Raw genomic sequence first — 57,671 nt, forward strand, 5'->3', positions numbered from 1 at the left:
TGCATCGTGAAAGTTTTCAGGAAAATCGGGAGTTTTAGGCATGACATTAACGGGATGAACAACAGGCTATTTAAAGTATAAAGGCAATCGCAGAATTCGTGACATATTTTGAAAATGAAATTGGTATGAGATATCCATTGGCGATGAGGTCTATCGTCGGCTGGACAAGATCAACCCCACCTTACCTCAGGGTATGGAGGTTGAGATCAGCTATGATGGCACGGCTTATATGCGCAAGGCTCTGAAGGAGATTGTGGTTACTCTCGCTGAAACGATCATCATTGTCGGGCTGGTTGTTCTGGCGTTGATGGGGGCCTTTCGTACGGCACTGGTGCCACTGGTGACCATTCCTATTTCGATTCTCGGTTGTATTGCCATCATGTGGCTGGTGGGCTTTTCCCTGAATCTTTTGACCATACTGGCCATCGTTTTGTCAGTCGGTCTGGTCGTGGACGACGCCATTGTCGTGGTTGAGAACGTTGCACGACATATGCGGGAGGGAAAATCGCGATTAGAGTCGGGATTACTGAGTTCAAGAGAACTATTGAAACCGATTATTGGCATGACACTGACGCTGGCGGCTGTTTATGCCCCCATCGGTTTTGTTTCCGGCTTAACCGGCAGCCTGTTCAGAGAGTTTGCTTTTACGCTTTCTGTTGCTGTGCTGATTTCTGGCGTGGTGGCTATCACGTTGTCGCCGGTTATGAGCAGTTGGGTATGTCCTGAAAAAGGGCGTGAGAACCGCTATACACTGAAGGTAAACCAATTCTTTGATCGTTTGCGACGGGTTTATGGGCGTGGGCTGGACTCGGTCTTTCAATGGCGAAACCAGATGCTTTTTCTGTCGGTTTTTCTCTCATTATTAATCGCCCCGCTCTATCTGTTTTCCGCCAAAGAGTTGGCACCTGTGGAGGATCAGGGCAGTATTAATATTGTCGTTGAGTCTCCCCCGGATGCTTCCATTGCCTATACCGATCAGCACATGAATGGGGTTATCGACTCATTAGGTTTTTTACCTGGTGTTGAATTGATTTGGCAGGTCATCTCTTCAGAAGGTGGTTTTGGCGGTATTGAGTTTGTTGATTATGCTCAACGCTCCCAGAGTGTGCATGAGATGCTTCCTACTGTGTTTGGAACCTTGTCAGGAGAGCCAGGGTTAAAGGTTTTCCCAATACTGTTTTCCTCTTTACCGACCGCCGGTCAGTTCGATGTGGAATTGGTGGTGCAGGCTCCTGATGATTATTCGGAGATGGAAAAATACGTGGGTCAGTTGATACAGGCTGCTTATCAGAGCGGTCAGTTTATGTTTGTGAATACCGATTTACAGATAAATTTGCCCGAGACTCGTCTGGTATTTGACCATAATCGTATTGCTGACCTTGGTATGACCGTTGCCGAGGTGACCGAACAGCTGAGTGCATTATTGTCCGAACAGGATGTGAATCGCTTTAATGCTTCTGGCAAGGCTTATCGGGTGATACCTATGGTTCTGTCAGAAGGGCGGAATAATCCTGAGCAGCTTTTGGACTTTACTCTTCGAACCTCTGCTGGAGAGCTTGTGCCTTTGAGAGCCGTAGCAAGCCTTGAAAATATCACCAGCCCGAGAGTAATGGGTAAATTCAACCAGCAGCGCTCATTCAGGATTCTTGGTGGTGTCTTGCCTGGTACGACGAATGATCAGGCACTGGCAACACTTGAGACCGCTGCTCTGGATATTTTGCCAGAGACGTACACCGTCGACTATGCCGGTGTTTCCAGGCAGCTTCGTCAGGAAGGTAACAGTATGTTTTCTGTACTGGTGATGGCTCTGGCAGTGGTTTATCTATTACTGGCAATACAGTTTAACAGCTTCCGTTCTCCTCTGGTCGTTCTGCTTGGCTCTGTACCATTAGCGCTTTTTGGCGGATTGTTGTTCAGCTTTACTGGTCTGACCACGGTGAATATTTATGCCCAGATTGGCTTTATTACATTGGTTGCACTGGTTGCCAAAAACGGGATTTTAATTACCGAGTTTGCTAATGAGCTTCAGTTTAAGGGCTACCAGAAGATGGAGGCTATTCGAGAAGCAGCCAAAATTCGCCTTCGGCCTGTGTTGATGACCACTGCTGCTACCGTGCTGGGGCACTTTCCACTGGTATTGGTCACTGGTGCAGGGGCTGAAGCGAGAAACAGCATCGGTATTATTCTGGTAGCGGGTATGCTGATTGGTACGTTTTTCACGCTTTTTGTTTTGCCTTGCGTCTATCTCTGGCTGGGTGAAGGCTATAAACAGCATGTCATTGACCCGGGGGCAGAGCAGCAGTCTCAAAGCCTATGAGGCTTCAGTTGTTGGTTTCTGGCAGAAATGTTTTGTATAAAATTTGATGGCGAGGGGGATGCTCAGTCTAAACGCCTCGTCCTCAAAGCTCCTTTCCATATAGTGCTTTTGGAACTCTGTAATCTTGATCTGTTTGTTTTCGAGTTGTCGTACATGTACTAGTTCGTGAGCCATAGTGATACGGACTTCACTGGGCTCCAGTCCATTGGAAAGGGCTATTCGATAATTTCCATTCTTCAGTGGAAGTGTATAACCCAGCATATTGGGTTCGGGCATTCTGAAGTACAGATACTCAATATGAACATCTGGATCAATGCCTAACTCTTCCAAGTAAAAACTTTGCATATCCAGAAATGTGCACCCTGAAGGGTTAAGAGCATCGCTGTACATTGCTTTGGCTGGCAGTGATGCAATGACCCACAGGAACACAAGAATGTATAAGGTCGTCTTCACGGTAACCTGGTCTTATATTGTTAAACAGCCATTCTTGGAAAGCTCGACTCATCCCGGATTAAGAAAACTACTGTAGATGTCAAAACTGCCACATTTTCATTGTAAAAGTGCCATCATGAATAATTATCCTTTGATGACTGACAGGTTGTTATCGGCACTTTTGAGCGAGGGTTTAATTATGTGGTTCCAGAAACAGGTCCAGCTTCAACCTTACCAGAGAGGGTTTCATCTGATTACAGCAGAAATTTCTGACAAACTGCCTGAGATGGAGAGATATAAGACTGGGCTGTGTCATATCTTTTTGCAGCATACTTCCGCGTCACTGACACTCAATGAAAATGCCGACCCAAATGTCCGTCATGATATGGAAACATTCAGCAACTACTATATCCCTGAAAATGAAGAGTATTTTCTACATGTTATAGAAGGCAGTGATGATATGCCTGCACATATTAAATCCAGCCTGTTTGGTGCCGATGTAATGATTCCAATTGCTGATGGTTCACTGGCTTTAGGTACTTGGCAGGGGGTATGGCTAGGAGAGCACAGAGACAACGGAGGAAGTCGGAATCTAATCATCACTTTACAAGGTGAAGGTTATACGTAATTATAAAAATCAGGTATTAACAATTTGTTTTATATAAAGGAGGGTTAGACCGAACTGGCATTTCAACGATGCTGGACTATAACTATAAAAATCGGGCAAGAAGTCAATTTCAATGTTTCGGAATGGATATTCCGACAACCAGTACCTAGAGGATATAGCTATGGCACGGAAAAAGCCGACTAAAGCTGCTGCTGGTTTTGATGGCGCTGATATTGGGTTTCTGGGGAGTCGCGACGAGCCTGCTGAAGAAAGGACCGTTGAGTCTCGTAAAAAACTCAGGGCAAGTCTGGACTCCCAGATAGAAGAGTTTTTGAAAAACGGAGGCCAGATCGAAGAGATTCCATCGAACATTACTGCAGATCCACCGAAAAAACCCTCCGGTGAATACGGTAACCGACCAATATGACTTAACTTTGAAAGCCCGGTATTTACCGGGCTTTTTTTATGCACATGGATGTGCTGTATCCTGAAAATGCAGGAGCAATTTTCAGGGAATACACAGGGACGTATTGTATCCCAGAAATGCAGGAGTGGTTTCTGGGGTATATAAGTACCTAACCATATGAAATCATATTTTCTGATTCAGTGGTCAGCCACTCTGCTGCGTTACAGCTACGATCACATAGCTACGGCTATGCTCACTCCGCTGAGCCTTGCATAGTAACTAACCACTAAGCCAGAAATATTCGATTTCATATGACCAGGTACTTACATGGATGCAGGAGCTAGAGTAACGTAAGAGCAGTTACCGGGGAGTGCTTTCCGGGTATATCAAACGACCTCTACCCACTTACCACCGTCGTAAGGTGATAGCTCGCCAATTGATTCCAGAGACAACTCAAATCTTGTTGCAACATTATGGAAAGCTTCTTCTACTGCCGGGTCTACGGCAACTAGAAGACCGCCACTGGTTTGAGGGTCACAGAGAATGTGTTTCTGCTGCTCTGTAATTTCAACTGCCTTATGTCCGTAGCTGGCATAGTTTCTTTCGGTGCCACCGGGGATACAGCCCTGCTGACGGTAATTTTCCACATGTGGAAGCAGAGGGAGTTTGTCAGTATATAGGGTGGCTTTTACCTTACTGCCCTCACAAACCTCCAGAAGGTGGCCAAGAAGACCAAAACCGGTAACATCGGTGATCGCACTGATACCGTTCAGCAGAGAGAGGTCTGCGCCCATGGTGTTCATTGTGCACATGGAGTCACGGGCAATATGCTGATGCTCATCCTGCAGCACCTTTTTCTTTTGTGCTGTAGTGAGAATACCAACGCCAAGAGGTTTGGTCAGATATAGCTTGTGACCGGGTTGAGCCTGATCATTTCTTTTCAGGTGCTCAAGAGATACACGACCAGTGACCGCAAGCCCGAAGATAGGTTCAGGGGCATCAATACTGTGGCCTCCAGCCAGCGGTATTCCTGCATCGGCACAAGCCTGACGACCACCGTCAACTACCTGTGCAGCAACTTCGGGAGGTAGCTTGTTTACAGGCCAGCCAAGAATAGCAATGGCCATCAAGGGAGTGCCACCCATAGCATAAATATCACTGATGGCATTGGTGGCAGCGATGCGCCCAAAATCGAATGGGTCATCAACAATCGGCATAAAGAAATCGGTAGTGCTTATGATCCCTTCACCGTTTCCCAAGTCAACAACGGCGGCATCATCTTTGCTGGAATTACCAACGACCAGGTTAGGAAAGTCTGGAAGAGTGAGGTTGGTTTTCAAAATACCATCAAGAATCTGTGGTGAAATTTTGCAACCACATCCTGCGCCATGACTGTACTCTGTAAGCTTCAGATCCTTCATCAATACTACCCCTGAGCTAACGCTTGAAATGCGGATACTTTAGCACTGGGAACCTTTTCATTAAATGCCTTACAGATCTTAAGGGCGAAAGGATTGAACACATTTTCTGGACATAAACAGAAACCAGAGGTTTCTAATGTCATATCTCTGTGATAAAAGGTAATTTTAGACGTCAGTGATAAGTGGCTAATCATGTGTTTTTGGTTTCATATGCCCAGCTGTTTATTTGACCGGTTTGATCCAATAAGAAAGAAGAATAGCGATAATTGATGGATTAGGAGAATCGGATGGGAGCACTAACTTTGCCTTGTTCTTCTATCGATGATTTGCTGAAGCAGCAGTCAGCAGCATTACAGCAGTGGTTTTCCAGCGGCGGTCGAAAGATCGAAGGTCTGGTTGTTCGTAAATTTCCCTCCTGGCTTGAGTCTGATCAGTTTATTAGCGCAGGTTCCGGTGCTCAGTTTGATACTGCGCGTTTTCGCCTGATGATGTGCAATAAACGTGATATCTGGCGTGTTAGTATCGACATGGCTTTTCATCCAAAAGCGAGGCTTATGGAGGACGGCTCTACTGTCGGACCTGGAATATTGTTTAATGTGCTGGATGATGAAGACCAGAGTGTTCTGATTGATTATTTTGAAGTGAGCATTCCAGCTTCAGCAGACTCAATTACGCCTGAACAGTGGTGTACATACTGGTTTATGAAGTTGGCTAAGAGTCATCACATCAATCGAATTTTTGCTTATAAGGAGTTCGAAGCAGAGATTGATTGATTTCTTGGCCTAGCTGCAGCTTTTTGAATGACCAAAAAGCTGCAAAGTAATATGCAGCGTTAAAGGCTTTTTGCTTTATTGAGCCATGCCTGCGAAAAAGACTGGAGCATTGGGATAACAAGTGCCCAGATAATAGCCAGGACCAACAGTGTTTGCCATAGGGGCTGGGCAAGCGTTACATCACTCATTTTTGACCCTGCCAAATAGCTTAATGGTCCCCCAAAGAAGCCGAGAATGGCTCCATAGAGTTTGTGGGTTCGGGACCAGTCAAGGCTGTGTCGAAGAGTTGTACCGAATATCAGCCATAGGCAGGCTAGCCAGAGTGGTAAAATACGTCCACCGTCCTCCAGTTGAGAGTGAAACTTCAGGATTTCCAGATTCCCAAGAAAACTATCGATAGCACATCCTAAGAGAAAGGTAATAGCCAGTACCTGCTTTTCTTTATGCCAACTACCTACCCAAAACAGATGGATAAACAGGATTATTACGGTTGCAATCAGAGCAACGTGATCTCCCCCAAGAACACAGGCAAACCAGCCCATCTGGAATAGCAGATAATTCGTAATGAGTTTTATTTTGTTGATTGTCATCATTATTAGAAGACCAGTGGTCGATAGATGGGTTCCAGTTCTAAGGTCAGCATGTCTCTAATGGTTTCCAGAGCAAACTGGACTTTATTATCACTGTCAGGGCTGCTGATACAGAGACGGACAGCTTGCGGTACTGCAGAGCTGCCAACTGCGAACAGCTCTGACTGGAGCACTTTCACTCCCTTATTTTGTAGCTGTCGCACAAAGGTCTCTGCCCGCCATGGTTCAGGCAGTTTAAGCCAGCCATGAAAACTAAAAGTTTGTGTATGTATATCCATACCTTTGAGGTGCTGTTTCATGAGCTCCTGACGTCTGGCAATGGCTTCGGTCTGCCAGCGAATAAGCTGTTCAGCCATACCAGATTCAATCCACTCACGGGCAACTTCAGCCATCAATGGTGGTGGAACCCAGCAGTCGCTTCTCATTGCCATGACCAGCCGTTCTCTCAGGTGAGAAGGGTAGCAGAGGTAACCGGTCCTCAGTCCGCCCGACAGTGTTTTTGAGAAGCTGCTGCTGTAAATTACCAGGTCAGGAGCAAGGCTGTAGAGCGAAGCCAGTCGTTTATCAGAAGCGACGAATTGTACATCATCTTCCAGGATCAATAGTTTGTGTCGTCGCGCTATTTCAATGATTCGCTCTCGCCGTTCAAGCGGCATAATGATTGCTGTCGGGTTTTGCAGAGATGGCATTAGATACAGCAGTTTTGGCCGGTATTGCTGACAGCACTGTTCCAGAGCTTCTGGAATCAGACCATGCTCATCCATTGGCAGGCCTATATGGTGAGTTTGCCACTGCCGTGCCGCATTAATGAACCCCGGGTAGGTTAATGACTCGGAAACGATGGTGTCCCCAGGTCGAGTTGCTGCCTGAAGCGCCATCATATTGCCATGCTGACCACCATTGGTGATCAAAATGTTGTCTGGGTTTGCATCGATCGACAGCGTTGTAAGCCACTCTGTAATAGTATTGCGATGCCTTTCTAGCCCCGTTTCAGGTAGGTAATCCAGCAGGGAGGCCATACGTTGAGAGTCTGATGCAATAGTTTGCAGCGTCTCAGCCAGTATGTCTTCTCTTGGAGCAGGAACCTGAAGTGTCAGGCTCATATCAATAACCGCTGACTCTGGCTCCTGAGGTACATTGAATTGAGCCTGCTGCCAGATCTTGCCGGTAACGAAGGTTCCACTGCCTACTCTGGCGGTAATTAAGCGTCGTCTTTCTGCTTCAGCATAGCCCCGGGTAATCGTGCCAATGGTTACGTTAAGCATATCGGCCAGCCAGCGATGAGTAGGAAGTTTATCTCCCGAGTTTAATGATCCATTTTTAATAGCCTGCTCAATGGCATCGGCTAGAGCCATATATTTGGGGGCGGAATCAGAGGAAAAGTTTTCCAACCAATCTGGAGGGCTTATTTTTTTATCCATTGTCTTTTTGTTATTTTTAAATGATGTCTTTGTCATGGTGACAATTTATTAATTGAACTCTTTTTTGTCCATGTATCATACTTTGTTTGAGCCTTTATTTCTTTATTTGTTTGATTGTATGGGTTCAATTTTTAAAGGCATATATTCAAAATATTACTGAGAAAAAATAATGGATGAGATAGAGATACTCTGGTTACCATTGGTAACCTTTGCCTTGAGTTCCAGTATTACACCAGGACCCAATAATATTATGCTGGCAGCCAGTGGGGTAAATTATGGATTCTCCAGAAGTATCCCTCATATGCTGGGTGTTTCTATTGGGTTCTTTATTTTATTTCTTGCCGTTGCATTTGGGCTGGGGAATATTTTTGAAAGGTATCCGCAGCTTCAAATGGCCTTGAAGTATATTGGGTCTGTTTATCTGTTATGGCTTGCCTGGAAAATTGCGACAGCCAGTGCGGCAACAGAAAAATCAGTCAGCAGTAAGCCAATGACTTTTTTTCAAGCGGCCAGTTTCCAATTTGTTAATGTGAAGGCCTTGATGATGGCAATCAGCAGCGCTGTGGTATTTACTCTGCCTGGTGAGCATTACATCATGTCAGCTCTTCTGGTTGGTCTTGTATTCACGCTGGTGAATCTGCCTTGTGTTTCGGTGTGGGTTGCCTTTGGTTCTGGGCTGAAACGTTTTTTGAGAAATGAACAGAGTTTAAAGGCTTTCAACTGGTCCCTGGCGTCATTAACTGCTGCATCGGTTGTGTTGTTTTATATTTAATCAGTCACCATAAAACTAAATGGTGTTGATCTGCCTGATAAGCTGATTCATCAGCTACAGGCAGATCAACCCGCTTTATTTTACTTAGTCCCCCAGAAACGCTTTATAGGCTTCATTGTCATTTTCAGACCAGTAGCGATAGCCAATGGCGTCAAGGTATTCCGGAATATGCTGATGTTCCTCTTCAGGAACATCCAGGCCTACGGCAACCCGTCCATAGGCAGCGCCGTGATTTCGATAGTGGAACATCGTGATATTCCAGCGCTGGCCCAGTTTGCTCAGGAAGTTTAATAAGGCTCCCGGGCGCTCCGGAAACTCAAAACGGTAAACCTGCTCATTTCTAACCGCTTCACTGTGCCCGCCCACCATATGTCGAACGTGGAGTTTGGCCATTTCATTATCGGTCAGGTCAACTACGGGGTAACCATGCTGCTGGAGTTCATTAATCAGCCGGTCGATGGGCATCTGATCTGGATGAACCTGAACACCGACAAAAATTCTGGCTTTGTCCGGGTTGTGGTAGCGGTAGTTAAACTCAGTAATGCTTCTTCGGCCCAGCAGTTCGCAGAACTGTTTAAAGCTTCCCGGCTTTTCCGGAATCGTAACGGCTATAATCGCTTCACGCTTTTCGCCCAGTTCAGTTCGTTCTGAGACGTAGCGCAAACGGTCAAAGTTGATGTTGGCACCGCTGTCTACTGCCAGCAGGGTTTGGCCCTGAATCTTTTCCCGGCTCACGTACTTTTTCATACCTGCAATACCGAGGGCACCAGCAGGCTCACAGACGGAGCGGGTATCATCAAAGATGTCCTTGATCGCGGCACAGATTTCGTCAGCGTTGACGGTGATGACCTCGTCAATGCACTCCTGGCAGATCCTGAATGTCTCTTCACCAATCTGTGCTACAGCTACACCATCGGCAAAAATACCAACATGAGGCAGGATAACCCGCTCACCCGCTTCAAGAGCCGCCTTAAGACAGGCAGACTCTTCAAACTCAACGCCGATGACTTTGACGTCGGGTCGCAGGTACTTGATATAGGCGCTGATACCTGCTGCCAGGCCACCACCGCCGACAGGGATGAATACTGCATCCAGGGCACCGGTATGTTGACGCAGGATCTCCATACCAATAGTGCCCTGACCTGCGATCGTATCAATATCATCATAAGGGTGAATAAAGGTATAGCCATGCTCTTGAACCAGCTCAAAAGAGTGAGCCAGTGCCTGATCAAAAGCATCACCATGCAGTACGACCTCGGCTCCGTAGGCTCGTACAGACTTCACTTTGATCTCGGGAGTAGTGACCGGCATGACGATGGTAGCCTTGATACCCATCTCCCGGGAGGCCAGGGCAACTCCCTGGGCATGATTTCCTGCAGACGCAGCAATGACGCCGCATTCTTTCTCTTCAGTCGTGAGCTGGGCCAGCTTGTTATAAGCCCCCCGAATTTTGAAGGAGAATACCGGTTGTAAGTCTTCCCGCTTCAGGAGAACCTGGTTATCCAGGCGCTGGCTAAGGAAGCGAGCCTCATCAATCGGGGTTTCTATGGCGACATCATAGACCCTGGCTTCCAGTATTTTTCGTATATAACGGTGTGGCATGCTGTCCTGCTGGTACGTACGGTTAGCTTTATTGAGTTCAGGCAGTGCTGCGAAGCACCCATTCTATAGGAATACGCTTCAGGATGGCACTCATCCAATTTGGATGAAAATGGTGTAATATACTGCGCGTTTTCAGGCCAATGGCTCATCATGAATTAAGTGGCTTTGAAATATCCAGCCCTAATTAAATACACAGTATTCACAGGTAAACCCCATGAATCAGGATCAGCTCAAGAAGGCCACTGCTGAAGCCGCACTGCAATACATCCTGCCCCATCTTGAAAAAGATATGGTGATTGGCATTGGCACTGGCTCAACTGCGCGCTTTTTTATTGATGCGTTGGCTGAGTATAAGGATGATTTTGATGGCTGTGTATCCAGCTCTGAGGCATCTACCGAACAGCTGAAGGCCCATGGTATTCCTGTGTATGATCTGAATACGGTGTCTGACCTGCGCTTTTACATTGATGGGGCTGATGAAACCAATGAACATCTTCACCTGATTAAAGGTGGTGGTGCAGCACTGACCCGGGAAAAGATCATTGCGGCGGTAGCCAGAGAGTTCATCTGCATCGCTGATGAAAGCAAGGCGGTTGGTGTGCTGGGTGAATTTCCATTGCCAGTGGAAGTCATTCCCATGGCCCGTAGTCATGTTGGCCGAGAGCTTGTGAAGCTCGGAGGAGATCCGGCCTACCGCGAAGGTGTTGTGACCGATAATGGTAACGTGATTCTTGATGTCTGGAATATGAAGATTCTTGACCCGGTTGAACTGGAACAAAAGATAAACGGGATTGTCGGTGTTGTGACCAATGGTCTTTTTGCCTGTCGCCCAGCAGATGTTTTGTTGTTGGGTACAAGCGATGGTGTTAAAACAATTACAGCCAAGTGATTAAGATAAATGCAAAAAAAGCCGGGCTATTCCGGCTTTTTTGTTTGTACTGCTATAGAGCTCGTCCCAGCAGAAAATGCAGAGCTACCAGAACCAGACCCAAAGGGGCAATTAGAAAGACAAGTTCTGATAGTGTAAGTGGGGTTTCCTTATCATCCTTTTCCATTTTCATAGTAGCCTCACACCCGTTCTGGCCTGATTTTTTTCCTTTAACAAACTAAAACTAGTTCTCCAAGACGGATGCAACCTTTAGACATTGGTAGGTGGATTCCGGTGTTTTCATGAAAAAACCGCAATATTGGGCTGGATTGAATAGAAAAAATCCTTAATATAGCCATTGCTAATAATAAAAATGCTTGGCGACCTGTGCTGAGCTAAATCTGTCGTTCATGCTTGAGTTTCGGGGGAGGGCAGCCAGTGCCAGGCGAATGCTCTGTAAACTCAGGAATGAAAAACAACAATAAAGAGTGACTGACATGCTGAAATCATTTAATAAAAAAATGGCTGTCTTAACTGCCGCAGTGGCTCTGGGCAGTGCATCGATCGCATCCGCAGCAGATACCATCAAAATTGCGCTGGCAGGCCCGGTTACCGGACCGGTTGCCCAGTACGGTGATATGCAGTTTATTGGTGCCAAAATGGCCATTGAGCAGATCAACAAATCTGGTGGCGTTAATGGCAAGGATCTGGAAGCGGTTGTCTATGACGACGCCTGTGACCCCAAGCAAGCCGTAGCCGTTGCTAACAAGATTGTAAACGATGATATTCGATTTGTTGTCGGTCATCTCTGTTCCTCTTCAACTCAGCCTGCATCAGATATTTATGAAGATGAAGGGATTTTGATGATCACTGCAGCCTCAACCAGCCCGGATATCACGACCCGTGGCTATGAGCTGATTTTCAGAACTATTGGTCTGGACAGCATGCAGGGGCCTACTGCTGCGAGATACATCATTAACTCTGTAAAGCCACAGAACATGGCAGTGATTCACGACAAGCAGCAGTACGGTGAAGGCTTGGCCTCCAGTGTTCGTGACGAAGTTCAGAAGGCTGGAATTAAAGTAGCTCTGTATGAAGGTGTAACGGCCGGAGACAAAGACTTCTCTGCCCTGATTGCCAAGCTCAAGAAAGAAGATGTTGATTTCGTCTATTACGGTGGTTACCACCCTGAGTTGGGCCTGATTTTGCGTCAGAGTGCAGAAAAGGGGCTGGATGTTAAGTTCATGGGACCTGAAGGTGTCGGTAACAAGGATATTTCTGCCATTGCCGGTGCTGCTTCAGAAGGCCTGCTGGTTACTCTACCTAAAAGTTTTGATCAGGATCCAGCCAATGCCAGACTGGTTGAGGCATTCAAGGCCAAGAGTGAAGACCCTTCAGGCCCATTTGTCTTCCCAGCCTACTCTGCCGTAAAAGTCATGGCGGATGGCATGAAGCTGACCTCCAGTGAAGATCCTGAGAAGGTTGCCAGCAGCCTGCGCGCCAATAGCTTCAAAACTCCAACAGGTAATCTTGGCTTTGATGGCAAGGGCGACCTGAAAGACTTCAGCTTTGTTGTTTATCAATGGCATGCGGATGGCAGCAAAACTGCTCTGACCAAGTGATCAAACTAGTGCCCAGCCTGAACGAACAGGGCATTTATGAAGGAAATACTGTGCAGTCGAATAACCAGACGGCATCAGTCTAACAATAATAAAGTAGTAAAAGGCCTGCAGGGAGTGCAGAACGCCAGAAGCGTTATTGCAACATGCAGGCCTTTTTTATGGATTCGATCATGCCTGAGTCAGCCTATTATTTTATCCAGCAATTGCTGAACGGCCTTACTGTTGGGAGTACCTATGCCCTCATAGCCATCGGTTATACGATGGTGTATGGCATCATTGGAATGATCAATTTTGCCCACGGCGAGATATATATGATTGGCAGCTACGTTGCCTTTGCCGTGTTGGCCGGTCTTGCCTTGATGGGGGTTGACAGTGTAGCCCTGATGCTGGCCGCCGCTTTTATCATCAGCATTATTATTACCAGTACATACGGCTTTGCCGTTGAGCGGGTAGCCTATCGACCGTTAAGAAACAGTAATCGACTGATTGCGTTGATCTCTGCGATCGGTATGTCGATTTTTCTTCAGAATTATGTACGCATCGCCCAGGGCTCAAGAGATATTGCAATGCCCAGCTTGATTACTGGTGGTTGGACATTTGGGCCCGTAGATGAATTTAATGTAACTCTGTCGTATATGCAGGTGGTAATTTTCATCATTACATTCATCACCATGACGCTCCTGACGCTCTTTATTTCCAAATCCAGAATGGGGCGTGCTTGCCGGGCATGCGCAGAAGATCTGGGCATGACCAGGCTTCTTGGTATCAATACCAACCAGGTTATCTCTCTGACCTTTGTTATCGGTGCAGCACTGGCTGCAGTGGCAGGCGTTTTGCTAGGGCTCTATTACGGAGTTATCAACCCCTATATTGGTTTTCTGGCTGGTTTGAAAGCGTTTACTGCTGCGGTTCTTGGTGGAATTGGTAGTATTCCGGGAGCAGTGCTTGGCGGCTTGATTCTTGGGGTTACCGAAGCATTCACAGCAGGATATTTCAGTACCGAATATAAAGATGTTGTCGCCTTTAGTCTGCTGGTATTGATTCTGTTATTCCGACCTTCAGGTATTCTTGGCAAGCCGGAGGTAGAAAAGGTATGAATAATCATCAATCATCTACCAGTTTGCGCTGGTTTCCTGCGGTTATGGCAACTGGAGCGCTGCTATTACTGGCGGTGTTAATGCTGGGGGTTCAATTATCCACAGAGAATACGGAGTTGGTGGTTCACTTTGCCGCCAGCGAACGCTGGAACCTGATCTTATCTGGGGCTGTTCTGGTTTTTCTGGTTCAGTTATTTCGAAACTCGATTTCTGCTTTCTGGCAGGGTGCAAAAAAACACAACCCACTACCTCAGGTTCAGCTCCCAACATTGAATGAGAATAAGCCTCTGAAGCGGCTGCTGATCTGCTTTGCAGTAGCAGGCCTGATGATCTGGCCTTTCTTTGTCTCCCGTGGCGCTGTGGATCTGGCAACACTGGCTCTGATTTATGTGATGCTTGGTTTGGGCCTTAACGTGGTTGTTGGTCTGGCAGGTCTTCTGGATCTTGGTTATGTGGGCTTCTATGCCGTTGGAGCATACAGCTATGCATTGCTAAACCAGTATTTTGGTCTCGATTTCTGGAGCTGCCTGTTGATCGGCGGTCTTATGGCCGCGTTCTTTGGTTTTATCCTGGGGTTTCCAGTGCTAAGGCTGCGTGGAGACTATCTGGCAATTGTTACCCTGGGATTTGGTGAAATTATTCGTATTCTGTTGAATAACTGGACCTCAATAACTGGTGGGCCGAATGGGATCAGTCAGATTCCAAAACCAACGCTGTTTGGTCTGGAGTTTTCCCGGCGAGCGAAAGAAGAAGGGAATGTACCATTTCACGAGTTCTTCGGGATTGACTACAGCAGCGGCTATAAAGTGATTTTCCTTTATATCCTGGCGCTGCTTTTGGTGTTGTTGACGCTTTATATTATTAACCGCCTGCTGAGAATGCCTATAGGTCGAGCCTGGGAAGCACTTCGCGAAGATGATATTGCCTGCCGTTCATTAGGACTGAATCCAACAGCCATCAAACTGTCTGCCTTTACCATCGGTGCTGCATTTGCAGGCTTTGCCGGAACTTTTTTTGCAGCCCGGCAGGGGTTTATAAGTCCAGAGTCTTTTACCTTTATTGAGTCTGCCATCATTCTTGCCATAGTTGTTCTGGGGGGAATGGGATCACAGATGGGCGTTATTCTTGCTGCTGTTATTATGACGGTACTTCCCGAGTTTGCCCGGGAGTTCCAGGAGTATCGGATGCTGATGTTTGGTCTGATGATGGTACTGATGATGATATGGCGCCCCGAAGGATTGATGCCTATGAAGCGTCCGCACTTGAAGTTGAAAGATCATCAGCCTGATAAGGGTGATGTTTCTGTTAATCGTCAGCCCATTGCTGAAAGCGTGTAATCTGCAGGGAGTTATGAGATGAGTCAGTGTTTGCTGGAAGCATCAGATCTCAGTATGCGCTTTGGTGGTCTGCTGGCAGTAGATCAGATGGCGCTCAAAGTTCGTAAAGGCGAAATTGTCTCCATGATTGGTCCGAATGGTGCCGGTAAGACGACAGTATTTAACTGTTTGACTGGATTCTATAAGCCAACCGGAGGGAGGATTCTTTTTAAGGACCAGGCGGTAGAAAAGCTGCCAGGCTTTAAAATTGCCCGTTTAGGTGTGGTTCGAACCTTTCAGAATGTTCGGCTTTTTAAAGCCATGACGGTTCTGGAAAATCTGCTGGTGGCTCAGCACCGACATTTGAATACAGGGTTATTGGCAGGACTCTTTAAAACGCCTTCGTTTCGAAGGAGTGAGGCAGAAGCGATGGATCGGGCTGCTTACTGGCTGAATAAAGTTGGCCTGACTGAGTTTGCCAATCGTGAAGCAGGAAACCTGGCCTATGGCCAGCAGCGGCGACTGGAAATTGCCCGCTGTATGGTCACTGATCCTCAACTGCTGATGCTGGATGAGCCTGCTGCAGGGCTGAACCCCAATGAAACCCGAGAGCTGGATGACTTGATTTCAGACCTCAGAAAAAACCATGGTGTATCAGTACTGCTCATTGAACATGATATGAAACTGGTAATGGAAATCTCGGATCGGATCTATGTTATTAATCAGGGGAGGCCACTGGCATCCGGAACACCGGAAGAGGTGCGCAACCATCCTGAAGTGATCAAGGCTTATTTAGGGGAGTCCTGAGTAAGCCAACAATCCGGGGCAGTTTTATGAAGTACAGAGTACCACTGGAATTAGAAACCGAAAGGCTGGTTCTCAGGCAGTTTGAGGAAGAAGACTGGAGATGTCTGCATAAGTATTACTCTGATGCAGATGCTACCCGCTATACCGTGGGAAAGGCTTTCACGGAAGGAGAAACCTGGCGAACGATGTGCAGCATGATTGGGCATTGGCAGGTGCGTGGTTATGGACCGTATGCTCTGATCGAGAAAAGCTCCTCTTTGCTTCTGGGGACAGTGGGTTTCTGGTATCCAAATGACTGGCCTGAACCGGAAATCAAGTGGGCACTGGCTGCTGACTATTGGGGGAAGGGATTTGCTTCTGAAGCGGCCAGAGAAGTTCAGTCGATAGGACGGCAGTATCTGCCAGAGATACCTCTAATCAGTTTTATTCACCCGGATAACCATCCTTCTATGAAATTAGCAGAGCGCCTGGGGGCTGTTCTGGAAAACGAGATCCCATTTCGCGGCAATATCTGGAAAGTCTATCGGCACCCAAAAGAATAAACAGGAATGCAGTCATATGAATAACGATAAACCACTGCTAAGTCTTGAGCATGTTTCTACCTTTTATGGCCAGATTCAGGCGCTGGATGATGTGAGTGTCGAGATCCGGACCGGTGAAATTGTGACATTAATTGGCGCCAATGGTGCGGGAAAAACCTCTCTGCTTATGACTCTGTGTGGCGATCCAAGGGCGAGCAGTGGGCAGATCTTTTATGATGGTCGAGAAATAACCCGAGCAGATACTGCGGATATTATGCGTTCTGGTATCGCCCTGGTGCCTGAAGGTCGGCGTGTCTTCTCCCGGCTCACCGTGGAAGAAAATCTCAGCATGGGCGGTTTTTTCACGGATGAGCAGGATTATCGTCAGCTGTATAGCCATGTTCTTGAACTATTTCCACGTCTTGAGGAGCGTCTGCACCAACGGGCAGGAACCATGTCTGGTGGTGAACAGCAGATGCTGGCTATAGCGAGGGCGCTGATGAGTAAGCCCAGGTTATTACTTCTGGATGAGCCTTCACTGGGGCTTGCTCCTATAGTGATTCAGCAGATTTTTGACATTATTGCCAAACTGAGGGATGAGGGAATGACAATCTTTCTGGTAGAGCAAAATGCGAACCAGGCCCTGAAACTGGCTGACCGAGGCTATGTGCTTGAAAATGGAAAGATTGTTCTGCATGACTCCGGACAGGCGCTATTAGTGAATGAATCTGTCCAGGAGGCCTATCTGGGAGGGTGATCATGTATTTTTTCTGTGATTTCTAATGGGGTAATAAATCATACTTTACGCGGCTTCATCGAACTCTTATGGGCCGCGCTTTTATCTATCGCTTAGGGGGGGCTTTATTATTAGCTGTATTTTTGAATTAAAATTATAGTTTTAATTTTTAATAGTAATTAAAAAATTCGTTGTTTTTATTTATTCATTTGAAATCAATGAGTAGCTGTCATGGTGGTTCTGATTAGTTGGCAATGCTCTTAGTACTATACTTTTCCTATGGCTGAAGTAGCAGTACAGGAAATGAAGTATGAAACCTGAATACGATAAGCTGACCACAATGGAAGTATTGATGTTAGCCAGCTCGATGAGTGTTTTAGCGGGTTCCCTGGTTACCCTTGGAATACTGATTCAATAGTCATCCGGCAAGTTGATAAATATCAGCGTTACTCCAATGGCTATGAGGATCCGGCTGGCGCTGGATAGTCCTCCCCAAGGGGTTTGCCATGCAAGAAACCACTCCCCTCCAATAACGAAAAAACCTCCAAACCATATACCAAATGCCAATACCAGCCCCAGACTGGATGTTTGTCTGGCTGATATAACACTTTCCCTGTTCGTGTGACGAAGAAATTGTAGAAATCCTTTCCAGCAGAGTGCTGATGAAAGGAGTTGGAGAATAATAATAAAAAGATAAGCCACATGGTGAAGCTGGGGTAATTGGATGGATCGCCAGTGATGGGAGGAGTCCTGAGGTAAAGAGTCCATTGTCATCACATGCTGGATATAACTCAGGTTTGTTGAGTAATCCGTAACATTATTGAAAAAAACCATGGTGATATAACTGGCTACCAGAGCCACCATGACTGTCTTGCACATATTCAGTGTATCCACTTATTACCTCATCCTCATTTCATAGGCAGTCGTTGATTACCATCTTTTCATTGGATCTTTCTTTGTCTCTTAACGAATAGAGCCCTAATTTTTTTGTGCAAATTAACGATTAATAAGAGATGGCAAAGTACCAATTTCCACCTTTTGGTAAAGCACAGAGGTTAGACCATGAGTTCAGAATCACCCAGTGAAAACGGTCGGCGAAAGAAGGGTGGTCTGGCACTTACACTTTTTCTCTGGTTTATTGTTTTATCCATTGGGCCTGTTGTTATTGTTGGATTGAATGAGTATAAGACGGGAAAAGAGGCAATCGTTAAAGATCGTTATGATCAACTTTCATCCGTCAACTTTCAGTTGACTCAACGCATTAATGAATACTTTGATACGGTATTAACCAATTTATTCATTATGGCATCATCTTCCGAAGCATTTATCGCGGAGTTGGTGTCGACCCCTGGCTTTAAAACACAGTCGGTATCTGAATTTATTAACTCCAGAGAGTACGGGGATATATATGAAAAGTACTCCATGGAGTATGTGGATTTTCTTCGATTCTATGATTACTCCGATGTGATTCTGGGCGATGCGGCAGGGAATATTCTTTACACTGTTAATGAATACAGCGATTTAGGAAAGAATCTATTTTCTTCAGAGCTGGAAAATACCCTTTTTTCTCAGGCTGTTAAAGACAGTCTTTATGATCAGCAGCCGAAGTACGCAGATCTTGCTGCCTATCCGCCGATAGGCAATGAGAAAGTCGTCTTTTTAGTATTGCCGCTTGCTGATTCCTTCCAGAAAGCTGTTGGCTTTATTGCGGTTCAAATTCACCCGAAGAATATTCAGGTTATGTTTGACAGTGGTGAGTCAAATGTAGCGGGGCTCTCCTCATTTTTGGTTGGTAAGGATCGTAAAATTCGCTTTGGTACCCAGTTTGAAAATCAAAAACAGCTGATATTTGAGGAGGATAACCCGCTTATTAATTTATGGTTAAGCCATCTCGAGGATGATGGGAGTTATAGAGAGGATGATGCTCATTTTGATGGATTTACTTCAGATAGTGGTCATGCTCATGAGCCAGCTGGAGAGCATGATCATGACTTGGAATTAATGTCAGGGGATTTTGACTCTTTAAGCCTGGATGAGGAGAACGTATTGAATCGGGCTGCAAAAGCCAGTTTAAGTCATATACGAAGTTATATTCATGGTGAAGAGGTTCTTGGAATCTATCTGCCAATTAATATTGCCGGAACACCGATGGCGATGCTTTCGGAAGTAACTCATCGACATGCTTTTGCATCCGTTCAGGATTTTCGGAAACGCCTTTTTGTTCTTATTGCAATCACATTTGCTTTGGTGGTTGTTATTGCTCTATTTGTTACGCGCCAACTGGTCAAGCCTATTCGGTTGATTACCCGATGGGTCAATCGTGTTGCAGCAGGTGATTATGAAGAAGGCAGTGTACTGAAAGGGAGTAATGAGATCAGCGAACTCAGTCGCAGTTTTGCCCAGATGACCGATAGGCTGCGAATCGTCAGTGATGAAAATATTCGAAAAAACTGGTTGCAGGAGGGCATGGCAGGGTTGCACAACAGTGTTCGTGGTGAGCAGAATATGGCTGAATTGTGCAATAACATCGCGATCTATATTGCCCGATATCTGGATATGCATTCCGGCGCAATGTTTGTGAAGGATGATAAAAATCACCTGCGGTTGATGGGAACCTATGCCTGGCGCAAGCGCAATCAGCACGCGAACAGTTTTGAAGTTGGTGAAGGACTGATTGGCCAGGCAGCACTTGAAAGAGAAGTGATAGAGATAACCAATGTACCTGATGGTTACATGGAAATTGCGTCCGGACTTGGCTCTGCCAAACCGGCTCATCTAATCATTGTTCCACTGTGCTATGAGAATGAATTAAAAGGAGTTTTTGAGTTTGCCCGGCTTGGCCCAATGACGGATGAACAAAGTTTGTTTCTTGATTACTCCGTTGAAAGTATCGCCATTGCGATTAACTCTGCTCAGTATCGAACTCGGGTAAATCAGCTCCTGGATACGACCACTCAGCAGTCAGAGGCTTTGAAAGAGCAAAAAGAAGAATTACGTTCAGTCAATGAAGAGCTGGAAAAACGAGCCGGTATTCTGGAAGAGTCTGAGGAAGAGCTTAAAGCACAAAGTGAAGAGTTGCAGAAATCCAATGCTGAATTGGAAGAACTCAGTGAACAGCTGATGACTCAGAAAGAGGAAATTGAGCGAAAAAATAAAGATATTGAGCTGTCCAGTAAAAAAGTGACGGAAAAGGCAGAGGAGCTTGCCCGGGCCAGTAAATATAAATCTGAGTTTCTTGCCAATATGTCTCATGAACTCCGCACACCATTGAATTCATTATTGCTCCTTTCACAGATGCTGGCAGAGAACGAAGAAGGCAACTTGACAGAAGATCAGGTGGAGTCTGCACAGGTTATCTACAACGGAGGTAAGGAGTTACTGTCGCTGATCAACGACATTCTTGATCTGTCCAAAGTTGAAGCAGGCAAAATGTCGGTAAATCTTGATGATACGCCCTTGAAGGAGATCAAAGGCAGCATTGAGACTATGTTTAACCCTCTGGCGGAAAATAGGAATCTGCAATTCCAGGTCAGTATAGAGAGAGGTGCAAGTAAGTCTGTTTTTACTGACAGCCAACGGCTAATGCAAATTGTTAAGAATTTTCTTTCTAATGCTTTCAAGTTTACCGAGGAAGGGAGTGTTCGGGTAAGAATGTTTAATGAAACCCGAGCTGGCCGTTTTTCAGAAGATATGTGGATTGGTTTTGCTGTTAAAGACAGTGGGATTGGGATTCCCAAAGAGAAGCAGGCATCCATTTTTGGATCATTCCAGCAGGCTGATGGATCTACCAGCCGAAAATATGGGGGAACCGGGCTTGGGCTGGCAATCTCCAGAGAGATGGCAGAACTTCTGGGGGGCTTTATTGAACTGAAAAGTAAGGAAGGTGAAGGGACGGTCTTTACTCTCTTTCTGCCCGCCAATCCAGTATGTTCTCTTAGTCCTGAGAAAGTGCTGGCAGAAAACTATGTCCCAGATGTGTTTGATCAGTCTTTTGGAGCCGATGAGCTAGAGGCTGTCTCTCAAGAGTCCCCAAAAAATGATGAGCCAGGGGCTGAGGTACCTGAGCCTGTTGTGATGGAAGCGTTTGATTACCAGGTGCTGGTTATTGAGGATGACCCCCACTTTGTTGCCATTCTTACTCAATTGGCGGGTAAGCATCACTTTGGTTGTTTGTATGCATCGACTGGAGAGCAGGGAGTTGCTCTGGCCCGGAAGTACCAGCCATCTGCGATCATTCTGGACTTAGGCTTGCCGGATATGGATGGTCAGGAGGTACTTAGGCATTTAAAAAGTGATGATGCAACCCGGCATATACCGGTACATATCGTTTCGGGACGGGATCCAGGATCAGTTTCCAGCCTGGGAGCTGTTGGCTACCTGATGAAGCCCGTGAGTGTCGCTGATATTGATAAAGCGTTTATGACACTTGAGAAGGCAATTAGTCAGGATATTCGCGATGTGCTGATTCTTGATCTGGATGAAGAGCAGAGATCTCAAGTAGGAAGTATGCTGGAGCAAAAAGGTCTTCATGTGGGATATGCCAGCTCTGTAGCGGGGGCCGAGAAAGAGCTTGATGACCACCAGTGGCACTGCCTGATTATGGATCTGGAGTTGGGTGATACAGGTGGGCTGGAGTTTCTGGAAAAAATGAAAGGCAAGCTGGGGCCAGATATGCCTTCAGTGGTGATTCACACCGCGCACCCTGTTGATAAGGCAGAGCACTCCCGGTTGCAGGAATTCACCAATGCCATGGTGATGAAGGGTGATAGAGCCTTTGAAAGAATCACTGATGAAGTCAGCCTGTTCTTGCATACCGTCAATAAGGATCAAATAGATGATACTCCGGATGAACCTGTGACCGGGTCTGAGAAGAGCCTGGATGGACACAAGATTCTGCTGGTTGATGATGATTTGAGAAATACATTTGCTCTTTCCAAAGCCCTTCAAGGCATGGGGCTGGAAGTTGTGCTCGCAGACAATGGCAAAAATGCGATCAGCAAGCTTGAGGAAGAAGAGGGCATAGAGCTGGTGTTAATGGATATTATGATGCCGATTATGGATGGTTACGAAGCCACATCCACTATTCGGCAAATGAATGAATTTAAAGAGCTTCCTGTAATAGCCCTGACTGCCAAGGCCATGGCTGGTGACAAGGCAAAATGTCTTGAGGCGGGAGCTAATGATTACATGACTAAACCTCTGGATATGGACAAGCTGACAGCAATGCTGAAGGTGTGGCTGCTTCGATGATTGAGACTTGCACTGTAGCTGATCTGGAACGACTGGAACTCGATTTACTGCTGGACGCTGTCAAGACGCGCTACGGCTATGACTTTCATGACTATGCCAAGGCATCAATGATTCGACGGGTAAAAAAATACATGGAGCAGGCTGGTATCAGTCATATCAGTGAGTTGATTCCACTGTTCCTGCACGATAATCGTGCATTTTATCGATTTGTGAAAAGCCTTTCTGTGGTTGTTACTGAAATGTTCAGGGATCCGGATGTTTTTAAAACCTTGAGGGAAGAGGTCATCCCTGTGCTCAAGACCTATCCGTTTATAAAGATATGGCATGCAGGGTGTGCTTCCGGTCAGGAAGTGTACTCTATGGCAATCATGTTGGAAGAGGAAGGCATATTGGATCGCTGCCAGATTTACGCGACCGACTTTAATGATGATGCATTGAAATTAGCGAAAAAGGGGATTTATCCTGCGGAAGATATTGAACTTTATGAGAATAATTACAGCCTTTCAGGTGGGAAGAACAAGCTCAGTGATTATTGGGTCAGCCTCTATGACTCAATCAAGGTCAATAGTCGTTTGTCGGAACGGGTGACGTTTGCGAATCACAACCTGGTGACGGATGGGGTTTTTGGCGAAATGCATCTGGTGATGTGCCGCAATGTACTTATTTATTTTAATGAACAGTTGCAGGACAGGGCTTTAACGCTCATTAACGACAGTTTATGCCCTAGGGGGTTTCTCTGTATCGGACGAAGAGAGAATCTGAAGTTCAGTCAGATCAGAAATCACCTTGAAGATGTCAGTAACAGGTTTCGAATATACAGGAAACTTAGCTCGTGAGTCTTTCTTCAGTTGATGGGAAGCCCAGAGCTGTTGTGCTGGGAGCATCAGCAGGGGGGATTAATGCTTTAGGGTATCTCTTCAGTGAGCTTGGTGAGGACTTCCGATTGCCCATACTGGTCACCAAGCATGTAGGATTAAATGATGATAGGGGCATGCTCCGTGTCCTTGCCCGGCAGAGCACATTGCCAGTCAAAGTGGCAAAAGATAAGCACCGAATACAGCCTGGAACGATTTATCTTGCCCCTGCTGGCTACCATATGCTGGTAGAGGAGCCGGATATTCTCAGCCTGAATCTTGAAGCTCCTGTTGCTCATTCTCGCCCATCTATTGATGTGTTATTTCAGTCAGCAGCCAGAATCTATGGAAAGGGTCTGGTTGCCGTTGTTTTAACTGGTGCTAATCGGGATGGTGCCGATGGTATTCGAGCAGTGAAAAGTTTTGGGGGAAGTACAGTAGTTCAATGTCCCAAGAGTGCTGAAATGGGGGTTATGCCCAAGGCATCACTGGATACAGGCTGTGTAGATCACCTGATGACGCTGGAGGAAATTCCAGCCTTTCTGGATCAGATTGGCTGCATCTGATTTCTCCAACTTACAGTGCATAGGCCAGTGAAACTTTGCTTTCAGAAGTGAGACAGGGAATGTCTGGTATGGAGATAAATAACAACGTCAAAATTCTGGTTGTGGATGATCGTCCGGAAAATCTGTTGGCTATGGATAAGTTACTAAAGCCGCTGGGGGCAGAAATCCATAAGGTAGATTCTGGAGAGAAGGCTCTGTCTGAAGTTCTGGCCCATCACTTTGCAGTGATTCTTCTCGACGTACAGATGCCTGGCATGGATGGTTTTGAGACGGCTACATTGCTTCACAGTAATAAGCAAACTGCCAATATCCCCATTATTTTTGTTACTGCGATTAATAAAGATCATAACTACGTAGCCAAAGGTTATCAGTCGGGCGCTGTTGATTATTTACCTAAGCCGATTGTTCCGGAAATACTTCTGGGTAAGGTGAAAGTATTTTTACAACTGGAGGAACAGCGGCTGGAGCTTGAACAGGTCACCAGGGAGCTTCGATGGATCAGCCGGAAAAACAAGCTGCTTCTGGACTGCGCAGGAGAGGGTATTGTAGGGGTAGATAAAGAGGGAAAAATTACCTTTATCAATCCGACGGCCTGTGAATTGTTAGGAGGTCTTGAAGACGCTTTTCTGGATCAGCATATCAGCCAGTTTCTTTTTGATACCGCTGCTGGTGAAACAGCTCAGGATCAATGGCAGAGGTCGGATATTTATCGTGAGTGTCTTGAAAAAGGCGGGACACTTAAGCGATCCACTGAATTAATAAACGTGAGCCAGGGAAGGTTTCCGGCAGAGTTCAATATTGCTGCCATCGTTAATACCAGGAACTCCGTTCAGGGAGCGGTGTTTGTCTTTCAGGATATAACTGAGCGCAAGCAGATGGAAGATCAGCTATTGAGAATGGCTAAGTATGATAGCCTGACAGGTCTGGCTAACCGAACGTTATTCAAAGAATTTCTTCAGTCCTCAATGGATCGAAGTGACCGCTACCATAATAATACAGCGGTAATGTTCCTGGATCTCGACCATTTTAAAGAGATCAATGATCAGCTTGGCCACGATGCAGGCGATCAGTTACTGTCCAGTGTTGCAAATCGTCTTGAGGGCTGTATCCGTAAGGTTGACTTAATTGCCAGACTCGGTGGTGATGAGTTTGCCGTGGTTCTGGATGATGTTAAGACCTCGGAAGATGCCATAACGGTTGCCAATAAAATTCTTGACGTACTTAAGGAACCCCATGAACTGGGAGATTCTTCCAGAAAAGTAGGAACCAGCATTGGAATTGCATTTTATCCTGAGAATGGAAGTGATGCTGATGGTTTGATCAAGGCGGCAGATGAAGCCATGTATGTAGCGAAGAATGAAGGTCGGAATGACTTTCGATGTTACTCCGACCTTAACCAATGAATTTAATAAAGCTAATTTACACTTCAAAGGGTGTATTAAGCTGCTTTTCTACAAAAACTTTCTTCAGTCTTGCAAAGCGGGGTAACCCATTGAGGTAGGCTGGGTACTCCTCTCCCTCTATCAATGGCTCAAGGTAATCCCGACAGGTTGACGTAATGTTGAAGCCTTCCTGATTAATAAAATCAAGGGGCATTTTCCGCTCAAAATTGGCTACCTTTTCCAGGGGAACTTCTTTGATTGCCCAGCGATAAGGCAGGTCAGACTCACGAATAATCGCTGGCATCACAGCATTATGACCGGTCACCGCAAGTTCTACCGCAGCTTTACCGACGGCGTATGCCTGTTCTACATCAACCCGAGATGCTATGTGTCGGGCAGAACGTTGCAGATAATCAGCTACGGCATAGTGGTATTTGTATCCCAGCTCCTGTTTAATCATATTGCATAGAGCAGGAGCCACTCCCCCGAGCTGCTGATGTCCAAAGGAGTCGATTACGGTTGTTGATGCCGAGATAAAACTGCCATCGTTATACTTTGCGCCCTCTGAAGCGACGATAACGCAATAACCCTGGTTATTAACGGTTTCGTTCACTTTTTTCAGGAACTTCTCCTTGTCCAGTGGCAGTTCCGGGAAGATGATAATATGTGGAGGATCTCCATCCTGTCGCGCAGCAAGGCCAGTAGCTGCCGCCAGCCAGCCAGCATGTCTTCCCATGACTTCCATGACAAACACCTTGGTTGATGTATCGCACATTGAAGCAATATCGTGGCTGGCCTCTTTGGTTGATACAGCAAGGTATTTTGCCGCAGAGCCAAAGCCCGGACAGTTATCAGTAACTGCCAGGTCGTTATCGATGGTTTTGGGCACTCCGATACAGGTAATCGGGTACCCCATTTTTTCGCTGAGCTGGGAAACTTTCCAGGCAGTATCCATGGAGTCATTTCCACCGTTGTAGAAAAAATAGCCGATGTTATGAGTCTGAAATACTTGAATTAACCGACGATATTCCGCTTCACTTTCTTCGAACGATTTCAGCTTGTAACGACAGGAACCAAAGGCGCCGCCGGGAGTCCTTAGTAATGCGCCAATTGTTTCATCGGACTCATATGAGGTGTCGATAAGCTCCTCACGCAAAGCTCCCAGGATGCCATTATGGCCTGCGTAGACTTTACTGATTTTATCCGGGTAACGACGAGCTGTTTCAATAACCGCACAGGCGCTGGCATTGATAACAGCGGTAACACCGCCAGACTGTGCGTAAAAAGCGTGCTTCAATGTCATCGGTTAAATTCCGGGTGTTGCTATGTGTTGTTTTGTGTTTTTGGCTGATTGCAGATGATACCCGATCGAGAGCTTATTGGTAGCGCTTTGTCGGGTTCGTTGTTATGTATCAATTTTATGAGCTGATGGCCTTTCGATGTCAACGTCCTTTTGCGCATAAGGCAAAAACAATGTCAAAATTCTGGTATCAGGGACTTCAGGGGCTGTTAAGTGCTGCCCACCCCCTAGGTCTGTGACATAAGGTTGCTGGTTAAGCTCGAACCAGAGCATTCGTGGCCTGGCACGAGCGCACAGGAATAATCTGATGTTCATAAGTACCAATGTTTTTCATGTTCTTGTCATAACGTCATAGGCTCACTGGTTTGAGCACGGGGCTATACGAGGCAATGAGCATGCAGCCTGATGTCAGCAGAGCCTGAATCTGGAGCACTTTTTTTGGAGAAAATGGGAATGCACATACACATTCTGGGTATTTGTGGAACTTTTATGGGAAGTCTGGCAATTCTTGCCAGAGAGCTTGGATTTAAGGTGTCAGGCTCTGATGAGAACGTATATCCTCCGATGAGTACACAACTGGAAGAACAGGGTATTTCATTATTTCAGGGGTACGGTGTTGAAGCGCTCAGCCCGTCACCGGATCTTGTGGTTATTGGTAATGCCATGAAACGGGGGATTCCTGCTGTAGAGCATGTGTTAGAGAAGGGGCTTCCCTACGTTTCAGGCCCTGAATTTTTTTCCAGGTACATAGCCCCTGATCGCTGGGTATTGGCCGCTTCCGGTACCCACGGTAAAACCAGTACGAGCAGTATGCTTGCCTGGATACTGGAGTATGCAGGCATGTCTCCGGGCTTTCTGATTGGGGGCATACCCAAGGATTTTGGGATTTCAGCAAGACTCGGTAACACCCCTTTTTTTGTTATTGAGGCGGATGAGTACGACACCGCTTTTTTTGATAAACGCTCAAAGTTTGTTCACTACCACCCACGAACATTGATCATCAATAATCTGGAATTTGACCATGCAGATATTTTTGATGATCTTGCCGCTATTCAGCGGCAGTTCCATCATTTGGTCAGGACAATTCCAGGCACTGGTCGAATTATCTATCCTGCTGATGCTCCCGAGATCGAAAATGTAATGGCTATGGGCTGCTGGTCTGAGCAGGAAGATCTGGGTGGCTGTCAAAGTCTCTGGCAAGCCGCACCAGTCAGTGGAGATGGCAGCCACTTTCAGGTTTTGCATAAAGGCATTGTTGCCGGAACCGTTAACTGGAAGCAGGAAGGTGACCATAATGTTGCCAATGCTCTGGCATCCATTGCAGCGGCTCATCATGTCGGGGTTTTACCAGATATAGCCTGTGAGGCGCTTTCTGTCTTTCAGGGAGTAAAGCGACGGATGGAAATGGTCGAGGAGATTGAAGGCATACGGATTTATGATGACTTTGCCCATCACCCAACGGCTATAGCAACCACTCTGGCCGGGCAGAGGGCCAAACTGGGTGAAAATGCAAATATTCGCGTGATCATTGAGCCCAGATCAAACACGATGAAAATGGGGGTGCATCAGGAGACATTAATTGCTTCTACCGCACTGGCTTCAGAAGTAATCTGGTTTAAACCGCAGGGACTTGACTGGCCATTGACAGAGTTAGTACAGGGTAGTCCTGTAAAGTCATCGGTTATGGGCTCGACGGAAGCTATTGTTCGCTATCTGGTTGATACCGCTTCAGCTGGTGACCATTTGCTGGTGATGAGTAATGGCGGATTTGAGGGAATTCATGGCCGTATCGCCAGTGGGTTGAAAGAAAAGCTTAAGGTAAAGGCCGAGGCTTGATTGCTCTGGGTTACAGCAAAATAAGGTTGGAAGTAGAGTTATGAGTCCATCAAATCCCGAAAGGGTAACATTAGCCATCACGGGTGCTTCCGGAGCCCAGTACGGGCTGCGGCTGCTTGAGTGCCTGGTTGCCGCGGAAAGGCAGGTTTTTGTTCTGGTTTCCAAGGCTGCAAAAGTGGTTCTGGCAACAGAAATGGATCTGGAGCTTGGTGATACACCGGATGTTGTCGAACAATACTTTACTGATCGATATCGAGCTGCTCCTAAACAGATTCGTGTGTTTGGTGAAGATGACTGGATGTCGCCTGTCGCTTCAGGCAGTGGTGCTCCCAGCTCAATGGTGATTTGTCCCTGCAGTACCGGAACCTTGTCAGCCATTGCCTGTGGTTTAAGTAATAATCTGACACAGCGGGCAGCAACGGTTGTCTTAAAGGAGCGGCGTAAATTGATCATAGTGCCCAGGGAAGCACCTTATTCTGAAATCCATTTGGAAAATATGTTGAAATTGAGCCGAATGGGGAGTGTTATTCTTCCAGCCTCTCCAGGTTTTTACAACCGACCTGAAACAGTGGGGGACATGGTTGATTTTATTGTTGCCCGGATACTGGATCAGCTGGGGATCCCCCAGGAGTTAATGCCGTCCTGGGGTGATCACTGTCTCTGAAGAGGCTGCTTGCTCAGCACCGGGGATAAACGGTTTCAGGTTGTAAAGCCACAATGCAAGGGCATCCAGGTAGATGGGCAGAGTTGTTGCCGGGTCTGCTGGACCCGCCGCCAGATCAATCGCAAAACCCGGTAGCTCCTGTCTTACCACTTCTTTCTGGTAAACCCCATGGGGCTGGTCTGAGATAATCAGAGCAGTTCCTGGTAGCGGGCCTGCTTTTACCCACTGCTTGAGGGTGTCGCGGGTATTGGGCCTTTGCCAGAGTCCGTTCCTCCAGGCCCTTGGCGTATCAATGAACTCTACTGGCAGGGCTCTCATTGCTTCTGGCATAGGCGCCAGTTGATGCAGCATTATTGCCGCCTCTGTTTCGGTAAAAGGAAAGGGATCCAGGTTCTTGTTGTCAGGTTTTCTTACTAGAATATCCAGGTAATCAACCCCTGGGGTGAGAGGGCGTTGGCCAACCAGGAAAATCAGGTGCTTGAATCGGACACCCTGGCTCCACCAGTAAGCCAGATAGTCCAGCCTTCGTTTCATGCCGGGGGCAGTGGCGCCCAGTAGCAGTGCATAATCATATTGCGTGCTTGATGGAGCTATAGGGGATATGAGCCCAAGCTTTTCTAGCAGATAAAATGCCCTGTGCCCTTTGTTTTGTGGAATGTCCAGCTTTGGTAATTCCCACCGTTCCTGCCCTGGTTTTCTGCGCCAGATCTGGCTGGTATCAATCATTGACTCCAGAGTATTGTCATGGGGGACGCGCAGCTCCGTTAGCAGTTCATCCAGCGTTAGAGAGAGCGCTTTATAGTTTTGACCTGGATCGACTGTATCGGCTTGGGAAAGCATGGAAAGATACATCAGTGTCCCTACCAGAAACCATTGGTAATTGAATTGACTATTCCTGCCGGGCATTGTTTTTGTCCCTGATTGCGCAGGGACAAGCATAGCTGCTTCTCTGAGTAACGGATTATTAATGCTGAGTTGACGCAGATGTAGCTGTCTGAGCCTGTTGCTGGAGAATAAGCTGACTCAGCTCAGGCTGTTCCCAGTTCTCTGGGTAATGCTTTGCCATCGCTTCCATCATGACGGTATATTCATCAGCAGGCTTTTGCAGCAGGTAGGTCAGGAAGGTAAAGATTCGATCAGACATTTCTTTATTGATCTGATTCACCTGTTGGTCATTTATCTGTCCTTTTTTCTGACACTCTTCAATGGTTGATTGACGAATGCAGTTAGCAGATATGATAAGTGCCAGTTTTTTGATGTTTTGCTCTTCCATGAGGGGCTCCATGCCTGTAGAGATAAAAAACGAGTACATATATAAAACTAGTTGCTGTGGGACGGGATTCAAGCTGGGAAAATAAAAACGGGGGAATAGACTCCCCCATGCTGGGTTAAACCATGATAGTTTGTGATGTATCGGGTTTATCTCGATCTTTATTACATTCAACGCAGAGATGAAAACCGCTAGCGATCAGATAACCTCCAAGAGTTCCCCACAGAGGCCCGATAGGCGTAAGAAGCCCTATGGCAAGCCCTACCGCGCTTCCTGTGCCAACTGCCAGAAGATAGTCTGGCAAAATGCTGCCAATGTGTCTGCTGACGTAATTTACAAGCTTCACTGCTCGCTCATAAAGGCCTTTGAAAAAGTTAGAAATGTTTTCCCATGCGGTACGCTCTTCTGAAGAGCTGGATGGCATATGGCTTTTGGTAAAAAAGTTTCTGACCTTCCTGCCAAAGCCAGAACTACTTTCCTGAGTATTGTTATTTAGATCTCTGATACCAGAGGTGGGGAGGCAGAAAGTGCTGCCTGTAGGTTGGGGTGGTGAGGTCATTTTGAGTACACTTAATTATTCCACTTTGGTACTTATGACCTATTTATGTAATTAAGGTTCCCATGGCGTTTTAAAAAGTGAATAAATTATGGTCTAACTGATTGAAAAACTAATTTTAATGGGGGGCTGTAAGATTCTTTAAATTCCTGGGGATACCCCAATTTGGACGGTCTTTATAAGCACCCGATAATTGAGTACCACTCGCTAACACTCTCGATTTCCTCTTCTGATAATAGTCTGGCGATATTACTCATAGGTTTATGAGTGGATCTTGAGCCATTTCGGTAGTATTGAAGCTGCTTAACCATATACTCTTTTTTCTGACAGGCCAGATTCGGGTTAAATGGCGTAGTACCGATACCTGTCGGGCCATGACATCCTGCACAGAGCTGCATTGCTTTTGCCTGTGCTGCTTCAAGGTGCTTGGGAGGCGACTGAATTTGTGTGGCAGACTGCTGTTCAGTGCATCCCGTCAGCAAAAAAAGAGCCGCTGGTACTATTTTTTTGATTTTTAAGGCTATTTTCATCAGTGCACCAACTTCACTGTAATTGAAGGGGTCTATTAATGAGGCAAAGTGGCTTATGTGACGGATCGCAGAACCCATAAGCCACTCAATGTTCGTTAATGCATGTTAGCAGTCATTCAGCTTTTTCAATCCAGGGCTTTACCTTCATCTGTTAGTCTGAGCCATGCGTGTGAATACCAGTAATAGTGCCTGCCGCTGTTGGATGGCGCTGTACAGTTGTAGCGAGTGCGCCCTACTGGCAATGGTTTATTCGCTTGTGTGCTGAGGCGGGTCATCCCCTCGTCTAACCAGGTAACCTTCAGCTCACCCTGTCCAGAGGCATAGCACCTAAGCTGCTTTTTCTGGTAGTCACCCTTTTCCAGAGTCAGTTCCAGTACGGGCTTAAGATTATCCTGAGTAATCAGTGATGAGTCGGGGCTTTGGCTGGTTACTGGTAGAGCCTTGCTTTTGACTTTAATGGCAAAGTCATTCACCCCATAAATACCGGCCATGGGAAAACGGGGCAGGCGGGTGAAGTCAGAATATTCACCGGCAGCTCCGGACTGCTGACCAAAGCCAACATAACCCATTTCGTCCAGTGTAGCTCGGAGCTCTGGGGTGGTTTCGCCAAAAGTCCAGGCAAACATTTTAACACTGTGACCGGTTTTTTCCTGGATCCTGGCTTCTGTCAATTCCAGGTCCAGCCTGAACCGTGAGAGCCACTGTGCTTTGGTTTCTCCAGGAAGCTTTTCTACGCTGTGGACGTGGCTCATGGTGTGATTTGCCAGGGTGGCACCAGCTGCCGTCATTTCCCGTAGTTGCTCCCAGCTGAGAAACTTCTGATAGTTTTTATCCACAGGTGTTGGAGTCACAAAAATAGTAAATGGAAAGCCATGTTCCCTGAGGATTGGAAAAGCATTGGTATAAATGCTCAGATATGCATCGTCAAAAGTGATGGTGACCGTTCTTTCCGGTAACGCCTTTTTATTGCGGAGCGCCTCAATCACATCAACTAAGGGCATTACATTGAAATTATTCTCAGCAAGATAGTTGATATGTTTCTTGAATGTTTCAGGAGTGACGCTGGTTATTCTCGGGGTTTCATCACTGACATGGTGATATTGCAGTATGACTGCAGAGCTGGCTGCCTGACTAGAGACCGAGATTATAGAGAGTATTGCGAATATGTAAGGTATGAATTGCCTTAATTTACCGACAACAGGCTTAAACAGAAAAGAAAAGCTCACAGTATTTCCTTATGATGGTTTGCCATCTAGCTGGCTTCGTTCCATCTGCTGCATCAAGGGGGTGCTGGCAGTAGTCTGAATATTCAGCTTCAGGTTAATAGGGTTTTCCTGGAATTTTAACCTTCAGGGAGGGAGATTTACTATCGTACTAACTACCATTTCCAGCTATTCAGATACCTAGGGGCATTACCTGTTGAATGTTGAACATTCTCTGGACAAAAAAAACCACCGGTCAGCAAGGGCAGGGGCTGATCGGTGGTCAAAGTTTCAATAGCGAACAATTAAAAGTTTATAAATGGTTAGCTGGTTCTGCCTTTAGACCTTGGTCTGAGTTCTGATTGGCCTGACAAGACCCTCCTGGGTCGTAGACGCCACCAGCTCTCCAGCCTGATTAAATACCTGGCCTCTTACCAGTGCTCTGGCGCCACTGGCAGTAGTACTTTCAACGCAGTGAAGTAACCACTCATCCATTCTGAATGAGCGGTGGAACCACATGGCGTGGTCCAAGCTGGCTATTTGAATGGGTTTCTGGAAAGTGGCAGCCCCATGGGGGTACAGGCAGGTGGATAAGAACTGAAAATCTGAGGCATAGGCCAGAAGGTATTTGTGGAGCCCTGGGTTGTCAGGTAGTTTTCCGTTGGCTCTTATCCATATTTTATGATTTGGAGCTCTGGTTTTTTCTGCCAGTGGATCAACAGGGTCTGCAAAGCGGATCTCGATGGGAGTATCGCTGAGCAGTCGTTGCTGGAGAGGCTTGGGGATTAAGTCACTGTGCCTTTGAATCAGGGCTTTTTCGCTCAGAGCTTCATCCGGAGATATTACGTTTGGCATTGAGTCCTGATGCTCAAAACCACTTTCGTTTAAATGAAAGGAAGCAGACAGATTGAAAATGGGTCGACCATTTTGAATGGCTACTACCCGGCGGGTATTGAAGCTTCTGCCATCACGAATACAGTCAACCGTGTAAACAATCGGCTTGCTGCTATCGCCTTCGCGAAGAAAATAGCTATGGAAGGAATGAACATGACGTTCAGGATCTACTGTCTGTCTGGCCGCAGACAGCGCCTGTCCTAATACCTGTCCACCAAATACCCGCCCCCAACCAAGATCCTGGCTCTGGCCCCGGAATATATTGTTTTCAATGGGCTCCAGTTTCAGTAGGTTAACGAGCTCTTCCAGTACATCACTCATCCTGTAACTCCCTGATTGCATGCCGTTTATGAGATTGGCTGCAGATTGTGTTGGTGCTTTGGGTAATAGGATAACAACAGGCTCGCATTTACCCTATAAAAATGGCGTTGTTAAAACTCAGAGGCTTGCTTTGCAAACCTGACTGTACCAATACGAAGGATTAACCAATTGCCCATTGTCGTCAATTTCAGGGTAATCCAGATTACGCTCATCACAGTAACGGGTTAACTCAGGATAACCCCAGCGAAACAGGGTTTTTCGATATACTTCTTCATTTAGCCGGCGGCTGTTATACAAGCCTTTTTCTGCCCGCTGACGTTGAGCTTCTACCAGGATAATGGCTGCAGCAACTGAAACGTTGAATGACGCCACCTGGCCCACCATGGGGATGATGATATGTTCATCTGCCAGCTTAGCTGCCTCCGGACTGATGCCATCTTTTTCGGCCCCAAGAATGATGGCGCAGGGTTGAGTGAAGTCTACCTGATAAAATGGAATGCTTTGGGAGGAAAAGTGAGCGGCAAACAGTTTGAACCCCCTTTTTTTCAGATGGGATACGCTATCATCAATGGTGCCATGGTCATGTATTTCAACCCAGCGGTGGCTGCCCATAGATCGCCTTCGGTATTGCCTGTAGCCCCTCTTAGGTTGGGTCATATGCAATTCGTGTATACCAACGGCATCACAGGTTCTGATAATGGCGGATAAATTGTGGGTTTTATGAACCTGGTCGGTTAAAACCGTAAGGTCGGGCTGTCTTCGATTAAGAACCTCGCAAAACTTCTGGTAACGTTCCGGTGTCATGATTATTTCCGGTAATCTATTAGAATGAAACCTCAGTCTAACCCTGGTGACATATCAGTCCAAATCGATAGAAAGGTATGTCCCACGAAGGTTCCGGTAAGTGATGGATAACGCTTATTTTGATGCCATTCATGTATGGCTGCAGCAGAATACTGGCTGGATTGGTCCTGCTATAGCAATGGTTGCCTGTCTGGAATCACTGGTTGCTGTGGGCATTGTTCTGCCAGGCGTTGCCATGCTGTTTGCATTAGCGGCTATTGCCGGGGCGTCTTCCATTTCTATCTATCCAATCCTATTGTGGGCTTTTCTGGGAGCTATTGTTGGGGATGGAATCAGTTACCTGCTTGGATATTATTACCACGAGCGAGTCAGATGCTGGTGGCCTTTTAATCGTCATCCACAGTGGTTGGATGGTGGCGAGGATTTCTTCAGGAAGTATGGCATTTTAAGTGTTGTGATAGGACGCTTTGTTGGACCTGTTCGCCCCATCATACCTGCAGTAGCGGGTATGATGGGGATGGCTCCCACGTACTTTTTTACCGTTAATTTTCTCTCCGCCCTTGCCTGGTCTCCTGTTTACCTGCTTCCAGGTTACCTGACGGGAGCTGCACTTCAGTGGCATGATAAAGTACCCGATCAATTGATGGTTATGCTGCTAGCCATCATATGTATTGCTATTCTGTTTCCTCCATTGCTGATCAGTGTTCATCGCCACTTCAAACCCCGGCTTATCTATTATCTGGTACTTGTATCAGGGCTTCTTGCTGCACTTGTTTTTTCTAACGGGGCTGGCTTGCTGGAAAGCGTCAATCAATATGCCTATGAATGGCTGACAGCGGTTCAATTACCCTGGTTGCAAAAGGTTATGTACTGGGTGACTCAGATGGGCAGCATCCCTGTTTTGATTACCTTTTCCGCAGGGGGCTTCTTCTGGCTTTACCGTTCTAATCGGCTTATAGCCCTGCTCTGTTTGCTCTGTGGTGGAGTATCAATGGCTTGCTCTGTCTGGCTTATCAAATGGCTGGCAGACAATGAAAGGCCTCAAGTAGTGACAGGGCTGGACCCGTATGCATTCCCTTCTGGTCATACAACAGCTACTGCATATGTACTGTTTTCTTTTGCTGTCCTGTTGGGAGCAAGTCGTTCATTTAAGATCCAGTGGCTATGGGCAAGTGTGGCTTTGGGGCTGGTTATGATTGAAGCTTTTTCCCGACTCGTTTTGCAGGTTCACTGGTTTGGCGATGTAGTGACGGGAATGTGCCTTGGTTTATTCTGGGCGCTGGTTGCTCTTAAGATGAAAAGCTGGGCTGAAAAGCGGAGTCAGTGCCCGGAGTAAACATATTTTTCCCGTTTGATTTGTCGGGGGGACAGCCCTCGATCTCTGAGAATTGTCACGCAATCATCAATCATGCAGGGGTTTCCACAGAGGTAAACCACATCTTCCTCAGGGTTCAGGTTGAGGGCATCAAACTGGTCTTGCACATGGCCAGCATACTCATATTCAGCAGTGTTTAAGCGGGACTCGCGGCTTAAACAGGTGCGGTGCTTTATGTTTGACAGTTGCGCAAAATCGTCAGAGTAAATGCTTTCCTCTCGATATCTGAATCCCATCAAAACAGTGACAGGTGTTCCCTTATCTGTCAGAGCTTTCAGTTGTGGAATCATGCTGCGATATGGCGCAATCCCCGTGCCTGTTCCTGCCAGAATGAGCTGCCCTGGAAATGTTTCAGGAAGTGTCAGAGCCCCAAATGGGCCTGCGATATTGAGTTCGGTTCCGGGGGCTGCTTTCTTGAACAGCTCAGAAGCAACGCCCCCATTGACCAGACTGAGAGCAACTTCAAGCTGTCTGGTTGCCTTAAAGTCGTCTGGTGTGTTGGCAATGCTGTAACTTCGTTTATAGATTTTTCCATCAATTTCAAATTGTAGCTGCACAAATTGTCCGGCAATAAAAGTGAAACATTCTCTTTCGTCCTGTACCAACTCAAAACTTAGCTGCAGTGTATTGGAACTGATCTGTTCAGTATTAACTAGTTTTGCGGATAAAAGAGAACCGGGCATTAATGGCTATCCTCATGAAGTTATTTCAGGCGTACTGCTTCCATAATAGCTTTTGATCATCCGTGAGAGGCTTCCTCTCCAGGTTTTATTATGAACACCAAATGTACTTAAAATTTTTCGGCAGGAGAGGGTTGCATTGGCTGGTGCCTGAATACCATTTCGATCATTAAGCTTATCCATCCGCAATTTTCGGATTTTCAGGTCCTGATATTGTGATGCCTCAGAAATGACGGCTTCGGCAAAACGGTTTTCAGAGATAGACTCTGCTCCGGCATAATGATAGGTACCCCAGGGTTCAGCACCACAGCCCAGTTGCTGGATAATCGCTACAATGACTCTTGCCGCATCTTCGCTGGGTGTAGGGCACCCCTGTTGATCGGATACGACAGCAACCTCCTGCTCTCTGCTGATCTGGTCGAGAAGGTACTTCAAAAGGTTGGTGCGTCGGTAGCTAATGACCCAGGAGAGACGAAGAATAATATGCTTTGGGCAACGCTCACTGATTTGCTGTTCTGCCTGCCATCGGCTGGTTGCCAGAACTCCGGAAGGGTTAGGTATATCTTTCTCGGTATAAGCTTCCTTTTTGGTGCCATCAAAAACCCGGTACGTTGAAATATATACCAGAATTGCATTCTGCCGGTTGCAGCAGTCAGCCAATGTAGCCATAGCATCCCGGTTGATACGAAAGCATTTTGATGGCTCGTTTTCTGCCTTAACCGGATCGTTATAACCTGCACAGTTGACCACGATGTCTGGCTGGTATTTTTTCAGGCACGAATCAATGGACTCAGGATTTTCGAGATTTAATTCATCCCTTCCCGGAGCGATACACCTGATCTGCTTTTCAAGGAATAAATGTTGCACTTCCTGGCCGATCAGTCCGGTACCGCCAACCAATAGTATTTTCATAAGCATTCGGCCGTTATGAGTCAATGATCAAGGGTAAATAAATACCCTTGGATCAATACGCGAAATAGTTCTATTGAAACATGAATGAGGCTGCTCAGGAAAAGAATTCTCAGCGTCGAAGACATTAGCCAGAGTGACTGATGGCAGTAAGGCCTCTAATAAAAGCCGAAGTTATAGTAAGATAAGCCACTTATTTCCGTCTATTTTTACATTGGCTGTATATTTATCTCCTGCAGTCATAGGTTCTGTTGGCATAAGTTTGCAGGCTCAGCTCAAACTTATGCCAACAGAGCCTAAGTAACTTTTTTCGATAATTGCCATGAACGGTAAGTGCAAGCGTGCTGTTTTCCTGGGGGCGTTGTATAGGTTAACAGGGCATGAAATCTGGGATCAAAGGGGTTCCGGCATGACGCTTTCACGCAAAGGCATTTGAATGAACCTTCTGACATCAGGGTCTGCTGACGATGTATTTGGCTGAAGCTCCTGTAGAGCAACATGAAGAAGAAGAGCGTATTCTTCTTGTGGATGACAATCCGACGAATTTGCAGGTATTGCTGCAAACCCTCAGTGGCCGTGGCTATAAGCTTCTCATTGCCAAGAATGGTGAGAGTGCACTGAGAATTGCCGGTAAGGCAAAGCCTGCTTTGGTATTGCTGGATATTATGATGCCTGGTATGGACGGTTATGAGGTTTGTCACCGGCTAAAGGAAAGCCCTGAAACTCGGAATATCACGGTGATTTTTCTGTCGGCTCTGGACGATACCAAAGACAAGGTCAGGGGACTTGAAACCGGTGCTGTGGACTTTATCTCCAAACCTTTTCAGGCTGAAGAGGTGATAGCTCGTGTTCAGACCCAATTGAAAATTCATAAGCTTGAGCAGGCACTTTCAGCGAGAAATCGTCAGCTGGAGGCTGATAAGGCCCGCATTCTGGAAAGCATGAATGAGGGGATATTTGGGCTTGATCGATTGGGACTGATTACCTTTGCCAATCCTGCAGCGTCTGCCATGACAGGCTGGTCTATAGAGCAGCTGACTGGTCAGAACCTGATTCAGTTGATGAAAGGAGATAGAAATACCCCGTCGAATCTATCAGGCCCGCTGGCACCTATTGAGGTATCCCTGATCAAAGGTGTCAGTAAAACTGTTGAGAATGCCACTTTTCTGCACAGTGACGGCTCTCCGTTTCCGGTGGATTTTTCCTGTACCCCTATTATGGAAAACAGCTCCCCAAGTGGTGCAGTGGTTGTTTTCAGAGATATTTCCGAGAAAAAAAGGCAGCAGGAAGCTCTGCAGAAGGCTCTGGATGAATTGGAAAGCCAGAAAGAGCAGCTGACGCATGTGTCCCGTTTGAGCACTATGGGTGAGATGGCAGCTGGCTTTGCACACGAGGTAAACCAGCCGCTGACAGCGATTTCCAATTACGCCCAGGTGGCCAGAAGAATGTTGGCTCGGCTGGAACTGGAAGATGATCTTGGTCTTACTGAGGCCATGGAAAAAGTAAATACCCAGGCCAGGCGGGCCGGTGAAATCATTGCGCGTATTCGTTCTTTTGTGAAGAAACCGGACCATGTTCTGGGCAGTGTCGATCCAAACCGTTTGATTCAGGATACTTACAAGCTTGCAGAAGTCGACGCTCGTAACAACCATATGGAAATTCATCTGGAGCAGGAAGAGGGACTTCCTAATGTCAAGGTTGACCCTGTGCAGATCCAGCAGGTGGCATTGAACCTGATTCGAAATGGCATGGAAGCGATGAGAGATATGGATACTCGAAATATCGGAGTCTATGTTCGTACAGAAAAACTGGATGATAACTTTGTTAAAGTGTCGGTAATTGACCGCGGCCATGGTCTGGCTGATGATGCCGAAGAAAAACTGTTTACTCCGTTTTATACGACCAAGGCTGATGGTATGGGTATTGGGCTGACGGTATGTCACTCCATTATACAGTCCCATGGTGGTCGGCTGACATTTCAGCGCCACCCTGAAGGTGGGACGATATTTGAATTTACCATGCCGATTGCAGACTGATAATATGGCTGCTTAAAAGCCCTTTATTGCAGAGAATAAACGATAGTGGTGATGAAGATTGCCGGGAGAAAAGACGTTGGCTGATCAAGTGACGGAGTACATGCATGGACTGGGTCAAAGAGCCCGGCAGGCCAGTAAGGAAATGGCTGTTGCTGATACTGCGATTAAAAACAAGGCACTTCTGGCGATAGCAGACGCACTTGAAGCGGATCGTTCACAGCTGAAATTTGTCAATACTCGGGACCTGGATGCTGGCCGGGAACGTGGACTTGATGCAGCCATGCTGGATCGCCTTGAGCTTACCGATGCCGGAATTGATACCATGATTGAAGGTCTCCGTCAGGTGGCAGCCCTGCCGGACCCCATCGGCACGATTGATGACATGAAATATGTGCCCAGTGGTATTCAGGTAGGTAAAATGCGGGTTCCACTGGGAGTTATTGGCATTATTTATGAATCCCGTCCGAACGTCACCGTCGAAGCAGCGAGCCTTTGTCTGAAATCAGGCAATGCCGTCATTCTCCGCGGAGGCAGTGAATCCATTCACTCTAATCAGGCTATTGCCCAGTGTATTCATCAGGGACTGGCTCAGGCAGGACTGCCTGAAGATGCGGTTCAGGTGGTTGAAACGGTCGACCGTGCAGCTGTCGGTGTGCTGATTACCATGCCTGAGTATGTTGATGTGATCGTACCTCGTGGTGGCAAAGGGCTGATTGAGCGCATCAGTGCTGAAGCCCGTGTACCGGTGATTAAACATCTGGATGGTGTCTGTCATGTCTATCTGGATGATCGAGCCGATCATACCAAGGCTGTCCGGATAGCCATGAATGCGAAAACCCATCGTTATGGTGTGTGCAATGCGATGGAAACACTGCTGGTGCATCAGGATGTGGCTCAGCCTTTACTGCGCGAGCTTTCTGGGCTTTATTCCCAGAAAAGGGTTGAGCTGAGAGGGTGTCCTGTTACCTGTGAGATTCTGCCCAGCGCAGTAGCAGCAACAGAAGATGACTGGTCGGAAGAGTACCTTGGCCCCGTTCTGGCCATTAAAGTGGTCCTGGATATGGATGAAGCGATTGCTCATATCAATCGCTATGGCTCTCACCATACCGATGCTATCGTGACTGAAGACTTTACTCGTGCCCGCCGTTTTATGCGGGAAGTTGATTCAAGCTCTGTTATGGTTAATGCGTCAACCCGCTTTGCCGACGGGTTTGAATATGGGTTAGGTGCTGAAATTGGTATCTCTACCGACAAAATCCATGCTCGGGGGCCTGTTGGTCTTGAAGGGCTGACTTCGCAAAAATATGTGGTTCTTGGGGATGGCCATATTCGTCAGTAATATTGTTTTGCGATTTATGCGTTAGTGGTTTAAATCGTACTGTAATATAAACTGGCTGTTTAATGTAAAAGGGGGCTTCGTGATATGTAGTTGCCCCCGGCCTCTCAGGGTTTAAAGGGTAATGGTTGCTATAAAAGCAGACCTGTTACCGTCCTGCTAGTGGATTTCCGCCTCTGGCGCGTATCGGGCATTGACTTCTATGATTAATGCTGAGAGCCTGCCCGGTTTAAATGGCCTGATTTGGTACATGGTAAAAAACCATGTTCTACTGGGTCGTCAATACGAGGTTAATTTTGCAGTCTATGCATTCTGATGAGTTAAAACAGCTTGTTGTAGAAGCTATCGAAGAAGTAAAAGGTAATGAAATCACCTGTTTGAATGTTTCGGGTCAAACCAGTGTTACCGATTATATGGTGATTGCCTGTGGTACATCTAACCGTCATGTGAAGTCGCTGGCGGATAATGTTATTGAGCAGTGTAAGAAAAATGGTGCTCGACCTTTAGGGGTTGAAGGTCAGGACAAGTCTGAGTGGGTTCTGGTAGATCTAGGAGATGTTGTTGTACACCTGATGCTTCCAGCTACCCGGCAGTTTTATGATCTGGAAAGACTTTGGGATAGTGCGGACCTGGTTGCTGCTGAGCCTTCCTGATGCGAATTCGGCTGATATCTGTTGGCTCAAAAATGCCTGGCTGGGTTGAAGAGGGCTATAAAGAATATAGTCGCCGGCTCGGTGTGGACGTGAAACTGGAGCTTGTTGAGATTCCTCTTGGTAAGCGCAGTAAAGGTTCTGACATTAATCGCCTTCAGGAGAAAGAGGCTGGCCAGATGCTTGCCGCAGTGGGTTCAGGCGACCTGATTGTCACCATGGAAATTATGGGGAAGGTCTGGAGCACAGAGCAACTGGCGGACAATATGGGGGCGTGGCTTCATAGTGGCCGGAATGTCAGTCTGCTGGTCGGCGGGCCGGAAGGTTTGCATTCATCATGCCTGGCAAAGGCGGATCTGCGCTGGTCACTGTCTCCACTAACACTTCCTCACCCGCTTGTCAGAGTTGTTGTGGCTGAGCAGGTCTACAGAGCCTGGAGCATTCTTCACAATCATCCTTACCACAAGTAAAACTGATGTAACCGTGATTGACGAAGTACTTTCACTCAAGTAAAAGTGAAGGGCGAGCGAGTGTTTTTATATGAAATGCAGTGTTTTTTCTCTTGGGAAACACTGCATTTTTTACGTTTAATCCTTGTATATTAACAGGTTAATGTATCGGTTGATGCATTGGTTGATATATTAAGAGCAGCCTTTTGATCATACGACTGATGACTGAGATATAACATGCCGCAGGATACCTTAAAGGACCATGGGGCAGAAAAAAGACTGGTAAATATCCGGATTTGGGTTGCCATTGGCTTTATGGCGCTCCTTGGTGTGGGACTGATTTCCCGCCTCTTCTATCTTCAGGTTGTTCGCTACAATGAGCTATCCACGCAATCGGATGAGAACCGTGTACTGGTTCAACCAATCCCCCCTACCCGTGGCTTGATTTACGATACGAATGGCAGGCTCCTTGCCGTTAACAAGCCCAGTCATATACTGTCGATTGTTCGAGAGCAGACAAAAGATCTTGATGGTTTGCTGGATGATATTGACAATATTTTGCCTCTGACTGAGGGGGAGCTGCAGCGTTTTCATCAACGAATTAAGCGACGTCGACCTTATGAGGCCGTTCCTCTTAAGTTTGATCTTACTTCAGAAGAGATTGCCCAGATTTCAGTGAACCTTTTCCGTTTGCCGGGTGTAGATATTAATGCTGAACTGATTCGGCAGTACCCCGAAGGAAAGAATTTTGCACACAGCATCGGCTATGTAGGCCGAATTAATGATCAGGACTTGAAGCGTCTGGATCCAGCCCTTTACTCCGGCACTCATACCACTGGAAAGATTGGTGTCGAGCGCTCTTATGAGTCTGTACTACTGGGTAAGCCTGGCCATCAGGAAGTAGAAACCAATGCTCGTGGCCGGGTATTGAGAGTGTTGAAAAAGGATAGTCCGGAGGCCGGTCAGGATCTTAACCTGTATCTGGATATTGAGCTGCAGAAGGTAGCAATTGAGGCAATCAATGGCCGTAGAGGGGCTTTGGTTGCTATGGATCCGAAGACCGGAGGGGTGCTGGCAATGGCCAGTAATCCATCATTTGACCCTAATCTGTTTGTTACTGGTATTGATAGTAAAACGTACAATGCGCTAAACAGAGATATCGAGCGGCCATTGTACAATCGAGCTTCATTAGGAGAGTATCCTCCGGCTTCCACGGTAAAGCCGGTTATGGGGCTTGCGCTGCTGGCGAATGATGTGGTTAAACCAGAGGATAAAATTTTTGACAAAGGCTGGTTTCAGCTGCCGGGCAGTGACCACCGTTTTCGCAACTGGAAACGCTCTGGTCATGGATGGGTTGATTTGCCTCGAGCGATAACAGTATCGAATGATACCTATTTCTATATTCAGGCTGGGAAGCTGGGTATCGATAATCTCCATGACTTTGCTGATCAATTTGGGTTTGGCCACAGAACCGGCATTGATATAAGGGAAGAGCGTCCAGGCCTGCTGCCCTCCAGAGAGTGGAAGCGAGGTGCCTATGGTCAACCCTGGTATCCGGGGGAAACGGTCATTGCGATCATTGGGCAGGGCTATATGCTGGCAACTCCCTTGCAGTTGGCAGAGTCGACGGCGCTTATTGCAAACCGAGGTAAGTATGTTCAGCCTCGCCTGGTGAAAGAAGACATTCCTGAAATCCAGGGCGAATTCTGGGGGGGGGACATCAAAATTGGTCGGACTCCCGAGGCGGAAGCCAAAAACTGGGAACTCATTATCAAGGCCATGGAAGATGTTATTCACTCTCCAAGGGGGACCGCGAACTGGCGAATTGGTCGGGGGCTAAAATATCGTATGGCCGGTAAAACGGGTACAGCTCAGGTGGTCAGTATTGCCCAGGGTGAGGAGTATGATGCGGAGAAGTTGAAAGAGTTCGAGCGAGACCACAGTTTGTTTGTAGCGTTTGCTCCTGTAGATGATCCACAGATAGCTGTTGCTGTGATACTGGAGAACAGTAATGGTGCTTCTAATGTCGCCAGAAAGGTCATGGACTCTTACCTGTTGCCACGATTAAGTGCCGAGAATAATCAAGCGAAAGGAGAGAAGTAATGGCTAACCAGGATTTTGTCCGCCAGATTGATCTCCACGGGTTTGGTCGCAGCCCGGGACTATCCATGCGATGGCATATTGATTTTGTGCTGCTTGGTTTTTTGCTTTTACTCTGTGGAGCGGGCCTCTTTATTCTCTACAGTGCGACTGGCAGGGATATGTCTGTTGTTATTCGACAGGCTACCTACCTGGGCATCAGTCTGACCGGAATGCTGATCGTGGCCCAGATTCCGCCGAGAATGCTAATGCAGTGGGCCAAGTGGTTTTATGTGGGAGGGGTGCTGCTATTACTGGCAGTGCTGTTCATGGGAGTTCACTCCAAAGGCGCACAGCGCTGGATTCAGCTGCCTGGTTTCCGGTTTCAGCCATCGGAGGTGATCAAGCTGATAATGCCCATTACCATGGCGGCTTTTCTGGCTCGGCGTCCACTGCCTCCCTCTTTTAAAGATGTCATTTTCTCGCTGATTATTATTGCTGTTCCGGTGGTGCTTATTGCCAAGCAACCTGACCTTGGTACGTCAATTTTGATTGGTGCTTCGGGTATGTTTGTTTTACTGCTGGCTGGTTTGCGAAAACGTATCATATTTTCTGTAATATGCCTTGCTGTACCTGCGATCTATGTGCTCTGGCAGTTCTTTATGTATGACTATCAGAAGAGGAGGGTGCTGACATTTCTAAACCCTGAAAGTGACCCATGGGGAGCCGGCTGGAATATCATACAATCCACAATCGCCATTGGTTCTGGAGGGCTTTATGGCAAGGGCTGGTTACAGGGAACTCAATCTCATCTCGACTTTTTGCCAGAGAGTCATACGGATTTTATTATTGCCGTTCTTGCGGAAGAGTTTGGCCTGCTGGGGTGTCTGGTACTTTTTGTTCTCTACACTCTGATACTGGGGCGGGGAATATTTATAACGCTAAATGCCCAGACTCTGTTCGGACGTTTATTGGCCGGCAGTATTACCCTGACTTTCTTTGTATATATCTTTGTGAACATTGGAATGGTCAGCGGGCTTTTGCCGGTGGTTGGCGTTCCTTTACCAATGGTCAGTCGGGGAGGAACTTCTTTGCTGACATTGCTGGCTGGTTTTGGTCTCCTGATGTCGATACATACGCATCGCTCTTTCTTGGGGGTTTCCCGATAGATCTTTACCTTTCTACCATAGAATTCAAAACCACTGTCGATTAATGTAGAGACAGGGTTGGTTAAGTATTGTTGCAGCTGTATTAGTCTGTGGGAGAACCCTGAGTTTGTTATTTTTGAAAAGGTACGGATACATGAAAAATTTTCCTGGGGTATTCCGTCGAGTTGTTCGTGGTAGCCTGCTGATGGCAGCAGTGGCTGCTACACCTGTTTCCTATGCTTCAGCTCAGGAAAATCAAGACAGTGATTATCTGGGCAGGCAGGATGTTGATGCTTTTATTGATGAGTTGGTAGCTGAGCATAGTTTTTCACGGACAGAGCTTGAGCACGTTCTAGCCAAGGCAGAGCGCTCTGAACGGGCTCTGGAGCTTATCAGTCGTCCTGCAGAAGGTACTTTGGAGTGGAAAGACTACCGCAAGATATTTATCACGCCAGAAAGAATAGCGAAAGGGGTCAGTTTCTGGGAAGAAAATGCAGAAACGCTTGCCCGTGTTGAAAAGGAGCTGGGGGTTCCTGCCAATATTATCGTGGCGATTATTGGTGTAGAAACCTACTACGGTCGCCAGACAGGTGGCTTTAAGGTTCTGGATGCACTCACTACACTGGGGTTTGATTTTCCCCGAAGAGGTGAGTTCTTTCGAAAAGAACTGAAAAATTTCCTGCTACTGACCCGTGAACAGAATCTGGACGTTGATGAGCTGACTGGATCCTATGCAGGAGCCATGGGGATTCCACAGTTTATGCCGTCCAGCTACCGTGCTTACGCGGTTGATTATACGGGAGATCAGCAGGCAAATATCTGGCGAAGTGATGAAGATGCCATAGCCAGTGTTGCAAACTATCTGCAGAAACACGGTTGGAAATATGGAAATGGTGTCGCAGTTCAAGCAAAGGTTTCAGGCATTAAGCATGACCAGATCGTCTCTTCAGGATTGAAACCGGATAAAAAACTGAGTCTTGTTCAAAAGGCTGGGTGGGCTGTTCCGAAAATGGTGCCAAAATCCTCAAAAGTGCTGGCGATGAGGCATGAAGGTACTGCTGGAGCTGAGTATTGGGTCGGACTTCATAATTTTTATGTTATTACCCGCTATAATCGTAGCCAAATGTATGCTCTTGCCGTTTATCAGCTGGCCAGAGAGGTGAAGGATAGTTATAACCGGTCTTTGGCATTAAAAAACCAGGCCGTGAAGGGGAAGCAGGGGTGATTACTTCATTCGCTTGAGCTGGGTGATCTTTTCAGAATACTCACTGTAAAGTGAGTATTCTAGGGCGGTCAAACATATTAACCCGGTTTGGCCACACAGGCTGTTTCAATGTTGAGCAACTTGAACATGGTGCTCCAGGCCTTGGGGATGGCCTGTGAGCTGGTGTGATAAATTGCGCTTATGGCTGAGGGATAACGAGCCCTCGTTTAGGAATATTGGTTGTTAATGTTGAAAAATATGTTTGATCAATTGGGACGATCTGGAGCCTGTCTCTCAGGCTTTGTATCAATGAGGAAAATCATGGGCATTAACACCCTTGTATTCAGGTTAGTTCCTGCAGTGTTGCTTTTAGCCTTGACTGGTTGTAGTAGTACAAAAATTCAGGACGGCCCGCCTGCTGATTCCGTTGATGTCAGTACCATTCCTGACGCTATCCCAACGCCGATACAGGTTCCTCTTAAAAATACACCTTATACCCTGGGTGGGGTGCACTATCAGCCAATGGCGTCTGCCAATGGTTATGCAGAAGATGGCCAGGCTTCATGGTATGGCACTAAGTTTCATGGGAAGCAGACGGCTAACGGTGAAATCTATGATATGTTCAAGATGACGGCAGCCCATAAAACATTGCCATTGCCATCCTATGTCAAGGTAACCAATCTTGAAAATGGTCAATCGGTGGTTGTGCGGGTAAATGACCGCGGGCCATTTCATGGCGATCGACTGATTGATCTTTCTTATGTTGCCGCAAAAAAACTGGGTTTTGCTGATTCAGGGCTGGCCAATGTGGCGATAGAAGGCATTGATCCGGAGACATTTGCCCGTTCTCCTGCTCATGAGCGGGATGGTGATTTGCTCTACCTGCAACTGGCCGCCTTTAAAAACTATCATAATGCGCAGCTTTTACGCCGGGATCTCTTTTCTCGAATTGGCGTTCAGGCGAAAGTGGTCAAGGGGGATGAATCAGAGCCTCTTTATCGGGTGAGAATTGGTCCGGTTGAAAGTCCAGAGCATCTGGAGGAGTTGCTGGAAGGGTTAAGCTCTGCTGAGTTTTCACCACCCTACCTGGTTTATGAAAAGCCTGTCTATGAAAAGTCCATCGGTGATGCAAGATCTTCTGAAAAGACTGCGACTGAAGTAGAAGCAGAACAGTCTGAACAGGTGGTCAGAGCGCCATAAGGTCTGTGGTGCGGGTAGGATGGATCACATCTGTCCTATTCTCGATCAACGAGTATTTTCAGCATGCCTTTGATTTCGGCGAGTTCATCTTCTACACGAGTGAGGCGGTCTTCAACACCGGTTAACCTTCCTGCAACACTGATCAGTTTCCCTTCTACACCCGTCAGGCGCCCCTCGAAACCTGTCAAATGGTCATCAGTTTGAGTTTGCCACTGCTCCATACTGTTAATACGCTGAATCAACGCTTTCATTAACTCTTCAACATTGATCAGGCGCTCATTCATACCACTGCTCTGGCGGGTGAGTTCGAATACCGTTTGCCTTATGGTGACAATATCTTCACCCATTTCCGTCAGCTTGGCATTCTCTTTTGCTGCTGCCCGCGCTTTAGACTCATTGATGCCGAGTTCAATCAGACACTCGTACAAGTCTTCATTTAACATTATGTCACTCCCACTTTCCCATGCTTTATGAATCATAGAATTATTTATATCTGATACGGTTGAAAGACATTGCTGGCTCATAGTCGTGTATTCATACCGTAAAAATAGAGGGCGTTTTGAAACCTTGCCAGATAATTTGTTGTTACCTACAGGCCTTTATATATAAAGGCTGTAGCGTTTTTTTATCTATCCTGTTTTCTGAGGGGGCAGGTTTTTCGGTACTTTGGGGTACAATCATGGTGATAGATTTCTTTGCTATTAATTCTGATGAAAATTGTTAATTTGAAAGACCTGCCTTCATGTATCGAAACGGTTGCATGGTGGCATTATAATGAGTGGGGGGCTTTATATCCTGAGAGTGATTTGCGTGACTTTCGGGAGGATATGGAAGCATCTTTACTGGCAGACGTTATCCCTCAAACCTGGGTGCTTTCAGGGGGAGGGCGTGTATGGGGATCTGTCAGCATTCTCAAAGAGGACCTGCCAAACTATCCGAAGCTTTCACCATGGCTGGCCAATGTCTATGTAGAACCTTCGAAGCGAGGGCATGGCTACGGTCAGCAGCTGGTAAAGGTGGCAATGGGGTATGCAGAGCAGCAGAACTTGGGTCCGCTATTCCTGTATACTCCAGATCAGGTCAGTTTTTATGAGAAGTTGGGTTGGAGCACGTTTAGTGACGGTATCCATCATGGGAAAAAAATATTCCTCATGAGCATATAGTCTTACTATATGCCTACTCGCTTCTGACTTGCCGGAAGATCTGCTGTGCTAACATGCTCGATGAATTGTTATCAGTCGTTGTAAGTCGCAGTTAACCTCTAAAGACTTGAACATTATAATGATGGAAATCCATATACTCAGAGCATTTACCTGCATGAGCAAAAGAATTTTATCTCCCCGCCGTTGGCTGGGAGCGTTGACCATGGCTGGTCTTGTTTTCGCAGGCCAGGCCAGTGCTTTTGGACAGATTCCTTCGCCACCGGAAGTGTCCCTGAAGAGTTATATTCTGATGGACGCAGCCAGTGGTGAAGTACTGGCCTCACAGAGTCCCGATGAGCCCATGCATCCAGCCAGCCTGACCAAGATGATGACAGCTTATCTGGCCGAAATGGAAATGGCGGCAGGCAACATCAACCGTGATGATAAGGTTCTGGTCAGCGAAAAAGCATGGAGCCTGGGCGGTTCCACTATGTTTATTGAAGTTGGGGAACGAGTCCCGGTTGAAGAGCTGCTGAAAGGTATCATTATCGTTTCTGGTAATGATGCCAGTGTTGCCGTTGCTGAACACATCGCTGGAAGCGAGGGCGCATTTGCTCAATTGATGACCAGTACTGCCCAGCGTCTTGGTATGAAAAACACGCTGTTCCAGAATGCTTCTGGCTGGCCTGCCGATGACCATTACTCAACAGCCCGTGACCTGGCCATTCTTAGCAAGCATATCGTTCTGGACTATCCGGAATACTACGGCTGGTACGCTGAGAAGTATTATCAGTACGGTGTGGATAAAAAAACCGGCAAACCCCTGCGTCGTCAGGCAAACCGTAACCGCCTGCTCTGGACCAACCCCTATGTAGATGGTCTGAAGACCGGACATATTGAAGATACTGGTTATCATCTGGCAGTAACCTCTGAGCGTGATGATCGTCGCCTGATTGCTGTGCTGTTAGGCTCCAGGAGCGAGAAACAGCGTGCCGATGATGCACAGAAACTGCTGACTTATGGTTTCCGCTTCTTTGAAAACGTGGACGTGAAAAAAGGTGGCGAGCCTCTGCAAACCGTTAAGGTCTGGAAAGGGGATGTCAGTGAAATTACCGCTGGTATTACTGAGGACCTGATTGTCACTGTACCAAGAGGTACGGGGAAGAACCTAACTGCTTCTCTGACTATCGATCCAAAGCTTGAAGCGCCTATAGAGAAAGGTCAAACCATTGGTTCAGTAAAAGTCATGCTGGAAGATGAGCTGGTTCGTGAAGTGCCGCTGGTTGCTCAGCAGGCTGTTGAGCCAGGCGGTTTCTTCAAGCGTATCTGGGATAGTGTTGTCTTGTTCTTTACCGGGCTGTTTGCATAACCTGTCTGCCTTGGCAGAAGGTGATGTGTAGAGAAAAGCGTGAAAAGCGCTGTATTCCCAGAAAGGGTGCAGCGCTTTTTACTATTTACAGTCCGACAATGATGTAGGTAGATGGTTATGAAAGAGCCACAAGCCCCAAAAATTGAATTCCCCTGTGATTACCCTATTCGTATCGTAGGGCACTCCGCTCCCGATTATAAAGATTTTGTTCTGAGGGTGGTGGCAAAACACGCACCGGACTTCGATGGCCATGCAAAGATGAAAACCAGCCGAAATGGCAAGTACATGTCCGCGACGGTCGTTATTCATGCAACGGGTGAACCTCAGTTGCAGGCACTCTTTGAAGACTTGAAAGCCAGTGGCCGTATTCAGATGGTTTTGTAATGGACAGGGCTTTGATGGTTGAAAGCACTAAACAGTCTGACAGTACGGGAAATGACCTGATCGTTCGTTATCTCGGGCGGAGAAACTACGAGCCTGTCTGGCGAGCGATGAAAGACTTTACAGCTAGCAGGGATGATCAGACGCAGGATGAATTCTGGGTGGTAGAGCATCCACCGGTTTTCACTCAGGGACAGGCCGGCAAGCCTGAACATGTTCTTTTTCCGGGAGATATTCCTGTTATTCAGGTAGATCGTGGTGGTCAGGTTACTTATCATGGCCCGGGACAGCTGGTCTTTTATTTCCTGATGGATGTGCGGCGAAAGAAGAGTGGTCCCAGGGCAGTGGTTTCTGGATTGGAAGCTGCAGTCATTGAGATGCTTGCCAGTTATGGGATCGAGGCGCAGAACAAACCGGATGCGCCTGGTGTTTATGTCAATGGTGCCAAGATTGCATCCCTTGGGCTTCGGTTCCGTAAAATGTGCTCCTACCATGGGCTTAGCCTGAATGTAGATATGGACCTGGAACCCTTTAATCGCATTAATCCCTGTGGCTATCCGGGACTCGATGTGGTGGATATGGCATCACTTCTGGGAAATGTCGATATAGAGGAAGTGAGTCGACGTTTGCTGGTATGCTTTCAGGAAGCACTAAACTACATCAATATTGATGAGAGAACGGCCAGTGATGAGTTACCCGTAGATAGCGGGCATAATGGGTCGGTAGCGTAACGACTCAGTTAGCAGTACACAAAGATAACAGGGGGGGGCATGTCTACTCATTCTGAAAACAACGGTCATGAGCCGTTAGACAGGCGAGAGCTATTAGATAGCGGCCCCGCCGGAGAAAGCCAGCGGATGAAGCCGGAACAGATTATTCCTACCGTGCAGATCGACGGTAGCATCAAGATAGAAAGTGGTACCAAGTTTGTAAATGACAAAGGTATCACGGCGATTAAAAATGGCATTAAAGCAAGCGCCGGAGGGCAGCATGCCCCGATTCAGCGGAAACCATCCTGGCTTAGAATAAAAGCAAGTCACGGCACAAAGTACAAAGACGTCAAAAGTACCGTTCATGAGCATAAGCTCAGTACGGTCTGTGAAGAGGCTATGTGCCCGAATATCAACGAATGCTGGAGTTCTGGTACTGCGACCATCATGTTGATGGGCGATACCTGCACCAGAGCCTGCCGGTTCTGTGCTGTGAATACCGGTAACCCCAAGGGGTGGCTGGATCATGATGAACCGCAGCATACCGCTAATTCAGTTAAGCTGATGAATCTGAAATACCTGGTTCTGACTTCGGTGAACCGGGATGACCTGCCGGATGGTGGTGCCGGACATTATGCCGCTGTGGTTCGCAAGGTTAAGGAGGAAAACCCGGGGACTGATGTAGAGGTTCTGACTCCTGATTTTCTTGGGGTTATGTCCCATGTTGAAACGGTTGTGGATAGCCCTATAGCGGTCTTTGCTCAGAATGTAGAAACCGTTCGCCGACTGACTCACCCGGTGCGAGATCCCAGGGCCAGTTATGAGCAGACACTGGCAGTGCTGGAACATGCCAAGAAATATCGCCCTGATGTACTGACGAAAACCAGCCTGATGCTAGGGCTCGGTGAAACCGATGAAGAGATTCTTGAAGCCCTTGATGACCTGAGAGCCATTAATGTCGATATTGTAACGTTTGGCCAGTACCTGCAGCCAACCGTCAATCATCTCCCTATTGAGCGTTATGTGACACCGGAAGAGTTTGAAAAATACCGACAGTGGGGGCTTGAAAAAGGCTTTCTGGAGGTGGTTTCCGGTGCTTTGGTACGATCCAGCTATCGTGCGGAACAGGTGTTGCAGAAAAATAACGTGGGTCTTTAAAAGGCTTTCTGTAGTGTATGGCTGTTATGTTTTTTGCCATACACTCAGTAAATTCTGTTCATACTGAGAATTAACCGTTCGCTCTGCGAATAAAAAAAGCATTAATATCAGTTTAATAGCTACAGTTGGAGCTATTGCTAGCACCCCTCCATTATCAGAAATGGCCAATTCTAAGAATGGTGGCTAATAATCGTGCTGAACTTATATAACAATCGGTAAACAAAAAACTACGATTTACTGGTAGGTTTACGGTTGTCGGCTAACTTATGATATCTACCCTGAAATTGCGGCTCCCACAGGGTGTACTCTAGTATGCCGTTTTTCTCGCCCATTAGCATTTACTGGGTAGATAATTATAGCGATCCGCTATAAGTGGCGAGAGCAGGGTAGAATGTTCGCTGTTTTACCATGGGCATTTGTCACTAATGACTGAACATCCAGTAGCCAGAAGCAATCAATACTGCCTGGCTAAGGGGATGACTGCGGCAGGAATCCAGCCTTAACACTATGTTTATTGATCAATACTGTACCTCTCTGGCAGACAACCGGTTTTCGTTTACCCGTGAGCAGGCCAGCCAGTTTGCGAAGCGCATTGCCAATGACTTTAACCCACTCCACGATGTGGATAATTCCAGATTCTGTGTTCCGGGTGATCTGCTATTTGCCAAGATCCTCCTGAGTGAAGGGCTTTACAGTGATATGCGTGTCACTTTCAATGGTATGGTCACCGATGGTGTTGAGCTTGAAATCTGCACCAACGATAAAGGGCATAAGAGTATTTATGACCTTGCAGGCAAGATGTATCTGGATATTGAGCGCCACGGAGCCTGCAGTCATGATACGTCGATGATTGAACAGCTGGTGCGCAGTTATGTTGCTTTCTCTGGTGAGAATTTTCCCAATGTCTTTGTGCCTCTGATGAAGTCCCATGGTGTAATGATCAATACGATCAAACCGCTGGTCATCTACGACAGTATGACCTTGAAAATGGAGCGAGTTGACCTGGTAAACCCGCATCTGGAAGCTGCCGGAGCAACTTTGGACGTGAATGGCAAGCGGGGTAAGGTCACGCTGAACTTTATCTACCGTGAAAATGGTGATGTGGTAGGTATGGGGGAGAAAACCATGATTCTTTCCGGCTTGAGACCCTACGATCAGGAAGCCATTGATATCATGATTGAAAAGCACATTGCGCGGCAGCATCAATTTGTCAGCTAAACGTCTTTTTTCCAGTAAAGACTTTGAAGAGTGGCTTCTATTCCAGTTGTTGATCCATAGTGTCAGACAAACCGGCTGAATTTTGATATTCTAACCGGCCGCCATTGGATGGCGATGAAAACCCCGTCAGCAAGGGAATGTGGTGACTCGCCTATAAAGTCACCGTATACAGACAGATACCAGAACAATCTTTATTAGATCGAGAGCTTTGCGATCGAACGTCAGTAGAGGGACTGTTTCATGCCAGCCTATCGCTCCAGAACATCAACCCATGGCCGTAATATGGCCGGAGCCCGTGCACTATGGCGGGCAACTGGAATGAACGACGGGGATTTCAACAAGCCCATTATTGCTGTGGCCAACTCATTTACCCAGTTCGTGCCTGGCCATGTTCACTTGAAGGACATGGGGCAGCTGGTTTGCCGTGAAATTGAGAAGCATGGAGGTGTTGCGAAAGAGTTCAACACCATTGCCGTGGATGATGGTATCGCAATGGGGCATGATGGCATGCTCTATTCGTTACCCAGCCGGGATATCATTGCTGACTCTGTTGAGTATATGGTCAACGCCCATACTGCTGATGCACTGGTGTGTATTTCCAACTGTGACAAAATCACCCCGGGAATGTTGATGGCGGCCATGCGCCTGAACATCCCGGTGGTTTTCGTTTCCGGTGGCCCAATGGAAGCGGGTAAAACCAAGCTGGCTCAGCACGGCCTTGATCTTGTGGATGCCATGGTTATTGCGGCTTCAGATGCGGATGATGAAACCGTTGCAGAGTATGAACGTTCAGCCTGTCCAACCTGTGGTTCCTGCTCGGGGATGTTCACCGCCAACTCCATGAACTGTCTGACCGAAGCGCTTGGTCTCTCCCTGCCGGGTAATGGCTCCATGCTGGCTACTCACGCTGACCGTGAACAGCTTTTCCTGGAAGCCGCTCGCCGTATTGTTGATGTCACCCGACGTTATTATGAAAACGATGACGATAGTGTTTTGCCAAGATCGATCGCCAGTTTCAAGGCGTTTGAAAATGCCATGAGTCTGGACATCGCCATGGGTGGTTCGACCAATACCATCCTTCACCTGCTGGCTGCTGCTCAGGAAGGTGGCATACCCTTCGATATGCGCAATATTGACGAGTTGTCCCGTCGGATTCCCCAGCTATGCAAGGTAGCCCCAAATACCCAGAAATATCATATGGAAGATGTCCACCGGGCAGGTGGTGTGATGGGGATCCTTGGTGAGCTGGATCGTGCCGGGTTATTGCACAATGATATTCCCATGGTACACAGCACCAGAGTCAGTGAAGCACTGTCCCATTGGGATATTATCCAGACCAGTGATGAGTCCGTAAAAACGTTCTTTAAGGCAGGTCCTGCCGGTATTCGTACTACAGAAGCATTCAGTCAGGATTATCGCTGGGAAACACTGGATGATGACCGGGCTGATGGCTGCATTCGTACTCTTGAGCATGCTTTCAGTTCTGAAGGTGGCCTTGCTGTCCTTTATGGCAACATTGCTGTCGATGGTTGTGTCGTCAAAACCTCGGGAGTTGATGATGATAACCTGGTCTTCGAAGGCCCTGCGCATGTCTGTGAAAGTCAGGAAGGCGCGGTCAGCGATATTCTGGAAGATCGGGTTAAGCCTGGTGAAGTTGTGATTATCCGCTATGAAGGACCAAAAGGTGGTCCTGGTATGCAGGAAATGCTCTATCCGACCAGCTATCTGAAGTCAAAAGGATTGGGTAAGGCCTGCGCTCTGCTGACGGATGGACGTTTCTCGGGCGGCACTTCAGGTCTATCCATCGGACATGCTTCTCCAGAGGCTGCTTCTGGTGGCGCCATCGGCCTGGTAGAGAGTGGAGATATTATCCGGATTGATATCCCTAATCGCAGTATTGATGTCAGGTTATCTGATGAAGAGTTGGCAGAGCGACGTGCCGCTATGGAAGCAAAAGGAAAAGATGCCTGGAAGCCGGTTAAACCTCGTCCAAGAAAGGTATCTACCGCTCTTAAAGCTTATGCGCGCATGGTAACCAGTGCGGATAAAGGGGCCGTTCGGGACTTGACCCTTTTTGACTGAGCCTGTTAAGGGAAAAATAGCTGACTTCAATAGAAGTCAGCTGCCTATTACATACACAAGATACGAAGAGCCACCAGAATCAACAGGATGCCACACAGCCGGTTGATCAGTGTGGCTCTTTTTCGTAGAGCTGGCAGTACTTTTCCATGACCTGCTACTGACGCAATCATGCAATACCAGACACCATCGCAGAGGGTTGCAATGGAGGCCATCAGTATCTGAGTCATTACCGTCGACTCAGGCGTCACAAACTGGCTGAACAGCGCCAGGAAGAATACGGCAATCTTAGGGTTCAGGAACGAGACCAGAAAGCCATCAACTGCCGCCTGTTTCAGGCTTAGTTGTTGTTGTAACTGATGGTTGTCTTTTATTAATGAGGATGAGGAAGTAATTGCCTTATACCCCATCCAGGCCAGATAGGCAGATCCAGCATAGGTAATAAATTTATAGAGCCAGGGCGTTTCAGTGATCACAACCCCGATACCTGCAGCTACCAGAAAAGCATAGATACCAATTCCCAGGGCATGGGAAATGGAAGTAACCAGCCCATGGGCTCTGGAACCCTGCACGGTACTTTTCATTACTGCTGCCAGACTTGGGCCCGGTGATATTGCACCAAGTACACAAATGGCTAAGAGGGATAACCATGAAGAGGCTGTCATTGCACTACTACTTTATGTGTTGTTTTATGAGTTGCTAAGTATAACGCGTTGCGACACTTTGCCTACGGGGTTTAATTCACTTTGCTGGTTCTGTCTGGTTTGGACAGTATATCTCTGGCCTTTTCCAAAGCTACATACTCATCAATAAACCAGCCTACACACCGTTCGGTGCTGATGGGCACCCCAGACTCATTAATGGGCTGGTAAACAATCCACCACCGTTCTTCTGGCCGGGGGTCGTTGTACACAAAGACATATTTCATATCGCTCCGGTCCGTAATGGAGACTATCACCTTATCGTATGGGGTATACGGACATATGTCTTCCATCAGAAATACATAAGTAGGCCTGCCCTGATCGAACTCAATGTACAGGAACTCCTCCATCTGGCGAAAAGTATTAAGTGCCTTCTCAATGTCAGAGTTCATGAGGTAGCTGGGGATGTTATTGTTATCCCACCAAAATATGCCATTCAAAGATGGTTTTTCAAAAAGAAAAGGTCTAGCCATACTGCATAGTCCATTAAACATTATTTTTTTATTTGACCGTACGTACCAGATTAGGTTCCATTGCATGTTCACCGGCAGTGTTGAGGGGGCATGTGAATAACTTGCCTGGAAGCAGCTAATCATAGGAAGTCAGGATATTTCAGATTTCTTGCTGGAGGCTCTTTCGGCCATTGCTCCTGTGCAGGTAACCTAAAATGCTCGATTTATTAGACCCAACTGCCTTTTTGGATTCAGGGAATGACCTGTATAGGGGGTAAGCCGGCCAGATTCAGGGTCAGGGTAAGCAGTTCATCCCAGGCATTTCCTTTATCTAACCCTTTGATGCAGCGATCAATCTTTCCCGTGGTAAGCAGCATTTGACGCAGGTTTCGTTCACTGCTTCGACGAATGGCCTTTTCCAGAAGTGATTTTCTGCGTTTCAGCATGAATGGAGCAAAACCCAGAGCTTTTGCGGACTGCTCAATGGCCAGATCAGTGGAAAGCCCGCGGGATATCTGGCGACTGAGGTGGCTGAGCAGGCGGATCTCCCTGGCCAGTGCCCATAGAATGATCGGAGGCTCGATGCCCTCACCTTTCAGAATGCCAAGAATGCGCACACACTGTTTGATATTGCCTTCGAGAGCAGTATCCAGCAGTT

At 47.1% G+C, this 57,671-nt stretch carries 53 protein-coding genes (1 of these 53 running past the window's edge); 34 read left to right on the forward strand and 19 right to left on the reverse strand.

From position 1 onward, the window contains the following. Positions 1 to 136 precede the first annotated feature (136 nt). Positions 137 to 2,317 carry an efflux RND transporter permease subunit gene (locus tag AK963_RS00875; protein ID WP_274520485.1) on the forward strand — a complete coding sequence of 727 codons (2,181 nt, stop codon included), beginning with the start codon at positions 137 to 139 and terminating at the stop codon, positions 2,315 to 2,317. Here AK963_RS00875 and AK963_RS00880 read toward each other — a convergent pair. Further along, entirely contained in the window at positions 2,312 to 2,770 is a 459-nt protein-coding gene (locus tag AK963_RS00880; RefSeq protein WP_139117181.1) for an ImmA/IrrE family metallo-endopeptidase, read from the reverse strand. The genes AK963_RS00875 and AK963_RS00880 overlap by 6 nt on opposite strands. Positions 2,771 to 2,948: 178 nt before the next feature. Here AK963_RS00880 and AK963_RS00885 point away from each other — a divergent pair, with 178 nt between their 5' ends. Both AK963_RS00885 and AK963_RS00890 read left to right on the forward strand, forming a co-directional pair. Beyond that, the gene (locus AK963_RS00885) at positions 2,949 to 3,377 is read left to right on the forward strand and encodes a secondary thiamine-phosphate synthase enzyme YjbQ (protein WP_066013362.1); all 429 of its coding nucleotides are present in this window, start codon (positions 2,949 to 2,951) and stop codon (positions 3,375 to 3,377) included. Between the two features lie 160 nt (positions 3,378 to 3,537). Then, the gene (locus tag AK963_RS00890; protein ID WP_202969697.1) at positions 3,538 to 3,783 is read left to right on the forward strand and encodes a hypothetical protein; all 246 of its coding nucleotides are present in this window, start codon (positions 3,538 to 3,540) and stop codon (positions 3,781 to 3,783) included. A gap of 365 nt (positions 3,784 to 4,148) precedes the next feature. Here the strand turns inward: AK963_RS00890 and selD are convergent, their stop codons facing one another. After that, positions 4,149 to 5,186: a selenide, water dikinase SelD gene (gene selD, locus AK963_RS00895; RefSeq protein ID WP_274520483.1), complete on the reverse strand. Its 1,038-nt coding sequence runs from the start codon at positions 5,184 to 5,186 to the stop codon at positions 4,149 to 4,151. 284 nt (positions 5,187 to 5,470) lie between these two features. Between selD and AK963_RS00900 the strand changes: the two genes are divergently transcribed. Beyond that, the gene (locus AK963_RS00900) at positions 5,471 to 5,956 is read left to right on the forward strand and encodes a hypothetical protein (RefSeq protein WP_066013278.1); all 486 of its coding nucleotides are present in this window, start codon (positions 5,471 to 5,473) and stop codon (positions 5,954 to 5,956) included. A gap of 59 nt (positions 5,957 to 6,015) precedes the next feature. Here the strand turns inward: AK963_RS00900 and AK963_RS00905 are convergent, their stop codons facing one another. Next, positions 6,016 to 6,549, reverse strand: coding sequence for a DUF2878 domain-containing protein (locus tag AK963_RS00905; RefSeq protein ID WP_083232373.1), 534 nt, complete (start codon positions 6,547 to 6,549; stop codon positions 6,016 to 6,018). Positions 6,550 to 6,551: 2 nt separating this feature from the next. After that, complete coding sequence (locus tag AK963_RS00910; protein WP_238593607.1) at positions 6,552 to 7,901, reverse strand: aminotransferase-like domain-containing protein; 1,350 nt, start codon at positions 7,899 to 7,901, stop codon at positions 6,552 to 6,554. A 235-nt stretch (positions 7,902 to 8,136) separates the two neighbouring features. Here AK963_RS00910 and AK963_RS00915 point away from each other — a divergent pair, with 235 nt between their 5' ends. Further along, a complete protein-coding gene (locus tag AK963_RS00915; RefSeq protein ID WP_066013279.1) occupies positions 8,137 to 8,739 on the forward strand; it encodes a LysE family translocator in 603 nt (200 codons plus the stop codon). Positions 8,740 to 8,823: 84 nt separating this feature from the next. On the opposite strand, the gene ilvA is transcribed toward AK963_RS00915, so the two are convergent. Then, positions 8,824 to 10,386, reverse strand: a complete 1,563-nt coding sequence (gene ilvA, locus AK963_RS00920) for a threonine ammonia-lyase, biosynthetic (RefSeq protein ID WP_274520486.1) — start codon at positions 10,384 to 10,386, stop codon at positions 8,824 to 8,826. 169 nt (positions 10,387 to 10,555) lie between these two features. On the opposite strand from ilvA, the gene rpiA reads away from it, so the two are divergent. From rpiA to AK963_RS00955, 7 genes are all read left to right on the forward strand, one after another. Next, a complete protein-coding gene (rpiA, locus tag AK963_RS00925) occupies positions 10,556 to 11,230 on the forward strand; it encodes a ribose-5-phosphate isomerase RpiA (RefSeq protein ID WP_066013283.1) in 675 nt (224 codons plus the stop codon). A gap of 476 nt (positions 11,231 to 11,706) precedes the next feature. Next, on the forward strand, positions 11,707 to 12,831 hold the full coding sequence (locus tag AK963_RS00930; protein ID WP_066013286.1) for a branched-chain amino acid ABC transporter substrate-binding protein: 1,125 nt from the start codon (positions 11,707 to 11,709) through the stop codon (positions 12,829 to 12,831). 170 nt (positions 12,832 to 13,001) lie between these two features. Next, positions 13,002 to 13,928: a high-affinity branched-chain amino acid ABC transporter permease LivH gene (livH, locus tag AK963_RS00935; RefSeq protein WP_066013369.1), complete on the forward strand. Its 927-nt coding sequence runs from the start codon at positions 13,002 to 13,004 to the stop codon at positions 13,926 to 13,928. Continuing rightward, on the forward strand, positions 13,925 to 15,265 hold the full coding sequence (locus tag AK963_RS00940) for a high-affinity branched-chain amino acid ABC transporter permease LivM (protein ID WP_066013290.1): 1,341 nt from the start codon (positions 13,925 to 13,927) through the stop codon (positions 15,263 to 15,265). Before livH ends, AK963_RS00940 begins: the two co-directional genes overlap by 4 nt. A gap of 54 nt (positions 15,266 to 15,319) precedes the next feature. Beyond that, entirely contained in the window at positions 15,320 to 16,051 is a 732-nt protein-coding gene (gene livG, locus AK963_RS00945; protein WP_419833778.1) for a high-affinity branched-chain amino acid ABC transporter ATP-binding protein LivG, read from the forward strand. 26 nt (positions 16,052 to 16,077) lie between these two features. Beyond that, a complete protein-coding gene (locus AK963_RS00950) occupies positions 16,078 to 16,593 on the forward strand; it encodes a GNAT family N-acetyltransferase (protein WP_066013294.1) in 516 nt (171 codons plus the stop codon). A 16-nt stretch (positions 16,594 to 16,609) separates the two neighbouring features. Further along, positions 16,610 to 17,329: an ABC transporter ATP-binding protein gene (locus AK963_RS00955; protein WP_139117182.1), complete on the forward strand. Its 720-nt coding sequence runs from the start codon at positions 16,610 to 16,612 to the stop codon at positions 17,327 to 17,329. Between the two features lie 390 nt (positions 17,330 to 17,719). Here the strand turns inward: AK963_RS00955 and AK963_RS00960 are convergent, their stop codons facing one another. Beyond that, positions 17,720 to 18,202 (reverse strand): DUF2165 family protein, encoded by a 483-nt coding sequence (locus AK963_RS00960; protein WP_083232375.1) that lies wholly within the window; start codon positions 18,200 to 18,202, stop codon positions 17,720 to 17,722. Between the two features lie 168 nt (positions 18,203 to 18,370). Between AK963_RS00960 and AK963_RS00965 the strand changes: the two genes are divergently transcribed. From AK963_RS00965 to AK963_RS00980, 4 genes are all read left to right on the forward strand, one after another. Continuing rightward, a complete protein-coding gene (locus AK963_RS00965; protein WP_066013295.1) occupies positions 18,371 to 22,558 on the forward strand; it encodes a response regulator in 4,188 nt (1,395 codons plus the stop codon). Beyond that, positions 22,555 to 23,394: a CheR family methyltransferase gene (locus tag AK963_RS00970; protein WP_066013297.1), complete on the forward strand. Its 840-nt coding sequence runs from the start codon at positions 22,555 to 22,557 to the stop codon at positions 23,392 to 23,394. The genes AK963_RS00965 and AK963_RS00970 overlap by 4 nt, the downstream gene beginning before the upstream one ends. Continuing rightward, positions 23,391 to 23,978: a chemotaxis protein CheB gene (locus tag AK963_RS00975; RefSeq protein ID WP_066013298.1), complete on the forward strand. Its 588-nt coding sequence runs from the start codon at positions 23,391 to 23,393 to the stop codon at positions 23,976 to 23,978. The genes AK963_RS00970 and AK963_RS00975 overlap by 4 nt, the downstream gene beginning before the upstream one ends. A gap of 68 nt (positions 23,979 to 24,046) precedes the next feature. Further along, positions 24,047 to 25,381 (forward strand): two-component system response regulator, encoded by a 1,335-nt coding sequence (locus AK963_RS00980; RefSeq protein ID WP_193790996.1) that lies wholly within the window; start codon positions 24,047 to 24,049, stop codon positions 25,379 to 25,381. A gap of 16 nt (positions 25,382 to 25,397) precedes the next feature. Here AK963_RS00980 and AK963_RS00985 read toward each other — a convergent pair whose 3' ends face one another. Further along, positions 25,398 to 26,663 (reverse strand): 6-phosphofructokinase, encoded by a 1,266-nt coding sequence (locus tag AK963_RS00985; RefSeq protein WP_066013300.1) that lies wholly within the window; start codon positions 26,661 to 26,663, stop codon positions 25,398 to 25,400. Positions 26,664 to 27,113: 450 nt separating this feature from the next. Here AK963_RS00985 and mpl point away from each other — a divergent pair, with 450 nt between their 5' ends. Next, positions 27,114 to 28,496, forward strand: coding sequence for a UDP-N-acetylmuramate:L-alanyl-gamma-D-glutamyl-meso-diaminopimelate ligase (mpl, locus tag AK963_RS00990; RefSeq protein ID WP_066013374.1), 1,383 nt, complete (start codon positions 27,114 to 27,116; stop codon positions 28,494 to 28,496). 40 nt (positions 28,497 to 28,536) lie between these two features. Continuing rightward, on the forward strand, positions 28,537 to 29,160 hold the full coding sequence (locus AK963_RS00995; protein ID WP_066013302.1) for a flavin prenyltransferase UbiX: 624 nt from the start codon (positions 28,537 to 28,539) through the stop codon (positions 29,158 to 29,160). Here the strand turns inward: AK963_RS00995 and AK963_RS01000 are convergent. The 6 genes from AK963_RS01000 to trmH form a co-directional block, all read right to left on the reverse strand. Next, positions 29,128 to 30,066 carry a hypothetical protein gene (locus AK963_RS01000; protein ID WP_066013304.1) on the reverse strand — a complete coding sequence of 313 codons (939 nt, stop codon included), beginning with the start codon at positions 30,064 to 30,066 and terminating at the stop codon, positions 29,128 to 29,130. The genes AK963_RS00995 and AK963_RS01000 overlap by 33 nt on opposite strands. Before the next feature lie 58 nt (positions 30,067 to 30,124). Next, positions 30,125 to 30,433: a hypothetical protein gene (locus AK963_RS01005; RefSeq protein WP_066013306.1), complete on the reverse strand. Its 309-nt coding sequence runs from the start codon at positions 30,431 to 30,433 to the stop codon at positions 30,125 to 30,127. 729 nt (positions 30,434 to 31,162) lie between these two features. Further along, the gene (locus tag AK963_RS01015) at positions 31,163 to 31,594 is read right to left on the reverse strand and encodes a c-type cytochrome (RefSeq protein ID WP_066013309.1); all 432 of its coding nucleotides are present in this window, start codon (positions 31,592 to 31,594) and stop codon (positions 31,163 to 31,165) included. A 47-nt stretch (positions 31,595 to 31,641) separates the two neighbouring features. After that, positions 31,642 to 32,742 (reverse strand): polysaccharide deacetylase family protein, encoded by a 1,101-nt coding sequence (locus tag AK963_RS01020; protein WP_083232376.1) that lies wholly within the window; start codon positions 32,740 to 32,742, stop codon positions 31,642 to 31,644. 315 nt (positions 32,743 to 33,057) lie between these two features. Continuing rightward, the gene (gene tesB, locus AK963_RS01025; protein ID WP_066013311.1) at positions 33,058 to 33,933 is read right to left on the reverse strand and encodes an acyl-CoA thioesterase II; all 876 of its coding nucleotides are present in this window, start codon (positions 33,931 to 33,933) and stop codon (positions 33,058 to 33,060) included. Between the two features lie 117 nt (positions 33,934 to 34,050). Further along, complete coding sequence (trmH, locus tag AK963_RS01030; RefSeq protein WP_066013312.1) at positions 34,051 to 34,737, reverse strand: tRNA (guanosine(18)-2'-O)-methyltransferase TrmH; 687 nt, start codon at positions 34,735 to 34,737, stop codon at positions 34,051 to 34,053. 103 nt (positions 34,738 to 34,840) lie between these two features. Here trmH and AK963_RS01035 point away from each other — a divergent pair, with 103 nt between their 5' ends. Then, entirely contained in the window at positions 34,841 to 36,073 is a 1,233-nt protein-coding gene (locus tag AK963_RS01035; protein ID WP_066013314.1) for a bifunctional DedA family/phosphatase PAP2 family protein, read from the forward strand. On the opposite strand, the gene AK963_RS01040 is transcribed toward AK963_RS01035, so the two are convergent. Both AK963_RS01040 and AK963_RS01045 read right to left on the reverse strand, forming a co-directional pair. After that, positions 36,058 to 36,795 carry an FAD-binding oxidoreductase gene (locus tag AK963_RS01040; protein ID WP_066013315.1) on the reverse strand — a complete coding sequence of 246 codons (738 nt, stop codon included), beginning with the start codon at positions 36,793 to 36,795 and terminating at the stop codon, positions 36,058 to 36,060. The two genes, AK963_RS01035 and AK963_RS01040, sit on opposite strands and share 16 nt — an antisense overlap. A gap of 12 nt (positions 36,796 to 36,807) precedes the next feature. Next, entirely contained in the window at positions 36,808 to 37,704 is an 897-nt protein-coding gene (locus tag AK963_RS01045; RefSeq protein WP_175404402.1) for an SDR family oxidoreductase, read from the reverse strand. Between the two features lie 464 nt (positions 37,705 to 38,168). Between AK963_RS01045 and AK963_RS01050 the strand changes: the two genes are divergently transcribed. The 8 genes from AK963_RS01050 to AK963_RS36525 all read left to right on the forward strand — a co-directional run bounded on the left by AK963_RS01050 (position 38,169) and on the right by AK963_RS36525 (position 47,803). Beyond that, positions 38,169 to 39,737, forward strand: coding sequence for an ATP-binding response regulator (locus AK963_RS01050; protein ID WP_066013321.1), 1,569 nt, complete (start codon positions 38,169 to 38,171; stop codon positions 39,735 to 39,737). Positions 39,738 to 39,837: 100 nt separating this feature from the next. Then, positions 39,838 to 41,076, forward strand: a complete 1,239-nt coding sequence (locus AK963_RS01055) for a glutamate-5-semialdehyde dehydrogenase (RefSeq protein ID WP_066013323.1) — start codon at positions 39,838 to 39,840, stop codon at positions 41,074 to 41,076. A gap of 302 nt (positions 41,077 to 41,378) precedes the next feature. Then, positions 41,379 to 41,726, forward strand: coding sequence for a ribosome silencing factor (gene rsfS / locus AK963_RS01060; RefSeq protein WP_066013325.1), 348 nt, complete (start codon positions 41,379 to 41,381; stop codon positions 41,724 to 41,726). After that, on the forward strand, positions 41,726 to 42,193 hold the full coding sequence (gene rlmH, locus AK963_RS01065; protein WP_066013328.1) for a 23S rRNA (pseudouridine(1915)-N(3))-methyltransferase RlmH: 468 nt from the start codon (positions 41,726 to 41,728) through the stop codon (positions 42,191 to 42,193). The genes rsfS and rlmH overlap by 1 nt, the downstream gene beginning before the upstream one ends. A 216-nt stretch (positions 42,194 to 42,409) precedes the next feature. Then, a complete protein-coding gene (mrdA, locus tag AK963_RS01070; RefSeq protein WP_066013330.1) occupies positions 42,410 to 44,275 on the forward strand; it encodes a penicillin-binding protein 2 in 1,866 nt (621 codons plus the stop codon). After that, positions 44,275 to 45,420 (forward strand): rod shape-determining protein RodA, encoded by a 1,146-nt coding sequence (gene rodA / locus AK963_RS01075; protein WP_066013332.1) that lies wholly within the window; start codon positions 44,275 to 44,277, stop codon positions 45,418 to 45,420. Before mrdA ends, rodA begins: the two co-directional genes overlap by 1 nt. A 133-nt stretch (positions 45,421 to 45,553) precedes the next feature. Further along, on the forward strand, positions 45,554 to 46,624 hold the full coding sequence (mltB, locus tag AK963_RS01080) for a lytic murein transglycosylase B (protein ID WP_066013333.1): 1,071 nt from the start codon (positions 45,554 to 45,556) through the stop codon (positions 46,622 to 46,624). A 300-nt stretch (positions 46,625 to 46,924) separates the two neighbouring features. Continuing rightward, positions 46,925 to 47,803 (forward strand): septal ring lytic transglycosylase RlpA family protein, encoded by an 879-nt coding sequence (locus AK963_RS36525; protein ID WP_139117184.1) that lies wholly within the window; start codon positions 46,925 to 46,927, stop codon positions 47,801 to 47,803. A gap of 35 nt (positions 47,804 to 47,838) precedes the next feature. Here AK963_RS36525 and AK963_RS01090 read toward each other — a convergent pair whose 3' ends face one another. Beyond that, complete coding sequence (locus tag AK963_RS01090) at positions 47,839 to 48,246, reverse strand: hypothetical protein (protein ID WP_139117185.1); 408 nt, start codon at positions 48,244 to 48,246, stop codon at positions 47,839 to 47,841. Positions 48,247 to 48,513: 267 nt separating this feature from the next. Here AK963_RS01090 and AK963_RS01095 point away from each other — a divergent pair, with 267 nt between their 5' ends. The 7 genes from AK963_RS01095 (at position 48,514) to ilvD (ending at position 55,863) form a co-directional block, all read left to right on the forward strand. Continuing rightward, entirely contained in the window at positions 48,514 to 48,966 is a 453-nt protein-coding gene (locus tag AK963_RS01095; RefSeq protein WP_066013338.1) for a GNAT family N-acetyltransferase, read from the forward strand. A 154-nt stretch (positions 48,967 to 49,120) separates the two neighbouring features. Further along, positions 49,121 to 50,314 (forward strand): D-alanyl-D-alanine carboxypeptidase family protein, encoded by a 1,194-nt coding sequence (locus AK963_RS01100; protein WP_083232380.1) that lies wholly within the window; start codon positions 49,121 to 49,123, stop codon positions 50,312 to 50,314. 117 nt (positions 50,315 to 50,431) lie between these two features. Then, entirely contained in the window at positions 50,432 to 50,698 is a 267-nt protein-coding gene (locus AK963_RS01105; RefSeq protein WP_066013378.1) for an HP0495 family protein, read from the forward strand. Continuing rightward, positions 50,698 to 51,426: a lipoyl(octanoyl) transferase LipB gene (gene lipB, locus AK963_RS01110; protein ID WP_238593608.1), complete on the forward strand. Its 729-nt coding sequence runs from the start codon at positions 50,698 to 50,700 to the stop codon at positions 51,424 to 51,426. Before AK963_RS01105 ends, lipB begins: the two co-directional genes overlap by 1 nt. A gap of 126 nt (positions 51,427 to 51,552) precedes the next feature. Beyond that, the gene (gene lipA / locus AK963_RS01115) at positions 51,553 to 52,563 is read left to right on the forward strand and encodes a lipoyl synthase (protein ID WP_066013381.1); all 1,011 of its coding nucleotides are present in this window, start codon (positions 51,553 to 51,555) and stop codon (positions 52,561 to 52,563) included. 507 nt (positions 52,564 to 53,070) lie between these two features. Then, positions 53,071 to 53,781, forward strand: coding sequence for a DUF3581 family protein (locus tag AK963_RS01120; protein WP_066013339.1), 711 nt, complete (start codon positions 53,071 to 53,073; stop codon positions 53,779 to 53,781). Between the two features lie 240 nt (positions 53,782 to 54,021). Next, positions 54,022 to 55,863: a dihydroxy-acid dehydratase gene (ilvD, locus tag AK963_RS01125; RefSeq protein WP_066013340.1), complete on the forward strand. Its 1,842-nt coding sequence runs from the start codon at positions 54,022 to 54,024 to the stop codon at positions 55,861 to 55,863. Between the two features lie 47 nt (positions 55,864 to 55,910). On the opposite strand, the gene AK963_RS01130 is transcribed toward ilvD, so the two are convergent. The 3 genes from AK963_RS01130 to holA form a co-directional block, all read right to left on the reverse strand. Next, the gene (locus AK963_RS01130; RefSeq protein WP_066013341.1) at positions 55,911 to 56,525 is read right to left on the reverse strand and encodes a LysE family translocator; all 615 of its coding nucleotides are present in this window, start codon (positions 56,523 to 56,525) and stop codon (positions 55,911 to 55,913) included. 71 nt (positions 56,526 to 56,596) lie between these two features. Beyond that, the gene (locus AK963_RS01135; protein ID WP_066013342.1) at positions 56,597 to 57,034 is read right to left on the reverse strand and encodes a hypothetical protein; all 438 of its coding nucleotides are present in this window, start codon (positions 57,032 to 57,034) and stop codon (positions 56,597 to 56,599) included. Positions 57,035 to 57,264: 230 nt separating this feature from the next. Then, positions 57,265 to 57,671: the final stretch of a DNA polymerase III subunit delta gene (gene holA, locus AK963_RS01140; protein ID WP_066013344.1), read on the reverse strand. The gene runs 643 nt beyond the window's last position; only the last 407 of its 1,050 coding nucleotides appear in the window; its start codon lies beyond the right edge, outside the window — the gene reads right to left on this strand; the stop codon is at positions 57,265 to 57,267.

The sequence above is a fragment of the Endozoicomonas atrinae genome (assembly GCF_001647025.1).
Lineage (GTDB): Bacteria > Pseudomonadota > Gammaproteobacteria > Pseudomonadales > Endozoicomonadaceae > Endozoicomonas > Endozoicomonas atrinae.

Bases quoted from the DNA above. Each gene is read 5' to 3' on its own strand.
- lipA (WP_066013381.1), top strand. From the start codon at position 51,553: ATGAAGCCGGAACAGATTATTCCTACCGTGCAGATCGACGGTAGCATC.
- AK963_RS01035 (WP_066013314.1), top strand. From the start codon at position 34,841: ATGGATAACGCTTATTTTGATGCCATTCATGTATGGCTGCAGCAGAAT.
- livG (WP_419833778.1), top strand. From the start codon at position 15,320: ATGCGCTTTGGTGGTCTGCTGGCAGTAGATCAGATGGCGCTCAAAGTT.
- rpiA (WP_066013283.1), top strand. From the start codon at position 10,556: ATGAATCAGGATCAGCTCAAGAAGGCCACTGCTGAAGCCGCACTGCAA.
- AK963_RS00885 (WP_066013362.1), top strand. From the start codon at position 2,949: ATGTGGTTCCAGAAACAGGTCCAGCTTCAACCTTACCAGAGAGGGTTT.
- AK963_RS01050 (WP_066013321.1), top strand. From the start codon at position 38,169: ATGTATTTGGCTGAAGCTCCTGTAGAGCAACATGAAGAAGAAGAGCGT.
- AK963_RS00915 (WP_066013279.1), top strand. From the start codon at position 8,137: ATGGATGAGATAGAGATACTCTGGTTACCATTGGTAACCTTTGCCTTG.
- mrdA (WP_066013330.1), top strand. From the start codon at position 42,410: ATGCCGCAGGATACCTTAAAGGACCATGGGGCAGAAAAAAGACTGGTA.
- AK963_RS01040 (WP_066013315.1), bottom strand. From the start codon at position 36,795: ATGCCCGGTTCTCTTTTATCCGCAAAACTAGTTAATACTGAACAGATC.
- trmH (WP_066013312.1), bottom strand. From the start codon at position 34,737: ATGACACCGGAACGTTACCAGAAGTTTTGCGAGGTTCTTAATCGAAGA.
- AK963_RS01000 (WP_066013304.1), bottom strand. From the start codon at position 30,066: ATGCCCGGCAGGAATAGTCAATTCAATTACCAATGGTTTCTGGTAGGG.
- livH (WP_066013369.1), top strand. From the start codon at position 13,002: ATGCCTGAGTCAGCCTATTATTTTATCCAGCAATTGCTGAACGGCCTT.
- AK963_RS01135 (WP_066013342.1), bottom strand. From the start codon at position 57,034: ATGGCTAGACCTTTTCTTTTTGAAAAACCATCTTTGAATGGCATATTT.
- AK963_RS00930 (WP_066013286.1), top strand. From the start codon at position 11,707: ATGCTGAAATCATTTAATAAAAAAATGGCTGTCTTAACTGCCGCAGTG.
- AK963_RS00970 (WP_066013297.1), top strand. From the start codon at position 22,555: ATGATTGAGACTTGCACTGTAGCTGATCTGGAACGACTGGAACTCGAT.
- AK963_RS00905 (WP_083232373.1), bottom strand. From the start codon at position 6,549: ATGATGACAATCAACAAAATAAAACTCATTACGAATTATCTGCTATTC.
- AK963_RS36525 (WP_139117184.1), top strand. From the start codon at position 46,925: ATGGGCATTAACACCCTTGTATTCAGGTTAGTTCCTGCAGTGTTGCTT.
- AK963_RS01055 (WP_066013323.1), top strand. From the start codon at position 39,838: ATGCATGGACTGGGTCAAAGAGCCCGGCAGGCCAGTAAGGAAATGGCT.
- lipB (WP_238593608.1), top strand. From the start codon at position 50,698: ATGGACAGGGCTTTGATGGTTGAAAGCACTAAACAGTCTGACAGTACG.
- rodA (WP_066013332.1), top strand. From the start codon at position 44,275: ATGGCTAACCAGGATTTTGTCCGCCAGATTGATCTCCACGGGTTTGGT.
- AK963_RS00890 (WP_202969697.1), top strand. From the start codon at position 3,538: ATGGCACGGAAAAAGCCGACTAAAGCTGCTGCTGGTTTTGATGGCGCT.
- AK963_RS00980 (WP_193790996.1), top strand. From the start codon at position 24,047: ATGGAGATAAATAACAACGTCAAAATTCTGGTTGTGGATGATCGTCCG.
- AK963_RS01045 (WP_175404402.1), bottom strand. From the start codon at position 37,704: ATGAAAATACTATTGGTTGGCGGTACCGGACTGATCGGCCAGGAAGTG.
- AK963_RS01005 (WP_066013306.1), bottom strand. From the start codon at position 30,433: ATGGAAGAGCAAAACATCAAAAAACTGGCACTTATCATATCTGCTAAC.
- rlmH (WP_066013328.1), top strand. From the start codon at position 41,726: ATGCGAATTCGGCTGATATCTGTTGGCTCAAAAATGCCTGGCTGGGTT.
- AK963_RS00985 (WP_066013300.1), bottom strand. From the start codon at position 26,663: ATGACATTGAAGCACGCTTTTTACGCACAGTCTGGCGGTGTTACCGCT.
- AK963_RS00995 (WP_066013302.1), top strand. From the start codon at position 28,537: ATGAGTCCATCAAATCCCGAAAGGGTAACATTAGCCATCACGGGTGCT.
- mltB (WP_066013333.1), top strand. From the start codon at position 45,554: ATGAAAAATTTTCCTGGGGTATTCCGTCGAGTTGTTCGTGGTAGCCTG.
- tesB (WP_066013311.1), bottom strand. From the start codon at position 33,933: ATGAGTGATGTACTGGAAGAGCTCGTTAACCTACTGAAACTGGAGCCC.
- mpl (WP_066013374.1), top strand. From the start codon at position 27,114: ATGCACATACACATTCTGGGTATTTGTGGAACTTTTATGGGAAGTCTG.
- AK963_RS01130 (WP_066013341.1), bottom strand. From the start codon at position 56,525: ATGACAGCCTCTTCATGGTTATCCCTCTTAGCCATTTGTGTACTTGGT.
- AK963_RS00965 (WP_066013295.1), top strand. From the start codon at position 18,371: ATGAGTTCAGAATCACCCAGTGAAAACGGTCGGCGAAAGAAGGGTGGT.
- AK963_RS01100 (WP_083232380.1), top strand. From the start codon at position 49,121: ATGAGCAAAAGAATTTTATCTCCCCGCCGTTGGCTGGGAGCGTTGACC.
- AK963_RS00950 (WP_066013294.1), top strand. From the start codon at position 16,078: ATGAAGTACAGAGTACCACTGGAATTAGAAACCGAAAGGCTGGTTCTC.
- AK963_RS00900 (WP_066013278.1), top strand. From the start codon at position 5,471: ATGGGAGCACTAACTTTGCCTTGTTCTTCTATCGATGATTTGCTGAAG.
- AK963_RS01120 (WP_066013339.1), top strand. From the start codon at position 53,071: ATGTTTATTGATCAATACTGTACCTCTCTGGCAGACAACCGGTTTTCG.
- AK963_RS01095 (WP_066013338.1), top strand. From the start codon at position 48,514: ATGAAAATTGTTAATTTGAAAGACCTGCCTTCATGTATCGAAACGGTT.
- ilvD (WP_066013340.1), top strand. From the start codon at position 54,022: ATGCCAGCCTATCGCTCCAGAACATCAACCCATGGCCGTAATATGGCC.
- AK963_RS01015 (WP_066013309.1), bottom strand. From the start codon at position 31,594: ATGGGTTCTGCGATCCGTCACATAAGCCACTTTGCCTCATTAATAGAC.
- AK963_RS00940 (WP_066013290.1), top strand. From the start codon at position 13,925: ATGAATAATCATCAATCATCTACCAGTTTGCGCTGGTTTCCTGCGGTT.
- AK963_RS01090 (WP_139117185.1), bottom strand. From the start codon at position 48,246: ATGTTAAATGAAGACTTGTACGAGTGTCTGATTGAACTCGGCATCAAT.
- AK963_RS00910 (WP_238593607.1), bottom strand. From the start codon at position 7,901: ATGGCTCTAGCCGATGCCATTGAGCAGGCTATTAAAAATGGATCATTA.
- AK963_RS00955 (WP_139117182.1), top strand. From the start codon at position 16,610: ATGAATAACGATAAACCACTGCTAAGTCTTGAGCATGTTTCTACCTTT.
- AK963_RS01105 (WP_066013378.1), top strand. From the start codon at position 50,432: ATGAAAGAGCCACAAGCCCCAAAAATTGAATTCCCCTGTGATTACCCT.
- rsfS (WP_066013325.1), top strand. From the start codon at position 41,379: ATGCATTCTGATGAGTTAAAACAGCTTGTTGTAGAAGCTATCGAAGAA.